This is a genomic window from Arthrobacter sp. MW3 TE3886, from assembly GCF_041262145.1.
Lineage (GTDB): Bacteria > Actinomycetota > Actinomycetes > Actinomycetales > Micrococcaceae > Arthrobacter.
In genome coordinates this window covers 3,090,184-3,147,854 of record NZ_JBGCAN010000001.1, presented here as the reverse complement: position 1 = coordinate 3,147,854, position 57,671 = coordinate 3,090,184, and the positions used below count along the sequence as shown (strand labels likewise).

The 57,671-nt window shown below is 63.2% G+C and carries 46 protein-coding genes, 2 tRNA genes and 1 riboswitch (1 of these 49 running past the window's edge); of the genes, 36 read left to right on the top strand and 12 right to left on the bottom strand.

What is annotated here, in order from left to right:
* The first annotated feature begins 303 nt into the window (after window positions 1–303).
* The 13 genes from ABH915_RS14300 (at window position 304) to ABH915_RS14240 (ending at window position 14,075) form a co-directional block, all read left to right on the top strand.
* Window positions 304–3,531, top strand: coding sequence for an Rne/Rng family ribonuclease (locus tag ABH915_RS14300; protein WP_370122451.1), 3,228 nt, complete (start codon window positions 304–306; stop codon window positions 3,529–3,531).
* 148 nt (window positions 3,532–3,679) lie between these two features.
* Window positions 3,680–3,777, top strand: a riboswitch (TPP riboswitch).
* 36 nt (window positions 3,778–3,813) lie between these two features.
* Window positions 3,814–5,406 (top strand): bifunctional hydroxymethylpyrimidine kinase/phosphomethylpyrimidine kinase, encoded by a 1,593-nt coding sequence (locus ABH915_RS14295; protein ID WP_370125006.1) that lies wholly within the window; start codon window positions 3,814–3,816, stop codon window positions 5,404–5,406.
* A 401-nt stretch (window positions 5,407–5,807) separates the two neighbouring features.
* Entirely contained in the window at window positions 5,808–6,116 is a 309-nt protein-coding gene (rplU, locus tag ABH915_RS14290; protein WP_018773353.1) for a 50S ribosomal protein L21, read from the top strand.
* A 61-nt stretch (window positions 6,117–6,177) separates the two neighbouring features.
* A complete protein-coding gene (gene rpmA / locus ABH915_RS14285; protein WP_009372867.1) occupies window positions 6,178–6,441 on the top strand; it encodes a 50S ribosomal protein L27 in 264 nt (87 codons plus the stop codon).
* A gap of 117 nt (window positions 6,442–6,558) precedes the next feature.
* Window positions 6,559–8,148 (top strand): GTPase ObgE, encoded by a 1,590-nt coding sequence (gene obgE / locus ABH915_RS14280; protein WP_018773352.1) that lies wholly within the window; start codon window positions 6,559–6,561, stop codon window positions 8,146–8,148.
* A complete protein-coding gene (gene proB / locus ABH915_RS14275) occupies window positions 8,138–9,310 on the top strand; it encodes a glutamate 5-kinase (protein WP_370122444.1) in 1,173 nt (390 codons plus the stop codon). The genes obgE and proB overlap by 11 nt, the downstream gene beginning before the upstream one ends.
* Before the next feature lie 26 nt (window positions 9,311–9,336).
* Window positions 9,337–10,722, top strand: coding sequence for a glutamate-5-semialdehyde dehydrogenase (locus tag ABH915_RS14270; protein WP_370122441.1), 1,386 nt, complete (start codon window positions 9,337–9,339; stop codon window positions 10,720–10,722).
* Between the two features lie 80 nt (window positions 10,723–10,802).
* Complete coding sequence (locus tag ABH915_RS14265; RefSeq protein ID WP_026537133.1) at window positions 10,803–11,042, top strand: hypothetical protein; 240 nt, start codon at window positions 10,803–10,805, stop codon at window positions 11,040–11,042.
* 55 nt (window positions 11,043–11,097) lie between these two features.
* Complete coding sequence (gene nadD, locus ABH915_RS14260) at window positions 11,098–11,781, top strand: nicotinate-nucleotide adenylyltransferase (protein WP_370125005.1); 684 nt, start codon at window positions 11,098–11,100, stop codon at window positions 11,779–11,781.
* Between the two features lie 7 nt (window positions 11,782–11,788).
* A complete protein-coding gene (locus ABH915_RS14255) occupies window positions 11,789–13,120 on the top strand; it encodes a hypothetical protein (RefSeq protein WP_370122438.1) in 1,332 nt (443 codons plus the stop codon).
* A gap of 64 nt (window positions 13,121–13,184) precedes the next feature.
* Window positions 13,185–13,586, top strand: coding sequence for a ribosome silencing factor (gene rsfS / locus ABH915_RS14250; protein WP_018773346.1), 402 nt, complete (start codon window positions 13,185–13,187; stop codon window positions 13,584–13,586).
* A gap of 163 nt (window positions 13,587–13,749) precedes the next feature.
* Window positions 13,750–13,822, top strand: a tRNA-Ala gene (locus ABH915_RS14245).
* 177 nt (window positions 13,823–13,999) lie between these two features.
* Window positions 14,000–14,075 (top strand) — tRNA-Ala (locus ABH915_RS14240).
* Window positions 14,076–14,706: 631 nt separating this feature from the next.
* Here ABH915_RS14240 and ABH915_RS14235 read toward each other — a convergent pair.
* Window positions 14,707–15,207, bottom strand: a complete 501-nt coding sequence (locus ABH915_RS14235) for a recombinase family protein (protein WP_370122435.1) — start codon at window positions 15,205–15,207, stop codon at window positions 14,707–14,709.
* Between ABH915_RS14235 and ABH915_RS14230 the strand changes: the two genes are divergently transcribed.
* Window positions 15,191–16,468, top strand: a complete 1,278-nt coding sequence (locus ABH915_RS14230; RefSeq protein WP_370122432.1) for a hypothetical protein — start codon at window positions 15,191–15,193, stop codon at window positions 16,466–16,468. The genes ABH915_RS14235 and ABH915_RS14230 overlap by 17 nt on opposite strands.
* A gap of 72 nt (window positions 16,469–16,540) precedes the next feature.
* Here ABH915_RS14230 and ABH915_RS14225 read toward each other — a convergent pair whose 3' ends face one another.
* Window positions 16,541–17,296 carry a hypothetical protein gene (locus ABH915_RS14225; protein WP_370122429.1) on the bottom strand — a complete coding sequence of 252 codons (756 nt, stop codon included), beginning with the start codon at window positions 17,294–17,296 and terminating at the stop codon, window positions 16,541–16,543.
* 199 nt (window positions 17,297–17,495) lie between these two features.
* On the opposite strand from ABH915_RS14225, the gene ABH915_RS14220 reads away from it, so the two are divergent.
* Window positions 17,496–19,046 (top strand): DNA cytosine methyltransferase, encoded by a 1,551-nt coding sequence (locus ABH915_RS14220; protein WP_370122426.1) that lies wholly within the window; start codon window positions 17,496–17,498, stop codon window positions 19,044–19,046.
* Here ABH915_RS14220 and ABH915_RS14215 read toward each other — a convergent pair.
* The 5 genes from ABH915_RS14215 to ABH915_RS14195 all read right to left on the bottom strand — a co-directional run bounded on the left by ABH915_RS14215 (window position 19,043) and on the right by ABH915_RS14195 (window position 27,125).
* The gene (locus ABH915_RS14215; RefSeq protein ID WP_370122423.1) at window positions 19,043–21,112 is read right to left on the bottom strand and encodes an AIPR family protein; all 2,070 of its coding nucleotides are present in this window, start codon (window positions 21,110–21,112) and stop codon (window positions 19,043–19,045) included. The genes ABH915_RS14220 and ABH915_RS14215 overlap by 4 nt on opposite strands.
* Window positions 21,102–22,076: a PD-(D/E)XK motif protein gene (locus tag ABH915_RS14210; protein ID WP_370122420.1), complete on the bottom strand. Its 975-nt coding sequence runs from the start codon at window positions 22,074–22,076 to the stop codon at window positions 21,102–21,104. Before ABH915_RS14210 ends, ABH915_RS14215 begins: the two co-directional genes overlap by 11 nt.
* 19 nt (window positions 22,077–22,095) lie before the next feature.
* Window positions 22,096–24,867: a Z1 domain-containing protein gene (locus ABH915_RS14205; protein WP_370122417.1), complete on the bottom strand. Its 2,772-nt coding sequence runs from the start codon at window positions 24,865–24,867 to the stop codon at window positions 22,096–22,098.
* Window positions 24,860–26,323 carry an ATP-binding protein gene (locus ABH915_RS14200; RefSeq protein WP_370122414.1) on the bottom strand — a complete coding sequence of 488 codons (1,464 nt, stop codon included), beginning with the start codon at window positions 26,321–26,323 and terminating at the stop codon, window positions 24,860–24,862. Before ABH915_RS14200 ends, ABH915_RS14205 begins: the two co-directional genes overlap by 8 nt.
* 109 nt (window positions 26,324–26,432) lie before the next feature.
* On the bottom strand, window positions 26,433–27,125 hold the full coding sequence (locus tag ABH915_RS14195) for a hypothetical protein (protein WP_370122412.1): 693 nt from the start codon (window positions 27,123–27,125) through the stop codon (window positions 26,433–26,435).
* A 126-nt stretch (window positions 27,126–27,251) separates the two neighbouring features.
* Between ABH915_RS14195 and ABH915_RS14190 the strand changes: the two genes are divergently transcribed.
* The 4 genes from ABH915_RS14190 (at window position 27,252) to ABH915_RS14175 (ending at window position 33,812) form a co-directional block, all read left to right on the top strand.
* Window positions 27,252–28,535 carry a hypothetical protein gene (locus ABH915_RS14190; protein WP_370122409.1) on the top strand — a complete coding sequence of 428 codons (1,284 nt, stop codon included), beginning with the start codon at window positions 27,252–27,254 and terminating at the stop codon, window positions 28,533–28,535.
* A gap of 567 nt (window positions 28,536–29,102) precedes the next feature.
* Window positions 29,103–30,968, top strand: coding sequence for an ATP-dependent endonuclease (locus tag ABH915_RS14185; protein ID WP_370122406.1), 1,866 nt, complete (start codon window positions 29,103–29,105; stop codon window positions 30,966–30,968).
* The gene (locus tag ABH915_RS14180) at window positions 30,946–32,718 is read left to right on the top strand and encodes a UvrD-helicase domain-containing protein (RefSeq protein ID WP_370122403.1); all 1,773 of its coding nucleotides are present in this window, start codon (window positions 30,946–30,948) and stop codon (window positions 32,716–32,718) included. The genes ABH915_RS14185 and ABH915_RS14180 overlap by 23 nt, the downstream gene beginning before the upstream one ends.
* A 74-nt stretch (window positions 32,719–32,792) precedes the next feature.
* Entirely contained in the window at window positions 32,793–33,812 is a 1,020-nt protein-coding gene (locus ABH915_RS14175; protein ID WP_370122400.1) for a hypothetical protein, read from the top strand.
* 84 nt (window positions 33,813–33,896) lie between these two features.
* Here ABH915_RS14175 and ABH915_RS14170 read toward each other — a convergent pair whose 3' ends face one another.
* A complete protein-coding gene (locus tag ABH915_RS14170; RefSeq protein ID WP_370122397.1) occupies window positions 33,897–35,039 on the bottom strand; it encodes a hypothetical protein in 1,143 nt (380 codons plus the stop codon).
* Window positions 35,040–35,212: 173 nt separating this feature from the next.
* Complete coding sequence (locus ABH915_RS14165) at window positions 35,213–35,725, bottom strand: hypothetical protein (protein WP_370122394.1); 513 nt, start codon at window positions 35,723–35,725, stop codon at window positions 35,213–35,215.
* A gap of 137 nt (window positions 35,726–35,862) precedes the next feature.
* Between ABH915_RS14165 and ABH915_RS14160 the strand changes: the two genes are divergently transcribed.
* The 7 genes from ABH915_RS14160 to ABH915_RS14130 all read left to right on the top strand — a co-directional run bounded on the left by ABH915_RS14160 (window position 35,863) and on the right by ABH915_RS14130 (window position 42,385).
* Complete coding sequence (locus ABH915_RS14160) at window positions 35,863–36,684, top strand: amino acid ABC transporter substrate-binding protein (protein ID WP_026537135.1); 822 nt, start codon at window positions 35,863–35,865, stop codon at window positions 36,682–36,684.
* Window positions 36,685–36,720: 36 nt separating this feature from the next.
* Window positions 36,721–37,386, top strand: a complete 666-nt coding sequence (locus ABH915_RS14155) for an amino acid ABC transporter permease (RefSeq protein ID WP_370122391.1) — start codon at window positions 36,721–36,723, stop codon at window positions 37,384–37,386.
* Window positions 37,373–38,170 carry an amino acid ABC transporter ATP-binding protein gene (locus tag ABH915_RS14150; protein ID WP_018773343.1) on the top strand — a complete coding sequence of 266 codons (798 nt, stop codon included), beginning with the start codon at window positions 37,373–37,375 and terminating at the stop codon, window positions 38,168–38,170. Before ABH915_RS14155 ends, ABH915_RS14150 begins: the two co-directional genes overlap by 14 nt.
* 69 nt (window positions 38,171–38,239) lie before the next feature.
* On the top strand, window positions 38,240–38,599 hold the full coding sequence (locus tag ABH915_RS14145; RefSeq protein ID WP_018773342.1) for a zinc ribbon domain-containing protein YjdM: 360 nt from the start codon (window positions 38,240–38,242) through the stop codon (window positions 38,597–38,599).
* 14 nt (window positions 38,600–38,613) lie between these two features.
* The gene (locus ABH915_RS14140; protein WP_370122387.1) at window positions 38,614–39,744 is read left to right on the top strand and encodes an NAD(P)-binding domain-containing protein; all 1,131 of its coding nucleotides are present in this window, start codon (window positions 38,614–38,616) and stop codon (window positions 39,742–39,744) included.
* Window positions 39,745–39,881: 137 nt separating this feature from the next.
* Complete coding sequence (locus ABH915_RS14135) at window positions 39,882–41,027, top strand: class I SAM-dependent methyltransferase (RefSeq protein ID WP_370122384.1); 1,146 nt, start codon at window positions 39,882–39,884, stop codon at window positions 41,025–41,027.
* Between the two features lie 155 nt (window positions 41,028–41,182).
* The gene (locus tag ABH915_RS14130; protein ID WP_370122381.1) at window positions 41,183–42,385 is read left to right on the top strand and encodes an ROK family transcriptional regulator; all 1,203 of its coding nucleotides are present in this window, start codon (window positions 41,183–41,185) and stop codon (window positions 42,383–42,385) included.
* An 18-nt stretch (window positions 42,386–42,403) separates the two neighbouring features.
* Here ABH915_RS14130 and ABH915_RS14125 read toward each other — a convergent pair whose 3' ends face one another.
* Window positions 42,404–42,601: a hypothetical protein gene (locus tag ABH915_RS14125; RefSeq protein ID WP_018773338.1), complete on the bottom strand. Its 198-nt coding sequence runs from the start codon at window positions 42,599–42,601 to the stop codon at window positions 42,404–42,406.
* 430 nt (window positions 42,602–43,031) lie between these two features.
* Between ABH915_RS14125 and ABH915_RS14120 the strand changes: the two genes are divergently transcribed.
* The gene (locus tag ABH915_RS14120) at window positions 43,032–44,018 is read left to right on the top strand and encodes a methylenetetrahydrofolate reductase (protein ID WP_370122378.1); all 987 of its coding nucleotides are present in this window, start codon (window positions 43,032–43,034) and stop codon (window positions 44,016–44,018) included.
* A gap of 48 nt (window positions 44,019–44,066) precedes the next feature.
* The gene (gene metE, locus ABH915_RS14115) at window positions 44,067–46,400 is read left to right on the top strand and encodes a 5-methyltetrahydropteroyltriglutamate--homocysteine S-methyltransferase (protein WP_370122375.1); all 2,334 of its coding nucleotides are present in this window, start codon (window positions 44,067–44,069) and stop codon (window positions 46,398–46,400) included.
* A 242-nt stretch (window positions 46,401–46,642) separates the two neighbouring features.
* On the opposite strand, the gene ABH915_RS14110 is transcribed toward metE, so the two are convergent.
* Complete coding sequence (locus ABH915_RS14110) at window positions 46,643–47,149, bottom strand: DUF2004 domain-containing protein (protein ID WP_370122372.1); 507 nt, start codon at window positions 47,147–47,149, stop codon at window positions 46,643–46,645.
* Window positions 47,150–47,247: 98 nt separating this feature from the next.
* Here ABH915_RS14110 and ABH915_RS14105 point away from each other — a divergent pair, with 98 nt between their 5' ends.
* The gene (locus tag ABH915_RS14105; protein WP_370122369.1) at window positions 47,248–48,645 is read left to right on the top strand and encodes an aldehyde dehydrogenase family protein; all 1,398 of its coding nucleotides are present in this window, start codon (window positions 47,248–47,250) and stop codon (window positions 48,643–48,645) included.
* Between the two features lie 123 nt (window positions 48,646–48,768).
* On the opposite strand, the gene ABH915_RS14100 is transcribed toward ABH915_RS14105, so the two are convergent.
* Complete coding sequence (locus ABH915_RS14100) at window positions 48,769–49,689, bottom strand: LysR family transcriptional regulator (protein ID WP_370122366.1); 921 nt, start codon at window positions 49,687–49,689, stop codon at window positions 48,769–48,771.
* Window positions 49,690–50,005: 316 nt separating this feature from the next.
* Here ABH915_RS14100 and ABH915_RS14095 point away from each other — a divergent pair, with 316 nt between their 5' ends.
* The 7 genes from ABH915_RS14095 to nrdF form a co-directional block, all read left to right on the top strand.
* Window positions 50,006–51,433, top strand: a complete 1,428-nt coding sequence (locus ABH915_RS14095; RefSeq protein WP_370122364.1) for an NAD(P)/FAD-dependent oxidoreductase — start codon at window positions 50,006–50,008, stop codon at window positions 51,431–51,433.
* Window positions 51,430–52,191, top strand: coding sequence for a DUF1365 domain-containing protein (locus tag ABH915_RS14090; RefSeq protein WP_370122362.1), 762 nt, complete (start codon window positions 51,430–51,432; stop codon window positions 52,189–52,191). Before ABH915_RS14095 ends, ABH915_RS14090 begins: the two co-directional genes overlap by 4 nt.
* Window positions 52,192–52,193: 2 nt before the next feature.
* Complete coding sequence (locus tag ABH915_RS14085; RefSeq protein WP_370125004.1) at window positions 52,194–53,600, top strand: class I SAM-dependent methyltransferase; 1,407 nt, start codon at window positions 52,194–52,196, stop codon at window positions 53,598–53,600.
* 395 nt (window positions 53,601–53,995) lie between these two features.
* Window positions 53,996–54,241, top strand: coding sequence for a glutaredoxin-like protein NrdH (gene nrdH, locus ABH915_RS14080; RefSeq protein WP_018773329.1), 246 nt, complete (start codon window positions 53,996–53,998; stop codon window positions 54,239–54,241).
* Between the two features lie 167 nt (window positions 54,242–54,408).
* Window positions 54,409–54,813 carry a class Ib ribonucleoside-diphosphate reductase assembly flavoprotein NrdI gene (gene nrdI, locus ABH915_RS14075; protein ID WP_223916943.1) on the top strand — a complete coding sequence of 135 codons (405 nt, stop codon included), beginning with the start codon at window positions 54,409–54,411 and terminating at the stop codon, window positions 54,811–54,813.
* A gap of 74 nt (window positions 54,814–54,887) precedes the next feature.
* Window positions 54,888–57,008, top strand: coding sequence for a class 1b ribonucleoside-diphosphate reductase subunit alpha (gene nrdE, locus ABH915_RS14070; RefSeq protein ID WP_026537148.1), 2,121 nt, complete (start codon window positions 54,888–54,890; stop codon window positions 57,006–57,008).
* Window positions 57,009–57,098: 90 nt separating this feature from the next.
* Window positions 57,099–57,671 carry the 5' portion of a class 1b ribonucleoside-diphosphate reductase subunit beta gene (nrdF, locus tag ABH915_RS14065; protein ID WP_018773326.1) on the top strand. The gene runs 402 nt beyond the window's last position, so 573 of the gene's 975 nt are visible here — the first part of the coding sequence; it begins with the start codon at window positions 57,099–57,101; its stop codon lies beyond the right edge, outside the window.

The window sequence follows — 57,671 nt, the reverse complement described above, 5'->3', positions numbered from 1 at the left end:
CCCGATCCACATCCGGATTCCGGTCCGGCGATTTTGTTTCAAGACCGCCAATGATGAGCAGGGAGCTGCGGATCCTCTGATTCCAGCTGTCCCGCAATGCCATTGGACGGCACCTGGTTGTGGCGTGTAGGTCAACGGGTTCCAAAACAATCTCGCCGGCCCTCCAGGGCTGCCGCACCCCACTGCCGGTGCGAACCTGAGGGTATCCAATTGACTTCTGTCAATGCCTGCGGGTGTTGACGCATATTTGCCCCAAGGGGCGCCGAATGTGGCGGCGCATCAGGGGCAGGAGTGTCGCCACATATGGATAATGACCAGGTTGTAGCCGGAAACGAAGAAGTAGCAGTCGCCGGGGAAGCACAGGGAACTGCGGAAGCAGAGGCTCCGGCAGCCCCGAAGAGGGCCGTCCGGACCCGCCGGAAGGCGCCCGTCGCCAAGGTCAACGCCGAGGAGGCTGCGGAGGCCGTGGCCGAAGCCGCCGCTCTGGCCGACGCGGCCGGCTCAGATGAGCCCGTCCGGGGCCGCCGCAAGGCTGCCAGCGTCGAGGCAGCCGCACCCGAAGCTGCCGTATCTGAAACTGCCGCACCTGACACTGCGGCCAAGGCGCCCGCGCGGCGCACCCGGACCCGGAAAGCTGTGGCCGCCCCGGAACCGTTGCCTGCCTTCGCAGACGACGCCGCAGCCGGCGCACCTGCCGCGGCTGAGGCCCCCGCAGCAGCTGGCACTGACACAGCTGCCGCAGAAACGGTTGCAGAGAAGCCGGTCCGGCGCCGCGCCAGCCGTGCCAAGGCCGCCCCGAAGGCCGAAGAAGCACCCGCGGCAGTACTCCCGGCCGAAGAAGCCCCCGCTACGGAAGCACCCGCTGCGGAAGCCACCGCAGCCCAGCCCGCCGCAGCCCAGCCCGAAGAGCCGGAAGCCCGTCCCGAGGAGAGCCCGGCCGCGTCGCTGTTCATGGAACCGGGTGCCCTCACTTCCGTGATCTTCCAGGCCCCGGACCTGAGCACCGTGGTGCGTCAGGCCCCCGTTGCCGCGGCAGCAGCTGAGTCCGAGGACGAAGAAGGCGACGAGGACGAGGACGCCGGCAACCGCCGACGGCGCCGCAGCCGCGGCCGGCGCGGCCGCACCCGCACCTCTGCCGAGTCCGACACCGAGACCGAAGGCACCGAAGAAGAGGGCGATGAAGGCTCCGAGGTGATCCTCGAAGACGGTGTGACCTCCCGCCGCCGCCGCCGTCGCCGTCGCGGTGACCAGGACCTGGAGCTGACCGGCGGGGAAGGCGACGATCCGCCCAACACGGTGACCCGCGTCCGTGCGCCGCGGGCGATGGCCGAGGCGCCGGTCAACAACCGCGTCACGTCCGTCAAGGGCTCCACCCGCCTGGAAGCCAAGAAGCAGCGCCGCCGCGAATCCCGCGACACCGGCCGCCGCCGCACCGTCATCACCGAGGCCGAGTTCCTGGCCCGCCGCGAATCCGTGGACCGCCAGATGATCGTCCGCCAGCGCGACGACAGAATCCAGATCGGTGTCCTCGAAGACGGCGTCCTCGCCGAGCACTTCGTGTCCAAGACCCAGCAGGATTCCCTGATCGGCAACGTGTACCTGGGCAAGGTCCAGAACGTGCTGCCCTCCATGGAAGCCGCTTTCGTGGACATCGGCCGCGGCCGCAACGCCGTGCTCTACGCCGGTGAAGTGAACTGGGAGTCCGTCAACCTCGAGGGCAAGCAGCGCCGGATCGAGAACGCGCTGAAGTCCGGCGACTCCGTGCTCGTCCAGGTCACCAAGGACCCGGTCGGCCACAAGGGCGCCCGCCTCACGAGCCAGATTTCGCTGCCCGGCCGGTACCTCGTGTACGTGCCCGGCGGTTCCATGACCGGCATCTCCCGCAAGCTGCCCGACGTCGAACGCAACCGCCTCAAGCGGATCCTCAAGGACCGCCTGCCCGAGGACGCGGGCGTCATTGTCCGCACCGCGGCCGAGGGTGCGTCCGAGGAAGAGCTGACCCACGACATCAACCGCCTCCGCGCGCAGTGGGAAGGCATCGAGAGCCAGTCGACGTCCACCAAGATCCTCGCCCCCGAGCTGCTCTACGGCGAACCTGACCTGACCATCAAGGTGGTCCGGGACGTCTTCAACGAGGACTTCTCCAAGCTGATCGTCTCCGGCGAGGAAGCCTGGGACACCATCGAGGCCTACGTCACCTACGTCGCACCGGACCTCGTGGGCCGGCTCGAGAAGTGGACCAAGGACACGGACATCTTCGCGGCCTGGCGCATCGACGAGCAGATCCACAAGGCCCTGGACCGGAAGGTCTTCCTGCCCTCTGGCGGTTCGCTCGTGATCGACCGCACCGAAGCCATGACCGTGGTGGACGTCAACACCGGCAAGTTCACCGGCTCCGGCGGCAACCTCGAGGAAACCGTCACCAAAAACAACCTGGAAGCGGCCGAAGAAGTCGTCCGGCAGCTGCGCCTGCGCGATATCGGCGGCATCATCGTGATCGACTTCATCGACATGGTGCTCGAATCCAACCGCGACCTCGTGCTGCGCCGCATGGTGGAGTGCCTGGGCCGGGACCGGACCAAGCACCAGGTGGCCGAGGTGACCTCGCTGGGCCTCGTGCAGATGACCCGCAAGCGGATGGGCACCGGGCTGCTGGAAGTCTTCGGCGAGCAGTGCGAAACGTGTGCGGGCCGCGGCATCGTCACCCACGACGAGCCGGTGGAGCACCGCCGCGCCAACACGGTCGCCGCGGAGCACTATGTGCCGCGTACCGAGGCGCAGCCTGCTGCCCGCACGGAACGCAAGAGCCGTCGCCGCGGCAGGGGAGGCCAGGGCGCTGAGACCGCGCCGGCCGCACCCGCACCCGTCCACGCCGAGCCCACCGAGGCCGAACGCCACGCCAAGGCCGAAGCCACCCGTGCCGCGCTGGCCAACATCGCTGCCGCGGCGCACGCCGCGCACCTGCACGACGGGGAGGCAGCCGCAGCCAGCGACGCCGGGGCCCGCCAGGCCGCCGTCGACGCCGTCACACAGCTCGCAGCCGCCGACGAGGCAGCGGGGCGTCCCGCAACGGTTCTGACGTTTGGCGGCGAGCAGGTGGCCCTGCCCTTTGTCGAGCACGCCGAGGACGCGCCGTCACCTGCCCTGACCCTGGACCTGCTGACCGAGGCCTTCGCCAACCTGGGCGAGGCCGAGGCCGGCAAGCAGGACCAGGCCGCCGGCCAGGCAGCGGCTGTTGCCGCCCCGGAAGCCACGGCGCCCGAGGTGCCGTCGGCCGTCCGCGCTGCGGAGGCGCCGGCGTCACGCACAGCCGACACCACGCGCGGCCGCCGCGGGCGCCGCAACCGGAGTGCAAGCCGGGCCCAGGGTGCAGCCAACGAAACCTCCGTGGAACACCGCGAGGCAACCCGGCCGGCCGCGGTCGGATCGGTTCACGAGGCCAAGGCTCCCGCTGCGGCCAGGCCTGCGTCCGTCCCGGCCGGCAACGAGCCGATCATCCTCGGCGTCGGCGTGCCGGCGTCGGAGCTGTAGTCCTCCGCGACTGACCACATCCCCGACCGGTCACCCTTTCGACTGGTCGGGCTGCGGGTCCGGGTCCAAGCGGGCGTAACATACGTCCGCCCAGGCCCGGGCCCGCCCGTGCGTTAACGGGTCCGCCGGGTGGCAGCGGCTAGGCTGGAACACTGACACGGGGTGCCGGGCATCGGGCCGGCTGAGATCCAGACCCGTTGAACCTGTCCGGTTAGCACCGGCGAAGGGATGTCTGCCTTGTCCGCGAGATCGAATCCGTCCGAGTTCCTGCCCAGCGAGTTTCTGCCGGCCAATTTTCTGCACAGCGAGTCTCTGCCGGCGCCGCCGCGCATTCCCCGCGTGCTGGCCATCGCCGGCTCCGATCCCTCCGGCGGAGCCGGAATCCAGGCCGACCTGAAGAGCATCGCGGCGAACGGCGGCTACGGCATGGCCGCCATCACCGCCCTGACAGCGCAGAACACCCAGGGCGTGCGCGCCGTCCACGTCCCCCCGGCAGCGTTCCTCACGGCGCAGCTGGACGCCATCAGCGACGACATCGGCATCGACGCGGTCAAGATCGGCATGCTCGGTGACGCCGCCGTGATCGACGCCGTCCGCGGCTGGCTGGAAAAGGTGCGCCCCGCCGTCGTCGTCCTGGACCCGGTGATGGTCGCCACCAGCGGTGACCGGCTCCTGCAGGAATCGGCCGAGGCCGCCCTGCAGGCCCTCCTGCCGCTGGCGGACCTCATCACGCCCAACCTCGCCGAACTCGCCATCCTGCTCAAGGAACCCGTCGCGGCCGACTGGGCCGAGGCCCTGGCTCAGGGCAAGCGGCTGGCCGCCCTGACCGGCACCACCGTCCTGGTTAAGGGCGGACACCTCCAGGGAAGCGAGCCCGGAGACGCCGACGCCGCCGCAGGCAACGACGCCGCCGCCGGCTGCCCGGATGCGCTGGTCAACACCGGTGGCCTGCTCGGCCAGGAAACCGTGGTCGTACCGGGGGAGCGGATCGCCACACGCAACAGCCACGGCACCGGGTGCTCGCTGTCCTCGGCCATGGCCACCGTGCAGGCCCGGGTGGGGGACTGGGAAGCGGCGCTGCGGGAAGTCAAGCCGTGGCTGCTGGGCGCGCTCCGCGAAGCCTCGGTCCTGGACGTCGGCACCGGCAACGGGCCGGTCCACCACTTCCACCACCTGCAGCAACTCACCGACGGACAATGCCGCCCGGCCGGACACGGTCCGGCAGCGGGGGAGTTCGCCGCAGCCCTGCGCGCAGGAGCCACCGGCGATCTTGAAGCCATCTACGCCCTGGACTTCGTCCGCGGACTGGCCGACGGGTCCTTGCCCGAGCACGAGTTCGCGTACTACCTCGCCCAGGACGCCATCTACCTCAACGGCTACTCCCGGGTCCTGGCCCGGGCCGCCGCGATTGCCCCCACCGAGGCCGAGCAGCTGTTCTGGGCCCGCTCGGCGCAGACCTGCCTGGAAGTCGAATCCGAGCTGCACCGTTCCTGGCTCAGCACCCGCCCCACGGACTCCACCCTGGGCCCGGTCACGAAATCGTATGTGGACCACCTGCTGGCCGCCTCGGTCTCCGGCAGCTACGGGGTCCTGGTGGCGGCGGCACTGCCGTGCTTCTGGCTCTACGCCGAGGTCGGTTCCACGCTGCACCGGGAATTCCTGGCCGGCGGCGCCCCCGGGGAGCATCCCTACGCCGACTGGCTGAAGACCTACGCCGATGAGGACTTCGCCGCCGCGACCCGGCAGGCCATCGCGTACACGGACACGGCGGCCAGGCGGGCATCGGAGAGCGAACGGGAGGCCATGGCCCTGGCGTTCCGGCAGTCATCGCGCTACGAAGTGGACTTCTTCGACGCGCCGCGGCTGTACGCCTGACACGAGCTGGCCCGGACTACCGGTACGATGGTGGGGCACGGTTCCGGAAGTCGTTGCGGCAACACAGCTCAGGATGGTCAAGATCCCGGTCAAGAACGTTGGCAGGGTCTTGCATCAGGAGGTTGTGGCGCCTATCACGGACTACCCGCCGGAACCAGCCTCATTTGCGGCCGAAGGCAAAATTAGCGTATTCTAGATCTTCGGTGCTTACGCCAACACTTGGGTTATGACCCTGAGAACAGTCCGCTTGGAATTCCAAATGGATTTGTTCCGGGGATAGCTCATGGGTTCCCCCGGGGAATCCACCGGCGTTGAGGCACAGCGTGAGCCGGTCCAAACAATTTGGCCCCTGGTTCCGCACGCAAATCTAGTAATAAACGTCGAGAGAAGTGAGTTCCCCAGTGGTGTACGCGATTGTCCGCGCAGGCGGCCGCCAAGAGAAGGTTTCCGTTGGAGACTTCGTTACCCTGAACCGCGTCCCCGGTGGAGCCGGCAGCACCTTTGAGTTGCCCGCACTGCTCCTGGTGGACGGTGACAAAGTCACGTCTGCTGCTGCGGACCTGGCCAAGGTAACGGTTACGGCTGAGATCCTCGAAGACCTCCGTGGTCCGAAGATCGTCATCCAGAAGTTCAAGAACAAGACCGGTTACAAGAAGCGTCAGGGCCACCGTCAGGAACTGACCAAGGTCAAGATCACCGGTATCAAGTAACTCTTCGTTACTGTTCAGGTTCCAGCAGATTCCCCAGAATTTTTGAAGGCAGGCATTTCAAATGGCACATAAAAAAGGCGCGAGTTCCACTCGCAACGGTCGTGACTCCAACGCCCAGTACCTCGGCGTCAAGCGCTTCGGTGGCCAGGTAGTTTCCGCAGGCGAGATCATCGTCCGCCAGCGCGGCACCCACTTCCACCCGGGCGCCGGCGTAGGCCGCGGCGGGGACGACACCCTGTTCGCCCTGACCCCCGGTGCTGTCGAGTTCGGCACCCGCCGTGGTCGCCGCGTTGTGAACATCGTGGCTGCTGCAGCTGCAGAGTAACCATAAGTTCTAAATCGGTGGGGCGGGCCATTAGGTCCGCTCCACCGGTGTTTTAACCGCATTACAATCATCTTGGGCCTCTTTGGGGGTCCGGGGAACAGCACTGAGGAGATCCACGTGGCGAGCTTTGTAGACCGGGTAGTACTGCACGTATCCGGCGGTACCGGCGGCCACGGCTGTGTCTCCGTCCACCGCGAGAAGTTCAAGCCCCTCGGCGGTCCCGACGGCGGCAACGGCGGCAACGGCGGCGACGTCATCCTGCGCGTGGACCCCCAGACCACCACCTTGCTCGACTACCACCACGCGCCCCACCGGCACGCCACCAACGGCGGCCCCGGCATGGGCGACTGGCGCGGCGGCAAGAACGGCGAAACCCTGATCCTTCCGGTCCCGGTGGGCACCGTGGTGAAGTCCAAGTCCGGCGAAGTCATCGCCGACCTCGTGGCCGAAGGCGACGAATACATCGCCGCCGCCGGCGGCATTGGCGGCCTCGGCAACGCCTCATTGTCCTCCCAGAAGCGCCGCGCGCCCGGCTTCGCGCTGCTCGGTATCGAAGGCGAATCCAGCGACGTTGTCCTGGAACTGAAGTCCATCGCCGACATCGCCCTTGTCGGCTTCCCCTCCGCTGGCAAGTCCAGCCTGATCGCCGCCATGTCCGCCGCCCGGCCCAAGATCGCGGACTATCCCTTCACCACCCTCATCCCCAACTTGGGCGTCGTCCAGGCCGGCGAGGTCCGCTTCACCATTGCCGACGTCCCCGGCCTGATCGAGGGCGCCAGCGAGGGCAAGGGCCTCGGCCACCACTTCCTGCGCCACGTCGAGCGGTGCGCCGCCCTGGTGCATGTGCTGGACTGCGGCACGCTCGAATCGGACCGCGATCCGCTCTCCGACCTCGCCATCATCGAGGCCGAGCTGGAGAAATACGCCGTGGACATGAGCTACAGCGGGTCCGACGGCGAAGTCGTTCCACTGAACCACCGCCCCCGCCTCGTGGCCCTGAACAAGGTCGACCTGCCGGACGGCAAGGACATGGCCGAGTTCGTCCGCCCTGAGCTCGAATCCCGGGGCTACAAGGTCTTCGAAATCTCGGCGACGAGCCACGAAGGCCTCCGCCAGCTCGGCTTCGCCATGGCCGAAATCGTCAAGGCCGCCCGCGACGCCGTCGCCGCGACCCCGCCGAAGGTGCACGCCCCGGTGCTGCGCCCCCGCGCCGTCAACGAGACCGGCTTCACGATCCGCCGCGAAGAAAAGAACCTCGAGCCGCTCTTCCGCGTCCTGGGCGACAAGCCCGTGCGCTGGGTCAAGCAGACCGACTTCACCAACGAGGAAGCGATCGGCTACCTCGCCGACCGCCTGGCCAAGCTCGGCGTTGAAAATGAACTGTTCAAGCAGGGCGCCAAACCGGGCGACATGGTGGTCATCGGCGAGGACGACGGCGTCGTCTTCGACTGGGAACCGACCATGATGGCCGGTGCCGAGCTGCTCGCCTCGCCGCGCGGCACCGACGTGCGCTTCGCCGACATCGGCGACCGCCCGACGCGTGGCCAGAAGCGCGACGAACAGCAGGAACGCCGCGACGCCAAGGCCGCCGCCCGCGCCGAACTCGAAGCCGAACGCAAGGCCGGCATCTGGACCGAATCCGTCAGCGGCCGCCGCGCGCGGCAGCCGCTCAAGGAGAGTGGACTGGGCGAAGCCGATGACGAGTAAGACCGTCGTCGAGCACCGGTCCCAGCCGCTCAAGGCCCAGACCATCGACGCCCCGGACCGCACTGTGCTGTCCGGAGCGCGCCGGATTGTCGTCAAGGTCGGCTCGTCCTCGCTGACCTCCATCAAGGGCGGGATCTCCGAAGAGGCCCTGACCGGGCTCGCCGACGCCCTGGCGCACAAGCGCAACGCGGGCGCGGAGATCATCCTCGTGTCCTCCGGCGCGATCGCCGCCGGCCTCGCCCCGCTCGGCCTCGAGAAGCGCCCCCGCGACCTCGCCACCCAGCAGGCCGCGGCCAGCGTAGGCCAGGGCCTGCTCATGGCCCGCTACACCCACGCCTTTGGCGCGCACGGGGTCACCGTCAGCCAGGTGCTGCTGACCGCGGACGACTTCATGCGCCGCAGCCAGCACACCAACGCGTTCCGCGCGCTGGACCGGCTGCTGAACCTCGGCGTTGTCCCGGTGGTCAACGAAAACGACACCGTAGCCACCCACGAGATCCGCTTTGGCGACAACGACCGCCTGGCGGCGCTGGTGGCACACCTGGTCCGCGCCGACGCGCTCGTGCTGCTCTCCGACGTCGACTCCCTGTACGACGGCCCGCCGTCGCACGGCGCCAAGCGGATTCCGCACGTCTCCGGCCCCCACGACCTCGAGGGCGTCTCGATCGGCAGCACCGGCAAGGCCGGCGTGGGCACGGGCGGCATGGTCACCAAGGTCGAAGCCGCGAGCATCGCCGCGGGGTCGGGCATCCACGCCCTCGTAACATCCACGGCCAATGCGGGCGCCGCGCTGGCCGGCGAGGACGTGGGCACGTGGTTCTCCGTCAACGGCGCGCGCAAGCCGATCCGGCTCCTGTGGCTGGCCCACCTGGCATCCGTGCGCGGCACCCTGGTGCTCGACGACGGCGCGGTCAAGGCCGTCCGCGACCGCCGCACCTCGCTCCTGCCGGCCGGAATCGCAGCGGTCAAGGGCGACTTCGAGGCCGGTGACGCCGTGGAGATGGTGTCAGTGGACAACATTGTGATTGCCCGCGGGCTGGTCAACTATTCGGCCGCCGAGCTGCCCCAAATGCTGGGCCGGTCCACCCATGAGCTCGGCAAGGCACTGGGCCGCGGATATGACCGCGAAGTTGTTCATGTTGACGACCTGGTGCTGGTCTAGGTTCCCCCGACGCCTAAACTGGAAGCATGACTGAGGCCCTGACTTCCGCTGCCGTGACTGATGTGCCTGCCGGCACCGTTCCCGCCGGTAACGCCGCGCCCGCCCAAGGGTTCGCCGCGGCCCCGGATCCGGCACCCGCCCCTGGCACAGCAACAGGGACCGAAGCGGCCGTCCACGCGATCGCCGACCGCTCGCGCAACGCTGCCCGCAAGATGGCGCACGCCAACCGGGCCTGGAAGGACCGGGGCCTGCGCGCCGTCGGCAAGGCGCTTGTGGAACACAAGCACCAGATCCTGGCCGCCAACGCCAAGGACGTCGCGGCCGGCCGGGCCTCCGGCACCAGCGCCGCCCTGCTGGACCGCCTGACGCTGACCGACTCACGCATCACGGCCCTCGCCGCCGCACTCGAAAACCTCGCCACCCTGCCCGATCCCGTAGGAAACGTCGTGCGGGGCCAAACCCTCCCCAACGGGCTGCGCCTGCGCCAGATCAACGTACCCATGGGCGTGGTGGCCGCGATCTATGAGGCCCGCCCGAACGTCACGGTCGACATCGCCGGGCTGGCTCTCAAGAGCGGCAACGCCGTCATCCTGCGCGGCGGATCCGCCGCCGCTGCCACCAACGCCGCCCTGATCACCATCCTCCGGGATGCGCTGGAATCGGTGGGCCTGCCCGCCGATGCCGTCCAGACCGTGGACCAGTACGGCCGCGACGGCGCCACCGCGCTCATGCGGGCGCGCGGCCGGGTGGACGTGCTCATTCCCCGCGGCGGCCGCGAGCTCATTCAGTCCGTTGTGACGAACTCCTCTGTGCCGGTCATCGAGACCGGTGAAGGCAACGTCCATATCTTCCTGGACGCTTCCGCCAGCGAGGAAATGGCCGTGGACATCCTCCTCAACGCCAAGACCCAGCGGCCCAGCGTCTGCAACACCGTCGAAACGCTCCTGGTGCACTCCAAGTCCACCGTTCTTCCCGCGGTCGCCGCCGCGTTGCGGGCTGCCGGGGTCACCCTGCACGTGGACCAGCGCATCCGCGCCGCCCTGCCGGCCTCGGTCCAGACCGTGCCGGCCACGGAGGATGACTGGGCCACCGAATACATGAACCTGGACCTGGCGGTGGCCATGGTGGACAGCCTGGACGAGGCCGTCAGGCACATCCGCAAGTGGTCTACCGGCCACACGGAAGCGATCCTGACCAACGACCTCGCCAACGCCGAGCGCTTCATCGCCGATGTCGATTCGGCCGCCGTGATCGTGAACGCCTCCACCCGCTTCACCGACGGCGGCGAGCTCGGCCTCGGCGCCGAAGTGGGGATTTCCACCCAAAAACTCCATGCCCGCGGCCCCATGGGACTGACCGAGCTGACCACGACCAAGTGGATCGTGCAGGGCGAGGGCCAGATCCGGGGCTAGCAACGCTGTAACATGGAACGGAAGACCGGAACGGCGGACACCTCCGCCGTCGTCAAATTTTGAACTCACTAGGGGAGAACATGCTGTCGCAGCAGATCGCCACTTTCGTCGCCGCCGCCGGCGAATCGGGCCACGAGGAACTCGCACCGCTCATTGCACCGCCGTTTGTCATTGGCGGCACCATGTTCGCGATCCTGGTGGTCCTGTTGCTGATCACGCTGTCCTACTCCAACCTGGGCCGGCGCCACGTGGCCGTCGAGGAGCATGCGGACCCGCACCGCCAGCACCCGAACAAGCACGATCACGGCCAAGGTCACTAATATTTCCGCCCCCACGAAGCAGCGCGGCGCCCAGCGCCGCCTGCGTCTGGGTGTGATGGGCGGCACGTTCGACCCCATCCACCACGGACACCTTGTCGCGGCCAGTGAGGTCGCGGCCAAGTTCGACCTCGACGAAGTCGTGTTCGTGCCCACCGGCCAGCCCTGGCAGAAGATGGCCAAGAAGGTCAGCGAAGCCGAGCACCGGTATCTCATGACAGTCATCGCCACGGCCTCGAACCCCCGCTTCACCGTGAGCCGGGTGGACGTGGACCGTCCGGGACCGACCTACACGATCGACACCCTGCGTGACCTGCGGACCCTGCGTCCGGACGCCGATCTGTTCTTCATCACCGGCGCGGACGCCCTGGCCCAGATTTTGTCCTGGAAAGACATCGATGAACTCTGGTCCCTCGCGCACTTCGTGGGCGTCACCCGGCCAGGCCACGTCCTGGACGGCATGGGCCGCAAGGACGTCAGCCTCCTGGAGGTCCCGGCCATGGCCATTTCCTCCACGGATTGCCGCACGAGGGTGGCCGAAGGCAACCCGGTCTGGTACCTCGTGCCGGACGGGGTGGTCCAGTACATCGCCAAGTACGGCCTGTACCACGCCAGCCCCGACGCCGACCGCCTCGAAGCCGGACACGCCGGGACCGCCAACGCCGGAAACGGCGCGGCGGAAACTGACCCCGCACAGCATGATCCAGCCTTTGAGATAACCCAACCAGCCAGCACTGAATGAGTTTGCCATGAGCCAGGAACAGCCTCCCATCCGCAGCCGCCGCGAATTGCGGCAGGCCAGAGATGAACGCCTGGACACTCCGGGCCCGGGCGAGCCGACGGAGGCCGAAATCACTGGCCGGAGCCGTCGCGTTGCCGACGCCCCGGTGGACTCTGTGCGCGCTGACTCTGTGCCTGCCGGCACGGAGCGGTCCTCACAGGTCCGGGCACGGGACCGCGCCGCACTGCGCACCATCAAGGAACTCGCAGAGAAGGAAGGCCAGCTGGCCGGCGGCGGGCCGCCCACGCGACGCCAGCTGAGGCTTTTGGAGCTGGCGACCGAAACCGCCCCGGCCACCCAGGCCAACACCATTGTTCCGGTGTCGCCGCGGACCCGGGCCAACCCGGTGGTCTCCCCAGCAGGGAAGGACGCAGCCGGGAAGGACGCCGCACCCGCTGACGCCGCTTCCAAGGGCGCTGCTCCGAAGGATGCTGCCCCGAGCGGCGCTGCTCCGAAGGATGCTGCCCCGAAGGGCACGTCCCCGGCTGTGTCAGCCGCCCCGGCGCCCAAAGCCCCCGCTGCGCCCAAGGCCCCCGCGGCCGACGGCGCCGGACCGGGCGGCACGACGCCCGACGGCATGACTGTGGAGCAGGCGCTGGCCGCCCGCGAGCTCCTCGCGGAGCAGGCCAAGAACCAAGTGGCCAAGATGGAACACATTGCGGCCACGGATCCGGATGCCGTTGATCCGGCCGTCCTGGCCGAGCAGATCGCCCTCGCCGAGCGCGCCGCTATCCTGAACCGCCGCGCCGCCGCCAAGCAGAAGCTTGCCGAACAAAACAGCCAGCCGGCGGCGGCGCCTCGCAACGATCCGACCACGGCCAACAACCTGGCCATGGTCACACCCCTGGAATTTGAGAAGATCCCCGGCGTGGAGCGGCCCGTCATGAAGCGCCCTGCCACGTCGTATGTCCCGGTTGTCACCAACCCGGGTCCGCGCGTGGACTCGCCACGGAAGCCCGGCCTGCGGCGGCCGGGCAGTTCCCGCCAGAAGGCCGCAGGTCCTGCTACGGGTTCTGCCGCTGGCAGAGCCGGCGTCCTGGCCCGGGCGGAAGCAGCCGCCAAAGCCGGAACAGCCCGGCCGGCAAGCGCGGCAAATTCCGCGGGGGAGTCCGACGAACGATTCGTGGGCGGGGAACCCGTGGCCGCGAATGCCGCCTACGGGCTGGAACCCCTGGATGCCGCCACCGCCGGGCTCGGCCGGGCGCGCCGCCTGCGCATGCTCCAGCTCGGCGTCCTGGCGGTGGGGATTGTTGCCCTCATCGCCGGCATCACGCTGATCGTCACCGGGCTGGCCCACTAGGTCTCAGGCCGCCACCGGCGTCCACATTTTCATCACCATAGTTTTCATCACTACAAGGAGTCCCGTGACTGCAACCGATTCATCCATCACTACCGCCCGCCACGCAGCCCGCGCTGCCTCGGAGAAGCTTGCCGAGGACATCGTGGCCCTGGACGTCAGCGAACGGCTGGCCCTGGCCGACGTCTTCCTGATTGCCTCGGCCCCGAGTGAACGCCAGGTCAACGCAATCGTGGACGGCATCGAGGACGAACTCTCCAAGTTCGACCAGAAGCCCGTCCGCCGCGAGGGCCGCTCCGGCGGTCGCTGGGTGCTGCTGGACTACTCCAACGTCGTTATCCACGTCCAGCACGAGGAAGACCGCGTTTTCTACGCCCTCGAGCGCCTGTGGAAGGACTGCCCCGTCGTCGATCTGCAGCTCGGCGACGACGCCTCCGCCAAGGCCACCGCCGGCACCGACACGGAGTAGCCACCCGCGCCCAGGCCAGGTCCGGACGCTAAAAAGAGCCGAATATGCCCGATTTGGAATTTTCCGAAGGGCTGGTCTAAGATATTTGAGTTGCTTCGGAGAGATCCGGACAAAAAACCGGAGCTTTGCACGTCAGCAGACATGCTCGGAGCAGCGAAAATTCGGGGCTGTGGCGCAGCTGGTAGCGCACCTGCATGGCATGCAGGGGGTCAGGGGTTCGAGTCCCCTCAGCTCCACCGGATAATCCGCCGGAATCGAAAGATTCCGGCGGATTTTTTTGTGCAAGGATCCGGGCCAGGACCTGGAAGTGACGAACCTTTCCCATGAGTCAACGAGCCGATTAGCGCGAACGCGATTTGTGGTTTAGGCTATTCAGGTTGCTTCAGGGAGGACGAAAACTTCCGGGCAAATGAGGGGCTGTGGCGCAGCTGGTAGCGCACCTGCATGGCATGCAGGGGGTCAGGGGTTCGAGTCCCCTCAGCTCCACCATAGTGGCCTTATTCGAACCATCGACATAGTTGATGCCATCGAATAAGTCTTCTACGGTCACCAAAAGGGAACCACCAGATCTGGTGGTTCCCTTTTTTGTGTCGCTGTGGGCCACGTGGTGCGCCTGTGCGCGCTCTAGAGCCTCCGTGCGGCTCGCTCCCGCTTGAAGGGCCTGGTGGCCCGTCTGGGCGGCAACCAGCGCTGCAATCGGTTCGGCCAATAGCGTCCCTGCTATTTCTTGGTCTTCTACTAAAACTTTGATGAAGACTGCTTGGTTGAGCTGGCGGCGCTCCTGATCACTGGCTCCCCGGTACAGCGCCTCCGGGTCAGCCAGCAGATCGAGGTAGCTTTCAAGGTGCCGGGCTCCCGCTTCCAAATTTGAATCGACGCTGTCGAGCTGCTGGCGCACTCTGGTTCGTTGGCGCTCGATTTCGGTCAGGCGCGTACGGATCCTGTCCTTGGCTATGGTGCCGTCGGCGGCGAGATCGAGCAGGTTCTCTTCCTTGGAGTCGCATTCCTTGAGCGTGGCCGCCAGCTGCTGTTGAAGGAGCAGATTGGCGGCCTCCTTTTCGCGGAGGGCTTCGCGGATTCGGGCTCGGGCGAGGTCGATGAAGTCTGGCGTGAATCGGAGCTAGCCGTATTCACGGATCATGGCGTCTTCGAGCCTGGCTGTACTGATGTGGCTCGTTGAGCAGTCTTTGACCGTTCGTCCGGCGCAGAAGAAGTAGAAGTATTCGTTGCCGCTTCTTCCGATGGAGCGCTGGATGACCACGCGGTGGACGATGCCTCGTTTGTGGCAGTTGTCGCAGTAGAGCGTGCCTTTGAGGTAATGGTCGTAGAGGCGGCGGCGCTCCCCTGAGACGCCGCGGCTATCAAGGAGCTGCTGGACCTTGTGGAACAGGTCGTCGGAGACGAGGGCTTCGTGGCGTCCGGGATGTTCGGCGCCGTCCAAGGTGATGATTCCGCAGTAGTAGCGGTCGCGCAGCAGCCTCGAGATTAAAGCATCTCGCCCGCTTCGTGTGGTGGGTTGCTTTCGCCATGGTCGAGATGTCGCGGAAGTAGACGGCAAAGGACCCTGGTAGCCCTCGGCACGACTTCTGACGGTCAATAGGTCGATGGCTGCAAAATACACGCCGCTGAAGCCTGCTCAAGTTGGCGTCCTTCGTTGGATCGCCGCCGGCTGTCCGGATGGCGTGATGGAAGACGTCACATACAAGACAACCGCAGCGGCCCTGCAGAATCGGAACTTGGTCAGGATTTCGAAGCCGCACGGCCGTTGGCAAGCCACGGTGCTACCTGGCGGCCAGTACTACCTGGAGCACGGAGACTACGACCCCATAGTTGTTGCGAGCTACGACGAGCTGATGAGCGTTGGCCAGCCGGGTACCCAACAGCCTCGAACAACGCAGTCAGCGAAGTCTCGCCCACTTCCCGAAGCCGTCGCCGGAGTCGAAGGCAAGCAAGTCAAGGCTGTCCGGCGGGCGGAGCCTACGGCTAACGGCGGCACAAAACCACCGGCTTCGGATTCGAGTGCCGAGAAATCGGAGCCTCTGCGACTCCACCCGGCCGTTCGTCTGCTGCGGGGCAACTCGGCCATATCCCATGTTTCCAAGGATCAGCAAGGGCGGGCATTGAGACTGCTGCAAGGGCTAGCCACGGGGCTGTCCGCCGTGGTTTCACCGTCGAAGCACGAAAACCCGAGCCCGCCAGATACCTTCCCCCCCTCTGACCGAGAGAGGGGCCTCATCTTCTTCGACGCCGGAGCGAGACGCGTCGGCGTGGACGTAAGGCAGCACCAGACTCGAAGTCTTCACCAGCCCACAAAGAAGGAACTCGATGACAGCGCACGTTTCCATTACACGGCGTACCCGAAATATGACTTCACCCCGAACGAGCGGTTGCATATCGTGCTTCACGGCGCATCTCCAGACAATTGGGAGGCGCTACAACGGGTGGCACTTGAGGACCGTCTTGAAGACATTCTCGAGGCCATAGAGCGGGCTTCTGTCACGGCAAGGGAGGCAGCCGAGCGCCGGCGTCATCAGGACGACGAACGACGACTCCAGTGGGAGAACGCCCGCAATGCCGCGGTGCTCAAGTTGATCGAATCTCACCGTGCGGAAGTGCTCTTATCGCAGCTAGCCGCCTGGAAGCAGTCCGAGGACTTGGGCAAGTACTTGGCTTCAATGGAGCGCCGCGTCAGTGATATGCCATCGGAGGCGGAGCGACTGGACGCCAATGACTGGCTGGACTGGGCGAGGTCCTACCGGTTAAGCCTCGACCCTCTTGCCGGTCCCTTACATATGCCGACGCCGCCTGAGCCAAAGCCTGATGCGCTCAAACCGCTCATGAAGGGCTGGAACCCCTATGGTCCGGAACGTGGCTATTCCTAGCAGTGCTTGATCCGCAGGTGCTGCCGACGGATCTAGGGGAGGAGCGACATGACAACCCATGGGGCGCCGACATTACCCATTAAGAGATTCCGCTTCCGCAATCCACATATCCAGGATGTTAGTTCGGAGCCGGTTCGCGCCGGTCACAATCCGCCGTCCCTGACGGATGCGCTGCACATAATCTCGAATCTGCCGGACGTCGCGCTGCCGATAACCGAGGCGGTAGGCATACAGCTCCAAGTCTTGCGGCTCGTATCGGTAACCGTTGTCGTGCAAAAGCTGTAGCGTCTGCACGATTTGGTCTTTGCCTCGCCCGTGCTTGAGCCCGCTGGCCTGATCCATAACTTCCCCTGCATGGGGCAATGCGACGCGCACGACCGCGGGCACTCGCTCGACATAACTCTGATCGGCGGGCATTCCAGATGGGAGTTGCACTGCGCCGTGCGCCTGGAGCCACATCTCGAGATCGTCGAAGCCGGGCCAGAGTGTGATGCAAAGGTCCGCGGAGGTCGGGTCGACCGCATCAACCATGGCCTCGGCCACCTTCTCCTCCGGGAAAAGAGCCAGTACAGAGGCGCCGGACGTGACGGTCAGGACGCCATTCGCCAGAGCGCCGACCGATACGTCCGGACAGCAAGCCAGGATGCCAGGCACGACTTCCTGCTCAATATCTGTGCCCTGTGAACTCACCAAGACGGACTGGACGGGACGAGGGCTGGTCTCCAGCCATTCGGCGAGGCACCCAACCGCGGACCTCTGTTGCCCCATGGCAACCCAGTCGTTCCAGGAGACGTAGGAGAGGCCAGGGGTTCGGGTGAGATCTGTCATACCGAGTAGCCTGTCACACAGGTCCGACGGCCTGAGGTGAATCGACGCATCTCCGTGGAAACTCCAACTTGCGGCAATCTCGCAGGGCTCGCAAGCAGGCGAGATTTCGCGTCTGTCTTGGTCTCTGACTGCCCTGCTTCCCAGACGGCGTCTATGCGATGCACGCTTCATGGCCGTGACCTGGTAACCTGGTCAGACTATGAGTGATGAAATTCCGGCAGTTCCGCGCACGCCCATTCCAGTGATTGACCTGTTTGCTGGCCCGGGCGGTCTCAACGAAGGATTCTCCAGCATAGGTGAGGAAGACGGCGGCCCAATCTTTCAAACCGTTGGGTCGTTCGAGATGGAACGAAACGCCGTTTCGACTCTGAAACTCCGCTCGGTCTTCAGGCACCTCAAGCGAAACGGTGGGGTGCCGGAATCGTACTATGAGTACATTTCGGGCTCGAAGACTTGGGAAGAGTTCACGGAAGAACCTAGAGTCGCCGCGGCACTTGAGCTTGCGACGGCTCATGTCCACGAGATTGAACTTGGCGACGCTACTCGCGAGGACGTCACTCAAAAGATCAAGGACGCGCTGGCTGCGGCGCCCAAGAACCCCAACGGAGACTGGGTCCTCATCGGAGGCCCTCCATGCCAGGCCTACTCACTGGCTGGACGGTCGCGTCGGACGAACGACGAGAAATTTGCATTCGATAAGAAGCACTTCCTCTATCAAGAGTATCTAGACATCATCAAACAATTCGCACCAGCCGTATTTGTGATGGAGAACGTAAAGGGTTTGCTCTCGTCGACCAATCACGGCATCGGAATGTTTGGCCAGATACTGCACGATCTGCAGCATCCGAGTCCTTCCTTGTCATACGAAGTCAGGTCTCTGGTGATCGATAAGAAGGATAAGAAGCTCTCCCCGAAGGACTTTGTTATCCCCGCGGAAGATTATGGCATTCCACAGAAGCGTCACCGCGTCATTTTGCTTGGTGTCAGATCCGACGTTGTCGAGAGAACCAATCGCGCCGTGCTTGAGCCGAGTTCTAGGGTTACGGTCAGAGATGCCATTGCGGATCTGCCGTTCCTGCGTTCAAAGATCTCACCGAAGCGCCATGACAGCCAAGAGAACTGGGACATGCTGCGGAAACGCGCCATCGGCCGTCGTGAGGCCCAGGGTGTTGACGATTCGGAGGTATCGGTCGATTCGGGCGCGGCCGAATCGGGACAACAGGTGGATACAGAGACGCGCAACGCCGCTGTCATTAGATATCGAAAGTGGGTTGAAGACGATGCTTTGCCTGAGCCACTCCAGCATCAGTCGCGGAGCCACATGGAAACGGATATTGAGCGGTACGCGCACCTATCCTGGAAGGCTGAAGAGCTGGGCAAGAGCCCCAAGTTCGCGGATCTGCCTGAAGATCTTGAGCCCAACCACAAGAACATTGGTGAAGACAACACACCATTCCTTGATCGATTCCGGGTGCAGGTATGGAATGAACCGTCGACGACGATCGTCTCGCACATCTCCAAGGACGGGCACTATTACATTCATCCGGATGAGTCCCAGATGCGAAGCTTGACGGTGCGCGAAGCTGCGAGGCTGCAGACGTTTCCCGATAACTACTTCTTCGAAGGCTCTCGAACAATGCAGTACCACCAAGTCGGAAACGCTGTCCCGCCGCTGTTGGCAAGGCTCATTGCAGAAAAGGTAGTCGAGACCCTGCGGCTCGATGTAACCAAGGATGCAAACGAAGGCTAAAAGTCGGAGAAGCCCTTCTCCCGTGCCTTGCTTAGAGTCGCCATGAGCCGGGCGCTTTGACGCTCGGAAGGGAATCCGTTCTTGCGTCCGGTGACCACATCGAGGATGCCGATATCGGTGGGGCCCGCTACGCGGTTTGCGAGAGCAAACGTGCGCAGACTCTCCCATTCCTCCTTGGATGTCGACAAGACTTGCGTCTGGATATCGATGCCGTTGTCGATCCTCTGAGCGGCCTTGGATGCGCTCTTGGCCTCGGTCCGGACCGACGAATCGATGAGCTCCCTCTTGAAACCTTCTGGCAATTCGAAGGCCGCAGTTCTCACCGTCTCCCAGCATGCAGCCGACTTGGCCCATTCGGTTACGTTCGCGACGCGGCGTGTCGGTGACGTAAGGGAGTCGGACACGAGTTTTGCGGCTGAGAGCGCGGTCGTCATCATGGCCTCGGTTAACGTTTGTTGTTGCCAAATAGCCGCGAAGTTGAGGTGGCGTCCCGGGACTTGCCTAGCAATTTCGAAGGCTAACTTAGCCATGGTATAGGTGACGATGTTGGCGAGATAGCCCTTGTCATACCAGTCTGCCTTTGCAACGGAGCGTCGAATTTCCTCGTACATGATCGCTTTGGCGACCAGGTCCCGGAAATACTGTTCGTTGATCTCTTCGTTGGATGTCTCCCAGATCTTTGCGACACCTTCGGCGAAGGCGACAAAGTTCTTTTGAGCGCCAGCACTCACGACATGCGGTTTTTGATCCCACGACACCGCATATTTCGCCGCGTCCGTTTTGGTGAAGACTTGGCCTCGCGGACACGTAACTACGAACTTGTTGGCATCGGTGGTGGAGAGCTTGTTTTTTTCGTTGAGGTACTGGCCACGGGTCCGCTCGTAGTACCACTTAGTGTGGTAGTTGACGCCAGGGCGAGCAGGGACGAGCAACCTTCGCGAGAGCTCTTCCAACCGAATATGGAACGGGCTATTTGAGAAGAAGTCTGCCTCGCTGACGCGGTTCTGGCTGTTGGCAAAGCGCGAGATCTTTGGAACGAGGTCAACGGCCTTCTCTGGGTCTACGACCACGAGTTTCATCGGCACGAACACGTCACTGAGTACCGAGTCTTTGGCGTTTTCCCTTGCCACGTAGAACAGCGAAGCAGTGGTCTGTCCACCGTTCACAATCTGGAGGTCAACGAGGGACGTTGCTCTGAGCCCATCCGAAGTCCGCGTAAGGCCCGTGGCGGTGGCGGTGATGCCGTTGTTGTACGCCATGAACATCTCAGGTTCGGACAGAATGGTCGTCTTGATACCCTTATTGACCTTGCCCCGCCCGCTTAGAAAAGATCGGACGTTCCCTTCGAGAAGTCTGCTTCCGTACTGCGCATACAGGTCGGCAACGAGGGCGCCGGGGACGGCAGCCATATACGTAGCGAAATCCGTCGAATCACCGCTAATTTCTAGTATTGGGAGCCCCTCCGGTACCCACTTCGTCAAGTTGATCTCGAGGGCTTCACGGCCTTGTTGGGACTCCTGAACTTGGTGGAGTCTTCGCAGGTCCCAGAGGTGGAAATCTACGGGGACCCCGTTAAGAGTCGACGATGGGACTTCCTTGATACGGTCGCTCAGTCGGCCATTGGTGACGAGGTAAAGACGGTAACGCGAGACCGCTCGTCCCCGGTGATGGAGGTCTGTTGCGAGCTGATATGCGGCTGAGCTTTCTTCTCTGCCAGCCGTGAAGTGTCCGGAAACTGCTTCCGATAGAAAGTTCTCGAGTGCTGACAGACGTTTTTTGGCGTCGGTAGCAGTGACCACGTCGATGGAGTCGAAGTTCGAGTGCAGAAGAACGGCGACTGAGACCGATTCGTCGGCATTGTCCAGGTCGTACGCGTTGACGGCAAGCTTTTTGTTGCGTTGACCAGACCCTTCAAACTGCATCACCGTAAAGTCTTCAACTTCACCGGCTTCGGCGAAGCGTTCCGACACCTCTGCCATGAAGGCCATAGAGGTGTACTCGTTATCGACTGCTGCGCGAGCGTTGACAGTGTTTTGCAGGTCCAAGTAGAAATCATCAAGATTCATTCGACGAAACCTTTAGTTCTGCTGTGGGTAGCCCCAGCTGTGAATAATCGCATTCAAAGGGCGCTAGGTCCGCTAGATCCAAGGAATAGGAGACGCGGCTGACGCCTGCTGGGAGCATGCTGGGCTCGATTCGTGGGAAGGACGCAGTTACCTCCAGATATCGAACGCCAGTCGGGAGGAAGTGCATGTCGGCGTAGGCGTCGTCAGATCGATCGAAACGTAGCTCAGCGAGTCGGCCTGCCAGTTCAGACTGCGCAACGCTAGCATCCTGGAGAAGTCGGTCCGTTCGGTCTAGGAGCGCAGGAATCGTCAGTGCCCCTGGTGTCTCTGCCATGGCGTCATCAGCGGCCACGACGCAGACGAAGAGTCGCTCATCCGGCAGGCGATTGAGCTGGTTCTCCGAGGAAATCTGAATGCGTCGAGCCCGACTGTGAACAGTCTTTACTTCAATCAACGGACCGCCAGGGAACTGAAAGTCTTGGTCACTTTGGAACGGCCCACGCCATGCATCCATTACGTGGCGGATAGAGCAATCCGGCACTAGGTTCGAGAAGCCGACCCAAAGTTCGCCGAAAAGGCCCCGCGCGGCGTCCAACGAGAGCCGCTGACCCGCCGGAGCCTTGAGCAGGGTCCGCCACTCCTCAACACCGGCCATGAACGCTGCAAGCCCCTGGGCTTCAGAGCTGGTCTCGGAGACACGATCCACGATATGTGCGCAGAGCTGGACAAAGACGTCCGTAAATTTGGGCGCCTTGAGCGTAAGAAGGAGTACCCAGTGGCCGTCGATGCTTCTCTGCGTGCGCGTCACATCAACGGCGTCTGACAACTCTGGAATGCCCGGTTTGAGGCCGCTGATGGAACAGAACATCGCTTGTCCAGCTTGGTCGGTGCCGCAGACGAGGCGAAGCTCGAGATCCGGATCGACTTCAAGGGTTCTGGGAAGCCGTTGCTCGATGGCGCTCAACCATGCGGCTTCGACGGGATTAGACATCATCGTCCCCGTCGTCGCCCGTGTACTCCACAAACCATTGCTCTTGGGCCACCGTGTTGATGAGGTACTTAACGTCGCCATCTCTATCATTGAAGTCAAGCCGATTGCCTTGGAACGCTAACTTGATCCCAACAACGAGCTCGCTCTCGAGGTGCGCGACCTTCTTTAGGTCCTCTTCAGGTAGTCCCTCGAATTTCGGATGCAAAACGTAGATGAGCAATGCCGGCCGGGGAAGGTGCTTATAAATCACAGACTCAGTGAGGGTCTTGCCCGGGTTCTCGTCCGCGAAGGCTTGGGTGACGGACGCATCGGTAGATGGATCGAGAATCCGCCGGAGATCGTCTCCGCCAGCCAACCGGCTGCTCCTGCCCGACACCAGCAATTCCCCTGAACCGCCGATTGTCATCGAACGCGTCGGCGGATGAATGACGATGTCTCCGAAGGTCAGAGCAGAACTGGGCGACTTGGATCCGTTGACAAAAACGACATCCCACGAAGTGAATTTGGCTTTTTTGTTGTTCTTGACGAACTTGCCTATGGCGTTGCGGTAAAAATACGGATCCATGCGATGCGCCGTGTAGCCATCCAAGAATTCGGCGATTACCGACTGCGGTACGTTAGTGAAACGCGGGTAGTCTCGCTGCGTTCTTTCAGGCTGGCCAATAGTCTTCACGAGGTTCGTGGCTAGGGCGGCCGTGGCATCCCGGTTGTCTGTGACAATGGCAGGTCGTGAGTCGAGCCGCGACGTTTCGACCCGTTGGCCGATGAGGCTGATGACTTTTTCGGCTACAGCAGCCGATTTCGATTTGTTCTTCGCAGTTATGAGCAAGGTGTCTGGGTGCATTCGGATAGCTAGCCCGAAGTCCTCCGGAGTCAATTTCTGGCGTCGCATGAATTTCAGATCGGATCGCAGCTCATCAATGGTCGCGGCGATAAATCGGTAGTCCGCGGCGACGCCAGGGTCTATCCAGATCCTGCATAGGTCCTCGAAACCGTCCCGGTAGCCGAACCATCGGGCCATTTGCAACATGGTGTCGGCCGCGCGCACGTTTCGGTAGTAGTAGCTGATTGTGAGGCCCTCTAGAGTCAGCCCGCGACTGAGGACATCGCCGCCGATGGCTATGACCCTCTTTGGCATTTCGGTACTTAGCTGCTGCTCTTTTAGAAGTCGCTCAGTGTCTGAGTTGAAGGTCCGGACCGTAATCTCGATCGACGCAGCCGGCAAGGCACTCAACACCTCTGGCCATGCAACCTCCGCGTGGGGATAAAACCTTTCAAATGTCGATCGGAGGTCATCGATGATGTGGTTCTTCACGCCTTCGGTGTAGAGAATTGCGTGAGCCTCAAGCGCATTCTTGATGCTGTCCAGCTCTTGCTTCACCAGCTCGTAGAGATGCGCCTGGACGCGCTTGAACCGAGAGATGTTGACCAGCATGGCCCGAGGCTGGTCCTCTTGCCCACGAATGTCTCGGATCGCGTTTGCTACGACATAGACGCGGATGGCTGTCTTGAGGCTCTCCGGGATATTACTAAACGAATGGTGCTGCTTATGTTTCAGTGGTAACACTGGTTCGACATCGTGAAGATCAATGACGCTCGCCCGATTGATGTTCTCTTCGGTACCGAAGGTTTTGGCCGCGCCCACGTAGTTTGTTGGTGTTTCTAAGCCGTAAATGAAGTCCTTTGGAAACAGGTCCTTATGAACTTCTCCCTCATTGACAGTCGTGGCTTTATGGTCGATGAGGATATTGGCAAATGGGGTTGCGGTTATGGCGACATAGGAGCTTCGCGCGAACTTTCCGAGAAGCTGGCGGATGAGGAGGTTCGTTCTTGTTGGGTCGTCTTCTTTTCCCGTATTTACGGAACCATAGTCTGACTCGTCATCAACGAGCAGAAGAGGCAGCGTAATCTTGCCGTGCGATTTGGCTTGGTCATCTGCCCACTCAATGAGTGCATTTAGGACATGCACGTTCTTCTTGATGACAAAGATGAAGGGATGCGGAGAGTCTGCCGAGACGCTGATGCTTGTTGCATCTTTGCTGGCCTGCAGAAAGTCTTGGACGACGGTCGTCATACCGACCGCTTGAGTTAGTTGCTTGTTAAGCCGCCCAACACCGACGATCCTGTCGGCGGCTTTGGCTGTCCCTGATCGTGTGACATTGCGGCTCGAGTCTTTGCCAAGGAAGCCCTCGTCGATACGGATCTGAGTTTGCTGCCGCAGCGACTCCGTGTTGCCGGCCAGCAAGACTACGAGCCGATATCCAGCGTCGGCGGCCTTATTAAGAAGTCCCAAATATGTCTGGGTTTTACCGGACTGGACGTCACCGATAATCAAGCCCTTGCGATCCCAATGGCCGGGGACCGCTGGATCACCGACGTAGTCCAGGATGTCGTCAGTGAACTCTTCCATCTTCTCCAGTACCTTCGGAGAACGGTTGTTATTCCTCAGCCACTGCTTATACGTCAGCCATCGAGTCCATTCGATATGGTGCTTTTTTGCCGCGAGCCAAGGCTTGAAATCCTTGTCAGTGATTCCGACACCAATCTCCACGTCGATGCTCAATTTGCTCACAAGCCGTCGGTGAACAGCTGTGATGTCGTTATCAGAGACGTCGGGAGCTACGACAGGACGGAAAGTTTCCAGCTGGTCGTGTAGGTGAGACTCGCTGTATGTGTCGTCGCTGAGCAGAGCGCTCACCACGGTCTCAAGTTTTTCCATCTGAGAACGGATGACACTGGGGTCGGTGGCGGCCTGGCTAGTCATTTACGACCTTCCAAAGTAGTTCTGTGGGGGCGGATGCAAGAGCGAAGGGTTCAATCGAAGACATAGCTAAGACAAACTGTTCCGAGTCACCTCCGCTGGCTTTGTGTGCTTTCCAAAGCGCCGAGGCCAAGCCTTCGAGCGCTGGAGCAGATGGCTGAAGTGGTGAGTGACTCTCGTCTTGACCGAGTCTGTTGTATGCGTCCTCAACCGGAAAGGTCGATTCCAGGAGCGAAAGCACCGACGAGAGCTGTGTCACATCATCGGGACTCATCTGATCGGCCAACATTTCCAAAGCTGGGTGCTGCCGATTGATCTCATATCTGAAGGTGCCCCGATCATCGACCACGTTCCACACGGGACTCGTGCGGGACTGTTCTTGGACGATGCGGCCACGGTAGAGGTGGACACGTTTGCTCGGCTCTACGATGCGCCCCGCGATCCGGCGAAGATTGTCCCGAATCTGCGGTGGTGGGGCTGCTGAAGCCTTCTTAATGTCCAAAGACCACAGGTGATCCAACGTGTTCGGGATATCGACCTTGACTCTGGCAAGTTTGCCCAGGTCGTCCTTAGGTGCAATTCGAAACCACGTACCCCAAATGACCAGCCGCTTGCCACGATAGATATAGAAGCCCTGGCTGTCGCGGACCCGGCCTGCGACTTGGGCCCGCTTCTTTTCTGCGGCCGTCATCAGGTTTAGATGCGGCAGCGTGTACGGCTGGACGTCAATTCGTTCCCCGTCGACGGAGAAGGACTCGGATGGGCCGAGTTGGGTCGCCTTGTTGGACTCCAGGAAGGGATCCGAGCCTTGTACAGGGGTGCGGTTCAGCGAGATACCGAAGCGCTGACCGTGTTCGCCGGCAAGAAATCTATGGAATACAAGCGCCAAGTGGCTTTTGACGTCCATCATGGCTGCATCGAACGACGAGCTGAGATCTCCAACGGTGGCTTCGAGCCGGTCAAGGTTCCGCCAAATGACGAGTGTCCCCGAAGTGAGCCCGGCGAGTTCGCTGAATCGGGGGAGCTCCTGCAACTCATCCTCAGCAAGGACGAGGAGGCTCCAGGATTGCTGTTCGATCATGTGATCGATGTTCCATTCGAAGCCGCACAAGACTCCGTCGCGCTTCGAAACAAGGACCAAGTCTCGGCACTGCGACAACGACGCTGTCTTCAGTCCGAGTCCAAAGCGTCCCAGGTCCTTCGGATTTCTCGACTTCAACGGGCTGGCACCTGCTAGGCGCATCGCTTTGATGGCATCATCGGCCGTCATCCCCTCGCCATCGTCGACTAAGGCGACGTATGGATCAGGCTGATCGCCGAAGAATATGTCGACGTTGGTGGCCTCGGCGGATATCGAGTTGTCTATGAGGTCGGCAACGGCTGTCTGAAGTGTGTAGCCGACGGCGCGCATGGACTCCATGAGATGCGGATCCGGCGGAAGGATTTGCTCGGTTGTCACTGACCCCCCAGTTGTAGTTCGTGCCGTCAACGTTGCACAGCTCTTTGGATACTAACTGGCAGCAACGACAAAATATGTTTTATCAGTCTCTTGGGGACCGGGCAGGTCATCAGTCGTCGAGCAGGGAAGGCTGAATATAGGGTGCTACGGGGCTTCGACTACCGTTGGTCAGGGTGGTGAGCGATCGAAATTTGGCCAAATTGTCCACTACGGATTGGGCCAGATCGAGTATCTCGACTAATGACGAGGCTGCGACCAGAAGTAGCTCGGGTCGGTTGGGGTCGGAGTCGAATCCGCATCCGTTTTGGCGGATCAGGTCTCGCAGAAGTTCGGCACGGGGCTGGTTGGAGGCGAAATAGACGACCGGATACGGCGCCCAACTCCGAGCAGCATGACTGCGACAGCTAGCAGCCGGAAATATCTTTCCGGCCGAGAGGGCGTATGCCAGGGCCCCCACGCCAAGCTCCAGACCTCCAAGGTCGCAGTCTTGGGAATCTATAAGGTCATTGATTTGGTCGGCGGCGCCTCCCGACAAGCCCGCATCCATAGCACTGCCGGCCTCGAAGGCCTGCGCATATTCATCGAAGGCGTCTGGGGCGGTCGCCAGTGCATCTATGAATTCCAACACGCGCCTGTGTGCCGCTAGGTAAGTTCGAGCGCCCTTGACCGTCGTGCCGCGGAGATCAATGACGTCTCGAAAGTTGCCGAAGCCTTCGTCATCGATCTCCGACGGCTTGGGAGTCTTGAACGTCGCTCCGGGAGGGAAATCCGATGACAACGCGGTGGAAAAAACGGGATGCATGGGTTATCTCTATCATGCGTCCGGAGCTGTGCCGGGGACGAATCAGCCTGGGGCGGCGAACCGTGAGCAGGGTGCAGCATGCGCGGGGTTTCGTCGTTGGGCATTGAGGTTATGGCAGGATGAAGCATGCCTGCCGAATTGTCCGATTCCCAGAAGTCGCTGCTCGGCTTCGTCACTGATGCCTACTTGACTTCCAACGATTTCAACGGGGTTCACTACGGCTCCCTTCCGCCCGAGCTGACGGCTGAACTTCGGCCGTTACTGGAAGCGGGTCTCATCTACGCGAATTTCGGTCAGCGTATGGTCAACCCCTACATTCTCGGCTTACCTGCTGAAGCTCCTGGAGTCCATCTTCAAGTCATCGATACTATTGGCCGGCCCATCACTGACGCCGTGCTATACCCGACCCCGGGGCACCTGCAGACGGTGGTCCCTTCGGCCCTTTATTCCGATGCGCCTTACAGCCGGGAACTGGCTTTGGGGGCTGGCCAGTTGGAGCACCGCTTCTTCGAGACGGCTGTCCTGGCTCGGTACCGGGACGATCCTCGCTACAACTACATTTTCGACATCGACGGTCAGATTTCGAGGGATGACTTACCGGATGGCATGTTCCTTAACACGATGAGCGTCGGTCATCGTGTTACTGACGGCCTAGTCGTTGTCGGGGTTTTCTTGAAATATGTCGATGACCTCGCGCCGATCGAGCAGCAGTATTGGAAGATGCACGAGGTTTCCGACCCTGAGAACTACCAGCTGCATCCAGACTTCATACGTACCCACCTTCGCGCCGAGTTCCCACAAAAGCTTAGCCCCTTTGTCGCGATGCTTGAAGAAATGGCACTCGTCAACAAGATGTGCGACGCCATCGGATATCCGCGGCTGTTTAGGAAGGTCTATGAGAGTGGCGCCAGGGCTAAGGAATCGGACTTGCGTGAGCCACGACCACGCGACTTCGGGCATCTGGTTCGCCCGACTATGAAGGAACTGCGGGACTTCACCGCCATGCTGGACAAGATGCTGTCCGACAACATGACGTACGAGTTCTTTGCCGTGGAGATACCAGAGATGTTCCACGATGTTCCGGGGCATGGTGGTGCGATGGTGCGGCAGCAGAAACGGTCGCTTACGCTTCTCAAGGAATGGCTGACGCTCTTCGTCAAAGAGGATCCGGAGGGCTTGGTAGATTTCACTTGCAAGACGATGAGGGACATTCGGAATGCAAGAAATCCTGATGCACACAGGATTCGGGATAACGATTATGACGAAGCGATTTACGGCAAGCAGCGAAAGCTGATCATGGGCGCTTACGTCGCGGCCAGAACGATTCGCCAGAGTCTTCAGGGGCATCCTCTCGCGAAAGCCGTGCACGTGCCGTCCAAGCTAGAAAACATGGACGTTTGGAACATATAGCTGGAGAATCATCTCCCCGTCAGCCTGTGTCTTCGAGTCTTGATGGCGAGACTTCGCTCTGAGGAGTCTGCCGGGCCGACCCATCCAAGCAGAAAGCCGGTGCCGCCGCAGCGAGTCCAAGCCGTTGGTGGTGGTGCCGTCAGGCACCCTATTGCCGATGTGATCAAACAGCTCACGGAACTTCAAGCTAGGTACCCAAGTAGTGAAGTCCGACGCGGCAGAGCGAACCAATGGGAACTATGGCCCGGCCAGCCAACCGAGGACTGAGGCCACTGGGCACGTCCAAGGGCGCGCCAGGGGAGCCGAAGCCAGGAAGGGGTCACACGCTATCTCGATGGGGGAGATATGGTTCAGAGATCAACTGAAGCGAAGAGGTGAAACGTGTTGACGGCGTGTCCAATCGAGCGGCCGAGTATTGACGTTGATAAGTTCGTAGACGTCGTAGTGCACTTGGCGATCGGCTGGCCTGTTTCGATGTGAAAATTTGGCATAAGTAGAAAACACGATAATAGCTGACGTCTTCAATGGCGTATGTCATAATACGTACAAATAATCAGGGGATATGAAGTGCGTCTGTCGAGTCTAAAAATGTCAAACTTTCGTTCGTGTATTGAAACCGATCTTAGTTTGACTGGTGATCTAACAGTACTCGTCGGTGAGAACGGCAGTGGAAAAAGCAATCTTATTGATGCTATTCGCCTGTCGACGGCCTCGGCACTTGAACATAAATCCTTATGGTTTGATCCAGAACGAGACAGGAGCTATAGCTCAGTTAAGTCGGCGCCTATCGAAATTCAGCAGTCTTTTACAGAACTGAGCGCGCAGCAAGAAGCTATCTATATGGCTCAACTTGTTGATGATGACGAGACGCTGACCTATACCCTAAATCTCGCCACGGGTGCTGATTTGCCGAAGCGTGCTCGAGCCTCATACAGCGTGGGAAAAGCGAAACTAGCTGATGCTGAACCCGAAAATAGGGAACGTATAGCGCATGTCTATCTGCCGCCACTCCGGGATGCCGGACGCGAATTGGGTTCTGGGGACGGGACACGATTAGCTGAAGTTCTCCGAGTTTTGTCTGGTAGCAAGACTGACGATTTCGAGTTGAACGCTAATCTGCTGATCTCGCAAGTAGCCGATCTGCAGCTTGCTAAGGACGTCAAGGCAGCACTCCAGACTGAGCTTGAGAAGGTGACACATCCCGCCAGAGGCTACAAAGTTCATATGAACGGCCGGCAGCAAGAGCTACGGCGGCTGGCCGGTCTGATGCGATTGATGATGTCCGAAGCTGGCATTAGCGCCGCCGACATTAGCTCCACAGGTCTTGGTTACGCGAACCTTCTGTACATCGCGGTCATCGTGCTCCAGCTGGAGAAGGCTCGCGAGTTCGATCTGACGCTTCTCCTCGTTGAGGAACCAGAGGCCCATCTTCACCCTCAGTTGCAGACACTTCTGCTTTCGTATCTCCGTGACCGCGCCAAGGAGAGCCGTGACAAAGAAGTTGCTGGTTCGCTGGAGCCGGCCGGTCGCATCCAAGTGATCGTGTCGACACACTCACCGAACCTCGCGAGCTCGATCTCAACTCGCGAAATTGTCGCCGTCTCGCGTCAGCCAATCAAAGAGGGTTCACCTACATGGGGAACGAAAACGAGACCCCTATCAGACGCTGGATTGGGGGACTCAGCGCAGAGGAAGATAGACAGATACCTGAATGTCACTCGTTCGTCACTGGTGTTTGCTCGGCAAGTAATCCTCGTTGAAGGTATTGCGGACGCGCTTGTTTTGCCGGCACTTGCCAAGCACGTAGTACTTGAGGGCTTGACTAGAGAGTTGAGGCAGTTTGAGACCGTCTCAATTATTGCTATTGATGGGGTTGACTTTGAGCCCTACTTGAGGCTTCTTCTTGGTGGTGCGTTCGAGCTGGTCGACAGGGTCGTGGTCGTAACCGACGGTGACATCACGGATGACACGACGCCCGGCTTGGACCGAAAGACGGCCTACTTGGCAGCCTTCCCGGAAGCGGCTGCCAAAGGAGTACTTCACGTGTGCCATGGCGAATATACGTTGGAGGCGGACCTCTTTGGGCCAGTCGAAAACGATGCGCTGTTGAAGCAGATATATCTCGAGCTCCACTCGCGGTCGGTAGCAAAGTGGGATGCAGTTGTGAGTGCGGCCGGTGATAACGCCAAAGAGCGAGCGAGGTGTTTCCGTCAGGCTATGAGAGATGGTGAGCTTGATATTGGCAAGGGTGATTTTTCTCAACTAGTAGCCGAAGCTCTTGACACCGAAGAGCGACCTGACGGTGAGCGATCCGCCTTTGTTGTCCCGGCATATCTTCGCTCGGCCATCGATGCTGTTTTGCTGTCAACTGAGTCGATCCCTTCAGTTGTCGACATACTCGCTTCGGGAAATGTTGACGAACATGGCCGATGACGATCTGTCCGATGAGCAGCTAGGGGCACTTGCGGATAGCGTAGCGCTAATTGAGGCCTGTCCGGGAGCGGGAAAGACTCGAACGGTGGTGAGTCGATACCGACAACGCATCCATGGCGCCACGAGCGGCGTGGCTCTTCTATCTTTTACCAACGCAGCTATCGATGAGGCCACAGTTCGATGCTTGGACTATCCGCAGCTACTAAGGGCTCCAAATTTTATTGGCACATTTGATACATTCGTTCATAGATACATCGTCACTCCGGAACTGACTAAAAGTCTGGGCTCAGTGCCTAATTATCTTCAATCGTGGGATGATCTTGCCTTCGAGAACACGATTCGCCACAAGTATTATCCTCGAGGCTCCGGGATCAAGTTGTCTAGCTTTGTTTATGACAAGGATGGAGAAGTTACTCTGGACCCTGAACGTCTGTCGTGGGATGAGGGGATCTATTACCATTCCACCCTGCCAAGTGCGCAAGCGAGGAACGAGCTGACAGAGAAGGGTATTGCGACGATACGGCGCAAGATAGCCCTCGGCACTCTTGACAGTGATTCAGCGCGACGTAAAACGCTGGACATACTCAGAGGACAAAGGGGCCTGAAGCGCTTGGCTAAGCTATCGATGCGATTCCACGAGGTCATCGTTGACGAGTTCCAAGATTGTGCTGAGACTGAACATGAAATACTCACACTCCTGAAGTCTGCTGGAGTCAATATTGTTGCTGTGGCCGACCCCGATCAGGCGATCTATGAGTTCCGCAACGCAAGCCCACGAGTCTATCAAGCATTCAAGGATGAACTGTCCATTGAACAGCTTGTGCGGTTTACGACTAACTATCGGTCTAGTCCGGCCATCTGCTCTTTCGTTTCAGAATTGCGACACGACAAGTCGTCCCCGGTGAATCCTCGCGATCCATTCGATGCAGTAGCTCCGGGTGCGATCTATATTCTTGGTGGAGCCACTGATAAATTGGGCGCTAGATTCTGTGAAATTGCAGAGGAGTGGAAAATTGGTCCCGAGCAACGTATCGCGCTTGCTCATAGGACGAGCCATGCGCGCAAGTTGGGCATCGGGGTCCGAGATGAGCCAAGCGGAGACGCCACTGCCAAACACCTGCTAGTCGGTATCGCCACGCTTCGCCAGAAGAAGAGCCCGGCGGTTCGCAAGAAGGCCATAGATTCTCTGGAAAGGCTCATCCTTGGACAGTTTGATTGGGGCGACGACGCAGACCGGTGGGGTCGGCAGGAAAAGTTCGAGGCACTAGGGAAGAGTCCGGTGTGGCTCAAGATTCTGATCGGCGACCTGGTTAAGAGCAGCGAAGCCTGGACTGAAGCCGGTCATGTCATGCCCTCGGTTAAGGGGATATTTGCCGCTCACTTTGAGGGAGCCGCCGTTGAATTGCGATCAGGGCTTGGCAATAGATTCAAGAAGCCTGCTGATCCTCTGTGGCGGTACTGGCTTCACGCCGTGGAGAGTTCCTCAACCGGGGGTTCGCAGCTGCAATGGTCAACAATTCATGCTTCAAAGGGCCGGGAATACGACGCAGTACTGCTGAGTGTTCCGGATGATGACGTCATCGGAGACTGGCTTCGGAGTAGGAACACCGAAGCGAGACGTGTGTTCTACGTGGGTGCTAGTCGTGCCCGCTCTGTTCTAGTGCTAGCTGTTGCGCCAAATCGTCTGGAGACGATGAAGCGGGTACTTCTTGAGCGCGGAATATCAGTTGTGGCAGAGGCTGTCCTCTAGATGAATAGCCGCAAGATGGTTATCGATAGTGCAATGAGGGCGGACGCTGTTTTGTGGGGTGCGTTATCAGTGCCTTGACACGGCCCGAGTTGGCCGAGGTGGCTCATACGGTGTCTTTTTGCCTGGGTAGCTACTTCTCGCTCTTTATGCACGAAGGTTATGCGCGTTTGCCGGAGGTCGCTCCTCACCTGAGTGCGCCTCTGTCACCACTGGCGCAGAGTGTAACTGCCCGATCGCGGCATAGCCTGAAGTTCTTCGAAGACACTCTTCGGGGGATAGAAGGGCAGATTTCCTACTTTGAAGACGAGATTTTTCCTGCACATGCACAGCGGTTCTATGGCAATACATGGTTGCCACTTGCGCGTCGCTGGGAAAAGGATCTCGGTTTCTACCGTTACGCTGGCCGGCTCGTGTCGACGACGCATGCGGCGACGTTCGGCCTGGGGCTTGACCCGAAGACGATGTTTAATAAGAACGCAGGTCCGGAGCTCGTTCGAATCATGACCGAGTACGGCCAGTACTTTGGAGCACTTGCCGCCACACTCGATGCCAAGGCCAGTTCGTTCCTGGATGTTGTTGATGTGTCACAGTTCGGCAATTTGGGTGACGATGTTCGCAGTGAACGCCATTACAAGCGAGTCTTCAACGGTGAGGCGACGCCGAGTATCAACGCTCTAATGAGGGTGTTCCAGGCCAGTATGAATTTCGTTGACGTCCTCGTGCCATCAAGTCTGGAATACAGTCTCTTCAAGATCCGCTTCCTCACGGTCTACCAAGTGCTGCGCAGCCTGGGGATGTTGCGGACGGAACGTGCCTCTGAATTGAGTGCCGAATCCCTGGCGGCTATCGCAGGAATCGTCGATGCCGCCGAAGCTCAGCTGATTGTCGATCCGTCAACTAAGCCGTTTCGCAATACGCTCATGCACTATGGTCCGGATAACCGTATCGACCTATCGCTAGTCGACAAAGACGATCTCATCGGCAGCTTGGTGCCGCTCTGCTATGGCGGTCTGACTGCGGCGGACTTCGCCGTAAAGCTGGACGCCTGTATCGCGCACACGGCTGCTGGGCTGAACACCTGGGCACAGAGCTGACTACGACAGGAGATACTCAAGACCGCGGATCGGAACTCCCTGCTGACCTTAGGTCTGCCGAACCCGTCGGGAACGAATTTTGAGCTAGTACAGCGTGATTAGTTCCAAGGTGTTTGACGAGGGAAAGTACTTGAGTGCAGCCAGAAAGCGGCGCGGGACACCGTTTTCGTCGGGGAACTCCACCTGGACGTTGAGCTTCATCGTGTCTAATTCCGGAGTGGGAACGCCCTCCCGCAGGCCTTCCTGAAACGCCAGATTGAAGACTAAATTGTTGGCTAGTTTGCTCATGATGGCTCCCTCGAGGGCAGCCTTGTCTAGGTGGGTGAGGCCAGCCATTTGGAGTGACGATCCATGGCCGCGATGCAGGTATTCGAACCTGCTGTCCGTCATCGTCAGGTTCATTCCCGACAGCGGCTGGCTACTCCCTCCAAGAACTTTAAGGGCGATCGAGCTGTCGTCGTCGGCCCATTCGGGAACTCCGTTGTCGAATCGATGGCTAAGCAACATTCCGTATAGATCTTCGTCCACTCCGAAGCTCGTGAAGCCGAACTCTCCCAGTGGATACCCGGGCAGGTTGGCGTTTCCGTCGTCATCCTGGGCGGTTATGATCACATCGCCGGCTCGAACCCCAAACTGCGGCAGTAGCAAAGCGGCCTTGAGGGGATTCCAGCAGGAGCAGTCGACGTAGCCGAGATATGCCTGACTGTCAGTCAGGAAGCTTTCATGGAGGTCCTGAAGATGCTTCTTCGACAGGTTAGTTAAATAGACGACGTAGTACTGCTCCGTTGATGTCCGGGGGAAGTCCCGCTCTCGCACGAGAAACTCTTCGAGTGTCTTCCACAGGAAGTCCGTCGGGAGGTTGAGGATATCTCCAAGCCGGATGGAGGTTTTTGCGGGCCCAACTTTTCGGAGGGCCGGAAGCCAAGCATGCGAGATGTCAAGTCCGTACCACGCGTTCGTGATAGCACTCCAGTCAAAGAGGAATGCGGCCTCACGCTTTTCTCGGTTGGTAATGAGCGCCTTCTCTAGGCTTTTATACGCTATGTCGCCAGATGCGAGATCGGTCACGAGTCGGTGGTGCATTATTCGAATTAGCTTCTGAACCTCACCTGACGACAGGTCGAGCGCCGCGGACATGGACTGCAGCCCCACGTGATCGTACGCATTTAGCGTATGGATCTTGAAAGGCTGTTCTAGAAGTTTGTCGACAGTAAGCGCGTCTGGCATGTCCTTATAATGACACAGGTCTCACTATTGAGAATCCGTTTGGTTCTGATTCATAGAGCCTTTGGCGAAACAACCCTCAACAACTTTAAGACTGTAATCGAGCGGATCAACGCTACGAAGAAGACGTAGGTCGCTCTGAAGGTCCAGGTACTCACGCCTGTTGAGTGGCGAGGTTAGAGCAGATGCTCATACGAACTCCGCATCACTACGCCCCGCTCAACCAACCGTGACCGCACCGTATGAGCAGTTACGACCATCCGCGTGCCGATCGTCGCCAGCGAATCGCCCTGCTCATAGAGCCGGACCACTTCGGTGATCTGTTGCTCGTTTAGTCCAACTGGGCGTGGTGCAATGCCATGTCGACGTAGGTGCTTACTGACACTGCCACGATGGATACCGTAGGTCTTCGCTAGCTCTGCAACTGGCACACCACCCAAATAGGCTGCTGCCATCTCCGCCGTCTGCTCAGCGCTCAGCTGGGTGAAGCGGCGGGGGATAGGCCGTTCTTTCCGCACCGTCTTGGGCCTGGCCTGGATCTTGTTTAGAAGGGAACGAATCTTGACGAACCCGCCGCTTTGTTTCGAATAGGCATGTAGGACGCCCACCAGAAAGGGAATCACCGCGAGCGGTGGTTCCCTTTTTCGTGCCCCGCACTGGCGCTTGCCTTCAGATGTTGCGTCCGTCAAGACCGTCTCATGACCCGACGTCATAAACTGTCATTTAGGCTCTCCACCCTGAGCGGGACCTTGCTATCGTCGCTAGGAGACGGCCGCCATGCGGCTTAGCTGGAAGGCCATTTCCGGCTCCACGACTAAGGAACATCATGAAGCGCACACGACTTTCCGTTATCGGCCTCATTGCTGCCGCAGGACTCGCCCTGGCAGGCTGCGGGTCGGCGTCCACCACCCCGGCCAGCTCAGCGCCGGCAGCGGGTGCGGACACCTCCCTCAGCGACGTGAAAAGCGCAGGCGTGCTCAAGGTCGGCACGGAAGGCACCTACAAGCCCTTCACGTTCCACGCCAACGGCAGCGGTGAGCTGACGGGCTACGACGTCGAGATCATCAACGCCGTTGCCGGGAAGCTGGGCGTCAAACCGGCCTTCCAGGAGACGCAGTTCGACGCCATCTTCGCCGGCCTCGACGCCAAGCGGTTCGACGTCGTCGCGAACCAGGTTTCCATCACCGATGAGCGCAAGGCGAAGTATGACTTCTCCACCCCCTATACGGTGAGCACCGGCGTCGTCGTCACCAAATCGGACAACGACAGCATCCACTCCTTTGAGGACCTCAATGGCAAGACCACGGCGCAGTCCCTGACGAGCAACTGGTACAAGCTGGCACAGCAGAGCGGCGCGAACGTCGAGGCCGTCGAGGGCTGGGCGCAGGCGATCACACTGCTCAAGCAGGGCCGCGTCGATGCCACCATCAACGACAAGCTGACGTACCTGGACTACCAGAAGACCGACCACGACACCGGCATCAAGATTGCTGCCGAGACCACTGACAAGTCGCTGAGCGCGTTCGCCCTGCGCAAGGGATCGACCAGCCTGACCGACGCCATCAACAAGGCCCTCGGCGAGCTGGCGGCCGACGGCACCCTGACGAAGATCTCCCAGAAGTACTTCGACGCCGACGTCTCGAAGTAGCCCTGTGCACGCCGCAGAGAAACGCCGCGTCCGGGCATGAGCATCAACTGGGAACTCGTGTGGTCATCGCTGGGCCCCCTCCTGACGGGTGCGATCTTCGGCACCATCCCCCTGGCGCTGGCATCCTTCAGCCTGGGCCTCCTGCTGGCGCTGGTGGTGGCCCTCATGCGGCTGAGCCGCAACCGCCTGGTTTCCGCGGTGGCGCGGACCTACATCTCCGTCATCCGCGGAACCCCGCTCCTGGTCCAGCTGTTCGTCATTTTCTACGGGCTGCCTTCCGTGGGAATCACCATCAGCCCCTGGCCCAGCGCCATCATCGCGTTCTCCCTGAACGTCGGCGGCTATGCCGCAGAGGTCATCCGGGCGGCCATCCTGTCCGTTCCGAAGGGCCAGTGGGAGGCCGGCCACACCATCGGAATGTTGCGCCGGCAGACGCTCGTGCGGATCATCCTGCCGCAGGCCGCCCGGGTCTCGGTTCCGCCACTGTCCAACACCTTCATCAGCCTGGTCAAGGACACCTCGCTGGCGTCGCTGATCCTCGTCACCGAACTGTTCCGCGTGGCGCAGCAGGTGGCAGCCTTCAGCCAGGAGTTCATGCTGCTGTATCTGGAAGCAGCCGTGATCTACTGGATCATCTGCCTCGTTCTCGCCAGCGGACAGTCCGCCCTGGAGAAGAGATTGGACCGCTATGTCGCCCACTGAACCGCAACCCTCCGATGTTCCTGTCCCGGACGAGCCGCTCCTGACCGTCACGGGCCTGCGCAAGGCGTTCGGCCAGCACGAAGTGCTCAAATCCATCGACCTTGAAGTCCGCCGCGGCGAAGTGGTCACGTTGATCGGGCCGTCCGGGTCAGGAAAGACGACAGTCCTGCGCTGCCTGAACGGCCTCGAAGTGCCCGACGCCGGCGTCGCCGAATTCGCGGGGCAACTGACCGTGGACTTTGCCACGCCGGTGGCGAAGAAGCAGGTGCTCGCCCTGCGGGACCGCAGCGCCATGGTGTTCCAGCACTACAACCTCTTCCCGCACAAGACCGTCCTGGAGAACGTGATCGAGGGCCCGGTCCAGGTGCAGAAGCGGCCCAAGGCGGAGGCGATCCAGGAGGCCAGGGACCTGTTGGCCCGGGTCGGCCTGACCGGCAAGGAAAACAGCTACCCCTTCGAGCTCTCCGGCGGCCAGCAGCAGCGCGTCGGCATTGTGCGTGCCCTCGCCCTGCGCCCGCAACTGCTGCTCTTCGACGAGCCCACCTCTGCGCTGGACCCCGAGCTCGTGGGCGAGGTCCTGGCCGTCATCAAGGAACTCGCCGACGAAGGCTGGACCATGGTTGTGGTCACCCACGAGCTCGCGTTCGCCCGTCAGGTAGCCGACGAGGTCATCTTCATGGACGGCGGCGTGGTGGTCGAACGCGGCCACCCGGACACCGTGCTGCGGGACCCGCGGGAGGAACGCACGCGGCAGTTCGTGGACCGCCTGCTGAACCCGTTCTGAGGTGACCGGCCGCGGCTAGAAATAGGCCGCCAGCACGGGCGGGCACAAGCGCCGACTAAACTTGGTCGGGTGAACGACTCCCTGCCCCCGTGCCCCGAATGCTCCAGCGAATACACCTACGAAATGGGGGCACTCCTCGTCTGCCCGGAGTGCGCGCACGAATGGTCCGCGTCCGCGGAGACTGACGCAGAAGCCGACGCCCCAGCGGCCGCCGTCATCAAGGACGCGGTAGGCAACGTCCTCGCCGACGGCGACACCGTCACCGTGGTCAAGGACCTGAAAATCAAGGGAAGCTCCACCGTCATCAAGGTCGGCACCAAGGTCCGCGGCATCCGCCTGGTCAACGGTGTCGGCGACCACGACATCGACTGCAAGGTGGACGGCGTGGGCCCCATGCAGCTCAAGTCCAGCGTCGTCAAGAAGATCTGACCGGGAACGCGACCGTGACCGCTGAGACGGTGCGGGCGGCCGACGTCGTCGTGGTCGGCGCCGGCCAGGCGGGACTTTCGGCGGCCTACCACCTTCAGCGCCGCGGCTTCGTCCCGGCCGCCGCTGACCCGGCCGACCCGGACGCGGCCGGCCCGGCACCCGCCGGGACCTACATCGTGCTCGACGCCGAGGACGGGCCCGGCGGGGCCTGGCGGCACCGGTGGAAGAGCCTGCTCATGGCCACGGTGAACGGCATCAGCGCCCTCCCGGGAATCCCGCAGCCCGACGTGGACCCCGCCGAGGCCAGCTCCAGTTTCCTCACCCGCTATTTCGGCGGGTACGAACACGACCTCGGCCTCGCGATCGAGCGGCCGGTGAAGGTGCAATCGGTGAGCCGGGAGGACGATGATCCGGCCGGGCGGCTGAGCATCACAACTTCCCGCGGACGGTTCTCGGCCCGCGCCCTCATCAACGCAACCGGCACCTGGACCCGGCCGTTCTGGCCCATCTATCCGGGCAGGGCCAGCTTCCGGGGCCGGCAGCTGCACGTCGCCGACTACGTGTCCGCCGACGAATTCCGCGGGCAGCATGTCATCGTGGTCGGCGGCGGGATCTCGGCCGTCGGGCTGCTCGATGAGATCTCCAAGGTCACCACCACCACCTGGTTCACGCGCCGGGTACCGGTCTGGCGCGAGGCCGCCTTCGACCGGCAGGCCGGCCACGACGCCGTCGCCCTGGTCGAGGAGCGGGTGCGCCAGGGCCTGCCGCCGCAGAGCGTCGTCTCCGTGACGGGCCTGATCTGGACTCCGGCCCTGCGCGCCGCCGCCGCGCGCGGCGTCCTGGACCGGCACCCCATGTTCACCGCGATCGAACCCGACGGGGTCCGGCTGGCCGACGGCAGCTTCCTCGCCGCCGGGGTCATCCTGTGGGCCACGGGATTCCGGGCCGAACTCGAACACCTCGCCCCGCTGCACTTGCGCGGACCCGGCGGCGGCATCGCGATGGACGGCACCCAGGTCGCCGCCGAGCCCCGGGTCCACCTCGTCGGCTACGGGCCCTCTTCGTCCACAATCGGCGCCAACCGGGCCGGCCGGGCCGCCGTCGCCGGAATCGTCACCCTGCTGGCCCGGTCCGGTATAACTTAAAGCAACGCGGGGTCACTTACGGCCCATCCCGGAGTGCAGGACGGACCGTAAGTGACCCCGCGTTGAAGTGCAGTGCCGAAGTTCCAAAAACACCCGGCTAAATTCCCACCCTGAGAAGAAACGGCGGCACAACGCGCGTGGCGGACAACAGCTTCGAATCCCTCTTTGCCCGGCTGCGTAGATTCCCGGATGTGGAGGCCGACAACCTGCAGGCCTGGGACGCCACGGACAGGCTCCTGCTGGACTCTGTACTTGAGATGCGCGCGGCCGGCCTGCTGCCGCTCGGCGGCCGGCTCGCGGTGGTGGGGGACCGGTACGGTGCCCTGACCCTCGGCGCCCTGACACTCGGGGTGGAGGCCGTGCGGGTCCAGCAGGACCTCATCACCGGTGAACGGGCGCTGCGGGCGAACGCCGAGGCCCTAGGCATCGACGGCGGCTTCGAGCACCTCCCGTTGGGCGCCGAACTGCTGGAGGGAGCCTCCCTGGTCTTGCTGCAGTTGCCGCGGTCCCTGGCGGAACTTGAGGAGATCGCCGACGCCGTGGCCCGCTACGCGGCGCCCGAGGTGGTACTGGTCGCGGGCGGACGCGTCAAACACATGAGCCTGGGCATGAACGCCGTTCTGGGCCGCTACTTCGGCGACGTCCAGCCCCAGCTGGCGCGGCAGAAATCACGGCTCCTGCTGGCCCGGAGCCCCAAGCCGGTCCCGGCAGCGCTGCCCTTCCCGGTCACTGAGGTCAACGACGGACTGGGGCTCACGGTCTGCGCCCGGGGCGCCGTCTTCGCCGGAACCGGGCTGGATATCGGGACCAGGTTCCTGCTGGACTTCCTGCCCCGGATGCCGCACGCCACCCATGCCGTTGACCTTGGCTGCGGCACCGGAATCCTCGCCGCGATGTACGCCCGCGCCAACCCCGGTGCCCGCGTCACCGCCACCGACCGGTCCGCCGCCGCCGTCGACTCAGCATTGGCCACCTCCCGGGCGAACGGCCTGGACGGACGGATCGACGTGCTCCGGGACGACGCCATGAGCTCCCTCCCGGACGCCAGCGCTGACCTGGTCCTGCTCAACCCGCCCTTCCACCTGGAAGCGGCGGTCCACTCCGGCGCGGGGATCAAGCTGATCGAAGCGGCCGGCAGGGTGCTCGCCCCGGGCGGGGAGCTCTGGACCGTGTTCAACAGCCACCTGCACTACCGGCCGGCCCTGGAACGGCTGATCGGGCCCACACGCGAGGCCGGCAGGAATCCAAAATTCACCGTCACGGCCAGCACCCGGCGGCCTTGACGAAAGAAACTTTGTGTCGGTAAAGCGCAAGTGTGGGCGCACGCCTGCCCGTAACGTACGATTCTGACAACTGCTGTGCGTGGCCAAAACGTTTAGAGGTATCAGTGACCGAGTTCCGGCAACCCTCGCCGAGGCGAGGGACCAACCTACCGAAGATGGGCGACTTCAACCTCACGGTCATCTTGGACGCCATCCGCCGCACGCCGGGCGGGCTGAGCCGGGTGGAACTCGCCCAGATTGTCGGACTCTCGCCGCAGACCATCTCCAACATTTCCCGCCGCCTGCTGGACCAGCACCTGATCGTCGAGGCAGGCAAGGAAGGCACAGGGCCGGGCAAGCCCAGGACCATGCTCCGGCTGAATCCGTCAGGGATGTATGCCGTGGGCGTCCACCTGGACCCGGCTGTCCTCACGTTCGTCGTGCTGGACCTGCTCGGCGCCGTCGTCCGGCACTCACGGATCACCACCCCGCCCGGCACCGACCCCAGGGCTGTCATCGAAACCATTGCGGGCGAAATCAAGAGGCTCATCCTGGACTCCGGGGTGGACCCGGACCGGATCGCCGGGCTCGGGGTTGCGTCGCCGGGCCCCATCGACCTCAACGAGGGCGCCGTCGTGGACCCGCCGCTGCTGCCGGGCTGGGACCACGTGGGGCTGCGGGATGCCCTCGCGGAAGCCACGGGCCTGTCCACGCTCATGGACAAGGACGTCACCAGCGCAGCCGTGGCAGAAACCTGGGCCGGCGGCCCCAGCGGCGAGGGCAGCTTTGTCTTCATGTATATGGGGACCGGGATCGGATGCGGGATCGTCCTCAATGACGAAGTCGTCCGCGGGACCTCGGGCAACGCCGGGGAAATCGGACACATCGTCGTCGACCCGGGCGGCGCCCTCTGCGACTGCGGGCAGCACGGTTGCGTGAAGTCCTCCGCCATCCCGCAGGTCCTCGTGGCGCAGGCCGAGGCGGCCGGGATATTGGATGGTTCACTCCAGGACAGGAGCGCACCGGCAGTTCAGGAACGGTTCGCCGAGTTGTGCGCGATCGCCGACGCCGGCAACGAGGAAGCCAAGGAGATCATTCGAGGGTCCGCAGTGCTCGTGGCCCGTGCGGTGTCGGTCGTCACCAACGCCCTGGACGTGGACCGGGTAGTGTTCGGCGGCCCGTTCTGGACATGCCTCTCAGCGGCCTACCTCGAGCTGGTCCCCGGACTCGTCGAGGCGAACAGTGCCACCCGGAGGATCCATGGGATCGAAGTCGTGGGCACAGGGGTAGGCGAGGACGTCGGCGCCGTCGGAGCGGCCTGCCTGGTGCTCGAACACACACTGGCCCCGCGCTCCCAGCGGCTGCTCCTGGGGGACTAGGCAGGGGCTGACCGGACGTCAGTCGATGTCTTCAACCACCGTCCCATACGGGATGGTGTCATCCAGATGCGCCTGGTGCCCATGCGGAAGCACGAGAATCCGGACCCCGTGCAACCTCTCTGCGGCCGACTGCATGAGGACTGGCCGGACGGTGTTGATGAAGCTCTCGCTCTTGCCGGCGAGGTACTGCTGGTAGCTGGCTGGAAGCTGAATCATGGCAACAGGATAGTCCTGCCCGGGTGCGTTGGGGAGAGCGGGCCGCGCGGGGCGAAAACGGCGCCTTCGGCGAACATTATTCTGCCCGGCACCGCAAACGGCCGTAAAGGTGCGTCTTAATTCGGGCGCCGACTTGAAGGGCCCCCCGGCCGGGTCTTAGAGTTCTATACAAGTTACCTCAGTAACGTGTCAGCGATCCTCCGCTGAAAGCTGCCCCCGGGCGGCCCAGGAGGGTGTGGGTGCCCCCATGTGGGCCTGACATTTGCTCACGGACAACTTCGTATCAGGCGTAACAGTCGCGGCTGCGCCCTGCTGAAGTTCCCTCCGTGTTCCCCAAACTCAATTCACTGACGACGGAGTTTCCGTTTCTGGTTCCGGTCCTCCGGGATTCCGGATCTCCCGGCGGCAGTGTTCAAAGCCAAGGACGCAAATGTCACCTCCAAGCCTTATCGATACCCATCCCAATCTTGCCGGCGCGGCCCCTGTTGCGCTGTCCTACGAGCTGTTCCCGCCGCGGTCGCCCGCAGCCGCCGAATCCCTTTGGACCACCATCGGCGAACTGGAAGCCACGGACCCGGACTACGTGTCCGTGACGTACGGGTCCAACGGCTCCAACCGCAGCACCGCCGTCGATCTCGTCAACCGGCTCGTGCAGGAAACGACGTTGCGGCCCCTGGCCCACCTGACCTGCGTGGGGAATTCCCCGCAGGAGCTGGCGGAGATCATCGGCGAACTGCTCGACGTCGGCGTCCGCGGCATCCTCGCCCTCCGCGGCGACCGGCCCAAAGACGGAGAAACCCCGCCGCCGGGATCGCTCCGGTACGCCCAGGACCTGATCGAGCTCATCCGCCGCGTGGAGCAGCGCCGCTCGGCACTGCTGTGCGCCGGCAGGGTCGCGGTCGGCGTCGCCGCCTACCCGACCCGGCACCCGGAATCCCCGAGTGAGGCGCACGACGTCGAGGTCCTGCTGGCCAAGCAGCGCTCCGGCGCCGACTTCGCCATCACCCAGGTCTTCTTCCACACCGAACAGTACGCCGACCTCCTGGCGCGGGCCCGCCGGGCCGGGGTGACCATCCCGATCATTCCCGGGGTCATGCCGCTGACCAGCCTCCGGCGGCTCGCCCGGCTCGGCGAACTGACCGGCGTGGAACCGGCCCCGGAACTCATCGAACGCCTCGCGGCTGCCGATACCGACGCCGAGCGGACCCGGATCGGGGTCAGCGCCACCGTTGATCTCGCCAACGCAGCCCTGGACGCCGGAGCCCCCGGCATCCACCTCTACACGTTCAATGAGCACGCCGCGGCCCTGGACGTGCTGGACAAGCTCGCCCTGCCCCGCCCGCACCGCGGCAACCGGCACGGCGCCGGCCGCATCAGCGCATCCCGGGGCGCCGCCAGCGGCCAGCTCGCCAGCTAGGCACAACAACTTCCCTCCGTACAGAACCACCAACACCAAGGACTTCCCATGACTGAACTTCCCATCACCCCCTTCCCGTCCGCCTCGATCCTCGGCTACCCCCGCATCGGCCGCCGCCGCGAACTCAAGAAGGCCGTCGAGGCCTACTGGGCCGGCAAGATCGACGCCGCAGCCCTGGACGCTGCCGCCAAGGAAATCCAGCTCGGCACCGCCAAGCGCCTCCAAGGCCTGGGCCTGACCGAAGCCGCAGCCGTCCCCGGCACCTTCTCCTACTACGACCAGGTGCTCGACGCCGCCGCCCACCTCGGCGCCGTGCCGGCCCGCTTCGGGAACCTCCTCAACGCGCAGGGCCAGCTCGACATCGACGGCTACTTCACCCTGGCCCGCGGCAACAAGGACCAGCAGCCGCTGGAAATGACCAAGTGGTTCGACACCAACTACCACTACCTCGTGCCGGAAATCGGTCCGGAGACCAACTTTGCGCTGACCTCGAACCGGATCGTCGAGGAATTCGAGTACGCCCTCGCCAACGGCGTCGAGACCCGCCCGTACATCGTCGGCCCGGTCACGTTCCTGCTGCTGAGCAAGGCCTCCGACGACGCCCCGGCCGGCTTCAGCCCGTTGTCCCGCCTGGAGGACGTCCTCCCGGTCTACACGGCGCTGCTTCAGAAGCTCGCCGCCGCCGGCGCCAGCTGGGTCCAGCTCGACGAGCCCGCCCTCGTGGTGGACCAGGACACCCCGGCCGTGGAAATCCAGGCCGCCGTCGCCCGCTCCTACGAGGCCCTGGCCGCCGCGGCCCAGCGCCCGCAGCTCTTCGTCTCCACCCCGTACGGCGCACTTAACGGCCAGCTCGGCACCCTTGCAGCCACCGGCATCGACGCCCTGCACCTGGACGTCTTCAAGGGCGAGGTCCCGTCCGCCGCGGCCCTGGCCGCGCTGGGCAACAAGACCCTCGTCGCCGGCGTCGTGGACGGCCACAACATCTGGCGCAACGATCTCGCCGCCTCCGCGAAGAAGATCGCCGAGCTGAAGACGTCGGTGGCCAAGCTGGCCATCAGCACCTCCACCTCCACCCAGCACGTCCCGCACGACGTCGACGAGGAAGTCCAGCTCTCCGAGCAGCTGCGCAGCTGGCTGGCCTTCGCCGACCAGAAGGCCGTTGAAGTCGTCACCCTCGCCGGCCTGCTGACCGACGAAGCAGCCGTCCAGCCCGCCATCGACGAGGCCACCCGCGTCATCGCCTCCCGCGCCGAGGCCGAAGGCGTCCGCCGCGGCGACGTCCGGGCCCGCACCGCCGCCCTGACCGGCGCCGACTTCAACCGCTCCGCCTACGCCGTCCGCGAGGCAGCCCAGGAGAAGGCGCTGCACCTGCCGCCGCTGCCCACCACCACCATCGGCTCCTTCCCGCAGACCGCGGAAATCCGCACCGCCCGGGCCCGCGCCAACCGCGGCGACCTCACCACGGAGCAGTATGAGCAGCTCATGAAGGACGAGATCAAGCGCGTCGTTCAGCTGCAGGAAGAGCTCGGCTTCGACGTCCTGGTCCACGGCGAGCCCGAGCGCAACGACATGGTCCAGTACTTCGCCGAGAACCTCGAAGGCTTCGACGTCACCGTCCACGGCTGGGTCCAGTCCTACGGCTCGCGCTGCACCCGCCCGTCCATCCTGTGGGGCGATGTCACTCGCAGCGCCCCGATCACGGTGAAGTGGGCCGAGTACGCGCAGTCCCTGACCAGCAAGCCGATGAAGGGCATGCTCACCGGCCCGGTCACCATCCTCGCCTGGTCCTTCGTCCGCGATGACCAGCCGCTCGGCGAGACCGCCAACCAGGTGGCACTGGCCCTCCGCGACGAGATCGCCGACCTCGAGGCGGCCGGCATCAAGGTCATCCAGGTGGACGAGCCGGCGCTCCGCGAGCTCCTGCCGCTGCGCAAGTCCGACCAGGCCGCGTACCTGGACTGGTCCGTGAAGTCCTTCCGGCTCGCCACCGCCGGCGCCGCGGACGCAACCCAGGTCCACACGCACCTGTGCTACTCCGAGTTCGGCGCCATCATCGACGCGATCGACGGGCTCGACGCCGACGTCACCTCGATCGAGGCCGCCCGCTCCCGCATGGAGGTCGTCCACGACCTCGAGTCCCACGGCTTCGGCCGCGGCGTGGGCCCGGGCGTCTACGACATCCACTCGCCCCGCGTCCCGGGCGAGCAGGAAGTCACCGAACTGCTCAGCACCGCCGTCAAGCATGTCCCGTCCCGCCAGCTCTGGGTCAACCCGGACTGCGGCCTGAAGACGCGCGGCTACGCCGAGACTGAAGAGTCCCTGCGCAACCTGGTCACCGCCACCAGGACGGTCCGCGCCGAGTTGCTCTCAGCCGCCAAGTAACACAGGCCACCCAGTAGGCAGCGGCCAAATAGTGGAACCCCTTTAGTGGGGGCCGCTAAATAGGCAGCCGCCAAGGAGTCCGCTCCACGCACAAACGACGCCGGCCGGTCACCTTCCCAAGGTGGCCGGCCGGCGTCGTACGTTCTTAATCATCGATTGCTGAGCAGCCGCCGTTTTGAGCGCCCAGAAGGGAATCTACGGAGCAACCGACGCAGGATTAGCAGCGACTCAGGATTCCCGAGTCAGGACTCCCAGAGGATTTCGTCGTCGACGACGCCGTCCTCATCCGCGGAAGCGACGAGGACCTCGTCGGTGAAGTGCTGGCCCAGCGTGAAATCGAGGACGAAGTAGCGTTCCGGCTGGCCGGGGTAGATGCCCACGTGGCCGAGCTTGAGCGCCTTGAGGAAGACCTCGTCGGTCAGCTGGCTCTTGTCCTCGACGCCGAAGACCTTTTTGAGGTGTTCGTCCTTGATCGCGTTGCAATGGAAGTGGCGGTACTCCTGCGGGCTGGTGCCTTCCTGGTCCAGTTCCTCGGCGATCATTTCGCGGACCTGGTCCACGAGTTCGGGCAGGAAGCGCAGGCGGTAGTCAACTTTATGCATGGCAGCTTCATCAAAATGGTCATGCGCGTTGACATTCAGGTCAAGCTCCACGGTCTGGCCCCCCAGCTCATGCGTGGCGGTGAGATTATGCTCCCGTCCGTGGTTGAGCTCGACCTCGCCGAAGTGCTTGCTCGCTACCTTGTTCATATCTTCAACATAGTCCTGAAAACCGGACCATTCCAGCGTTGGGAGGGTTTTATCGGGTACCTGACCGGCCTACGGCCGCATGACTGTACATTGATCGGATGCAGCATGTAATCTCACCCGTCGGCCGTGCCCGGGCCGCGTTCGACGCCGGAACCACCCGCCCGCTCAACTGGCGGCTGGATCAGCTGCGCCGGCTGCGGCGCATGCTCGCGGAGCGGCACGCGGACTTCACCGAAGCCCTCGCCCGCGATCTGGGCAAACACCACACCGAGGCGCAGCTGGCGGAGATCGGGTTCGTAGACGCCGAGACGGCGCACCTGGAGCGGCACCTCGAAGACTGGCTCCGGCCCCGCCGCGTGCCGGTGCCTTTGGCAGTGCGGCCGGCCCGCGCCTGGACCGAACTCACCCCGCTGGGCGTGGTGCTGGTGATCGGGCCGTGGAACTACCCGCTGCAACTGCTGCTCGCCCCGCTCGCCGGCGCCCTGGCCGCGGGCAACACCGTGGTGCTCAAGCCGAGCGAACACGCCCCGGCCACCTCGGCGGCGCTGGCCCGCTGGATTCCCGAATACCTGGCCGGCGCCGCCGAGGTGGTTGAGGGCGGCATCCCGGAGACCACGGCGCTCCTGGCCGAACGCTTCGACCACATCTTCTTCACCGGGGGAGAAGCCGCGGCCAAGGTGGTCATGCGCGCGGCGGCCGAGCACCTGACCCCGGTGACCCTGGAACTCGGCGGCAAGTCCCCGGCGTACGTCGACGCGTCCACGGACCTGGCCACGGCGGCCAAACGCATCGCCTGGGGCCGGTTCATGAACGCCGGGCAGACGTGCGTCGCACCCGACTACGTCCTGGCCCGGGAGGAGGTCCTGGAGCCGCTGCAGGCCGAGCTGATCAAGGCCGTCGCGGCGCTCTTCGGAACGGACCCGGCGGCGAGCCCGTCGTACGGCCGGATTGTTGATGACCGCCACTTCGCACGGCTCGCTGCCCTGGCGGACGCCAGCACGGTGGTGCACGGCGGACAGCGCGACGCCGCCAGCCGCTACTTTGCGCCGACCCTGCTGCGGCCGGCGCCCGGCGACGCCGTCATGGCGGAAGAAATCTTCGGACCGCTGCTGCCACTGGTGCCCGTGGACGGGCTCGACGCGGCCATCGAGGAGGTCAACGGGCGCGCCAAGCCGCTGGCACTCTACGTCTTCAGCAAGGATCCACTGACGCGCCGCGCCTTCGCCGGGCGGACCTCGTCCGGGGCGCTGTGCTTCGACGTTCCGGCGGCCCACCTGTCCGTCCCCGGGCTTCCCTTCGGCGGCGTCGGCGGCAGCGGCATGGGTGCCTACCACGGGGAACATTCGCTGCGGACGTTCTCGCATGAGCGCCCCACCCTGGACAAGCCGCTGTGGCCGGACACGCTGGAAGCGATCTACCCGCCCTACACCCGGACCAAGCACCGGATCATCGACGCGCTGGTGGCGCCGGTCGGGAAGCGGGCCAGGAAGCGCTGAACGCCCGCCGGGCTGACCGGCCTCCACGCCGTCCCCTTCGTCCTCCCGGCCGACGTCGGCCCGCCGCTGCCGGCCATTCAGCCCGGTCGTTCAGCCCAGGCCTTTCGGTTCAGGCCCTTGAGCTCAGTCCTTTCGCGCGGTCCCGAGCCGGTGCATCGTCTCGGCCAGCAGCTCCACGAACAGCTGGACCTGGGCCGTCCGCTTCTCGTTGATCAGCAGGGCGAAAACATTCCGTGCCAGCCGGATCTCCGGCACATCGAGGACCACCACGCCGGCCGGCCGGTGCCGCAAGGCGAGCTCGGGGACGAGGGCGGCGCCGAGCCCGGCGGCGGACATCTCCAGGCTGGCGTGGAAGTCATCGCTGTAGGCCACCACGCGGGGGTGCAGGTTGCAGCTCGCGAAGAGCCGTTCGATCACCGTGGCATCGGACGTGCCCGGGTGGTGCATGATCCAGGGCATGTCCGAGAGGTGCGGTGCGGCCACCTTGGAATCCGTGCCGATGCCCCAGGCCGCCGGCAGGACCACGCGGAAGTCGTCGTCGCCGATCCACTGCCGGTCCACGGTGTGCGGCCAGGCGAGGCCGGACTGTCCCACCTGGTACACCAGGGCGACGTCGAGTTCGCCGCCGGTCCGCAGCCCCTGGATGGTCTGGGCCGGTTCCGCGACCGAGACCCGCAGGTCGATGCCGAGTTTCTTCCAGGCCGGGTTCTGCAGGATCGGCGGCAGCACATAGGTGGCGAGGCTCGGGAAGATGCCCAGCCGCAGCTCCTGGCTGGGGCTTTCCTGCGCCCGGGAGGCGGCGGCCATCAGCGTCTCGATGTCCGTCAACACCTTGGCGGCGTGCCGGGTCATCACGACGGCGGCTTCGGTCGGCTGGATGCTGCGGGCCGCCCGCTGGAACAAGGTGACGCCGGTGTCGCGTTCCAGGGCCGACATTTGCTGGGAGACGGCCGAGGCCGTGTAGCCGAGCCGGGTGGCGGCGGCCGCAAAAGATCCAAGCCGGATCACTTCCACAAGGGTCCGGAGATGGACGGGGTTGATCAAGGGCTGCCCTTCGCCTGGTTGCGGGTCCACGGAGACGGGACCGGAATTCCCGCTTCATTGTGGCATATCCCGCCCTCCGGCGGCCGTGCCGGTAAATCTGCCGGATGTCTGCCGGAGGGACTGCACGGAATGTCTGCGCTGCGCGGCCGGGCCGATGCAGGAGAATCCGAGGAACCCAACCCAAGGGACGGATGATGGCGTCACTGGCGACGGTCTGACAGCAGAACTAAAAAATCCCAGTTTCATACTCATCCGGCCGCCCGACGGCCACGAATTGCCCATAAGAGACTTCGGGCCAGACAACAGGAGCAGATCAGTGTCGCAAGCAGCAGGGATTCCGGCAGGCCGGCGGGTAGCCGTCATCGGCAGCGGAGTGGCGGGGCTGACCGCCGCGTACGTGCTGAACGGGCAGGACCGGGTAACGCTCTTCGAGGCCGACTCCCGGCTCGGCGGCCACGCCCACACCCACGATGTGCCGCAGCAGAACGGGCCCACCCTGGGCGTGGACACCGGCTTCATCGTCCACAACGAGCGGACGTATCCCACCCTCCTGCGCCTGTTCGCCGAGCTCGGCGTCGAAACCCAGGACTCCGAAATGAGCATGTCCGTCCGCTGCGACGGCTGCGGCCTGGAATACGCGGGCGCACGGGCCAAGGGGAGCGGCATCATTCCCGGGCCGTCCACCCTGCTGCGCGGCCGCTACCTGAGGATGCTGCTGGAAGTCACCCGGTTCCACCGCCGTGCCCGTGCCCTGCTGGCCGAACCCGCCGCCGCCACAGGCACGGCAGCCGACGGACACGAGCTCACCCTGGGAGACTTCCTGGCGCGGGAGAAGTTCAGCAGCTACTTCATCTCGCACTTCATGACCCCGGTGGTCAGCGCCGTTTGGTCTTGCGACCCCACCACCGCCCTTGCCTACCCGGCCCGCTACCTGTTCACCTTCCTGGGCCACCACGGCCTGCTCGGCGTCAAGGGCTCGCCGCAATGGCGGACCGTCACCGGCGGCTCGCGCAGCTACGTCGACAAGGTCGCCGCGACCCTGCCGGACATCCGGCTCGCCAGCCCGGTCACCGCGGTGCAGCGGCACGCCGACGGCGTCGACGTCACGTCCGCTCTCGGCGCCGGGACCGTGCGCGAGACCTTTGACGCCGTCGTCATCGCCACCCACCCGGCGCAGGCCCTGCGCATGCTCACCGACGCCTCGGCCGCCGAGCGGGCCGCCCTTGGCGGCATGCCGTACTCGGTGAACCAGACGCTCTTCCACCGTGACGAGGCCGTGCTGCCGGCCAGCCCCAACGCCCAGGCGTCCTGGAACTACCGGCTGCCGTCCTGCGACGCCCGGCCGGACAAGGTCCTGGTCAGCTACGACATGACCCGGCTGCAGCGGCTGGATCCCGTGGACGGCGGCCGGTACATCGTCAGCCTCGGCGAATCCGAGCTGATCGACGACGCCACGGTCCTGGACCGGATGGTCTACGAGCACCCGCAGTACACTCCGGAGTCGCTGGCGGCACAGCAGCGGATCCTCGGACTCGGCGACGGGCGTCTGGCCTTCGCCGGCGCGTACCACGGCTGGGGATTCCACGAGGACGGCGCCCTGTCCGGCCTCAAGGCCGCCGCCCGGCTCGGCCGCGACTGGGACCAGCTCCCCGTTAATATCGGCACGGTGGCCGTGGACCCGGACCTAGCCCCGGCGACAGAGGAGCCGGCCACAGTTCAACCGGCCACGGTGGACGTGCCATGAGCGCGCCGGCCACCATCCACCCGGCCGCACTCCACGGCGCAGCCATCTACCGCACCGCCATCGCCCATGTGCGGCGCACCCCGCTGCGCAACGCGTTCACCTACCGCAGCTACAGCTGGTACGTCGACGTCGACCACCTCCCGCGGCTGCCGCGCCTGCTCTGGCCGCTGGCCGGCTTCCGGGTGGAGGACCACCTCGGCGATCCGTCCGGCACCCTGCGCGGCAACGTGGAAAGCTACCTTGCCACCCAGGGGATAAAGCTCGACGGCGGACGCATCACCATGCTTGCCAGCGCCCGGGTGTTCGGGCACGTGTTCAACCCGCTGAGCGTGTTCTGGTGCCACAGCGCCTCCGGCGAGCTGCGCTGCGTCGTCGCCGAGGTCCACAACACGTACGGGGAGCGGCACTGCTACCTCCTCGAAACCGACGCCACGGGCAGGGCGAGCGTGCCGAAGGCGTTCTACGTCTCGCCGTTCAACGACGTTGACGGCGAATACCGCATGAAGCTCCCCGAACCCGGCGAACGGCTCGCCGTATCGATCGTCCTGGAACGGGAGGGCCAGCAGCCCTTCATCGCCACCATGGACGGCGTCCGGCACGAAGCGAGCTTGCGGAACATCGTGTCCGCGGCGCTCGCAGTACCCGCGGCCCCGCTGCGTGTCGCGGCACAGATCCGCTGGCAGGGCATCAAGCTGTGGGCGCGCCGCCTGCCCATCATCAAGAAACCACACCACCCTTCACAGGAGGCAGTTCAGTGACAATGACCGAAGCGACCGGATCCGGTACGGGACGGGCACAGGGCACCACGCGCAGCAGCGCCATAGACGGCAGCGCAGTTACCGGCAGCGCCGTCACCAGCGGGCTCGTCACCGGCAGGGTGCCGTACACCGTTCCCCAGCCTCCCGCCACCATCGATGCCGCCATCTGGCCCAGCATCGCCACGGTGCCCGCGAGCCTCAAGGCCCGTGTGGCCGGACGCGCCGCGGACGCCATCTTCAAGGCGGCCGTGCGCAGGCTGCCCCTGGAAGTCCGGTACCCGGACGGCACAGTATTGGGCAAGGCTCCTTCTGACGAGGCGCCCGCCACCTACCCCGTCATGACCATCAACCGGCCCGACGCCTTCGCCACCCGCCTCGGCGACGGCGGCCTGATCGGCCTGGGCGAGTCCTTCATGGCCGGCGACTGGGACGCCGATGACCTCACCGCCGTCATGGAGGTCTTTGCCTCCCGCGTCGGCACGCTCGTGCCCGAGCCGCTGCAGAAGCTGCGCGGCCTGTACCTGCCGCGCCAGCCGCGCAGGGAACGGAACACGGAGAAGAACACCCGCTCGAACATCTCGCGGCACTACGACCTCTCCAACGAGCTGTTCGCCTCCTTCCTGGACAGCACCATGACGTACTCCAGCGCCCTCTTCCCGGAAAGCGGCGACGCCCTGCGGAACGTGGCCTGGGACGGGCTGGCCGCCGCGCAGCAGGCCAAGATTGACCGGCTGCTGGACAAGGCCGGCGTGAAGGAAGGCACCCGGGTGCTGGAAATCGGCACCGGCTGGGGAGAGCTCGCCCTGCGCGCGGCCGCCCGCGGCGCCACCGTCTACTCCGTCACGCTCTCCAGCGAGCAGCAGGAACTGGCCCGCCAGCGCGTGGCCGAGGCCGGCTACGCCGACGCCGTCACGATCGAGCTCAAGGACTACCGCGCCGTCGAGGGCGAGTACGACGCCGTCGTCTCGGTCGAAATGATCGAGGCCGTCGGCTTCGAATACTGGGCCACGTACTTCCAGACCATCGAGCGGGTCCTGGCCCCGGGCGGCAAGGTGGCCATCCAGGCCATCACGATCGCCCACGACCGGCTCATGGCCACCCGCACCAGCTACACCTGGGTGCACAAGTACATCTTCCCGGGCGGGGTCATTCCGTCCGTCCGCGCCATTGAAGACATCACGGCGAAGCAGACCGGACTGCGCGTCCGCGAACGCCTCGCCATGGGCGAGCACTACGCCCAGACGCTGCGGCTCTGGGAGGAGCGGTTCATGGCCCGCGAAGACGAGGTGGGGGCCATGGGCTTCGACGCGGTCTTCCAGCGGATGTGGCTGTTCTACCTCTGCTACTCCCGGGCCGGGTTTGAAACGGGCTACCTCGACGTGCAGCAGATCGTGCTCGACGGCTGTTAGAACAATCACGAACCAAAGAGGCGGGCACCACGGTGCCCGCCTCTTTCGTGTGCCCGGACACCAGATGTAGTGGCCGGCGCCACCGATCCGGGTCCCCGCGGCGGCGCGCGACACGCCGTCTGCGGTGCGACACGCGGGGGTGATTAATGTGGCTAACTACTCCACAGGGTGTGGATTTCGTCCGCGAAAATGGCGGAAATCCGGACATTTGGAGGGCACCCTCCTGTGGATTAAAGGTGGGTTAAATGACATACTTGTAATACATCATCTTGGGGTCCACATGAGGCTCTTGCACTACATGTAGTATCGACATACAGTTCCAGCAGAGCATCAGCGCGGGACATCCGGAGCCGGGATTGCGCTCCACAGAAGACTTCAACAAAGGGGACAGGACCATGACCGTTACGGTTTACACAAAGCCGGCCTGCGTTCAGTGCAACGCGACCTACCGCGCGCTGGACAAGAAGGGCATCGCCTACCAGAGCGTCGACATTTCCCAGGACGCGGAAGCCCTTGAGCGCCTGAAGTCCCTGGGCTACATGCAGGCCCCCGTTGTCGTCACCGACCAGGACCACTGGTCAGGTTTCCGCCCGGACAAGATCGAAGAACTGGCACAGGCTGCCGCCGTCGCAGTAGCCTGAAACGCCCTGTCGCCTGAAAAGCCCAGGACGCCGCTACCAGGCAAAAATTCACGGTAGATGAGGTGACCACCGTGGCTGTAAAAACTGAAGATCGGGTGGCTGCCACGGCTGACAGCGGGGAAGCGGTCAGCACGGCAGCACCGGCCACCACAACGCACTGCCGGCTCATCTACTTTTCCTCCACCTCCGAAAACACCGCACGCTTCGTAGCGAAGCTGGGCGTCGACGCCGCCAGGATCCCCCTCTACCCGAGGGACGCTCCGCTGGTGGCCCGGGAGCCCTACGTTTTGTTGCTCCCGACCTACGGCGGCACCGGGGGAGAGGGATCTGTTCCAAAGCAGGTCATCAGGTTTTTGAACGATCCGGGCAACCGGAAGCTGATCCGCGGAGTGATCGGCGCAGGAAACACCAATTTCGGGGACAACTACTGCATGGCAGGCGACATCATCGCCGCCAAGTGCAAGGTCCCGCACCTATATCGCTTCGAACTCATGGGGACGCCGGAAGACGTCAACCGCGTACAACAAGGATTGGAAGAGTTTTGGACACGACTGTCGCAGACAAAGCAGTAACTGAGGGCGCAGGCCTGCACACCGGCACCGGCGCCGCCGCTGTTGAGAAGCAGGAACAGCAGAAGAAGCACGAAATGCCGGCCGCCTACAAGGGCCTGGGCTACCACGAGCTGAACGCCATGCTGAACCTCTACGGCCCCAACGGGGAAATCCAGTTCGAGGCCGACCGCGAGGCCGCGCACCAGTACTTCCTGCAGCACGTGAACAACAACACCGTGTTCTTCCATGACCTCGAGGAAAAGCTCGACTACCTCGTCAAGAACGAGTACTACGAGCGCGAAACCCTCGACCAGTACACGATGAACTTCATCCGCGAGCTCTACAACCGCGCGTACAAGAAGAAGTTCCGCTTCGAGACCTTCCTCGGCGCGTTCAAGTTCTACACCTCCTACACGCTGAAGACGTTCGACGGAAAGCGCTTCCTGGAGCGCTACGAGGACCGCGTCTGCATGGTGGCCCTGCACCTGGCCCGCGGCGACGAGAAGCTCGCCACCCAGATGGTGGACGAGATCATCGAAGGCCGCTTCCAGCCGGCCACCCCGACGTTCCTGAACGCCGGCAAGCGCCAGCGCGGCGAGCTGGTCTCCTGCTTCCTGCTCCGCATCGAAGACAACATGGAGTCGATCGGCCGGTCCATCAACTCCGCGCTGCAGCTCTCCAAGCGCGGCGGCGGCGTCGCCTTCGCGCTGACCAACATCCGCGAGGTCGGCGCGCCGATCAAGCAGATCGAGAACCAGTCCTCCGGCGTCATCCCCGTGATGAAGCTCCTCGAGGACAGCTTCTCCTACGCCAACCAGCTCGGTGCCCGCCAGGGTGCCGGCGCGGTGTACCTGCACGCGCACCACCCGGACATCTACCGCTTCCTGGACACCAAGCGCGAGAACGCGGACGAGAAGATCCGCATCAAGACCCTCTCGCTCGGCGTCGTCATCCCGGACATCACCTTCGAGCTCGCCAAGCGGGACGAGGACATGTACCTGTTCTCCCCGTACGACGTCGAAAAGGTCTACGGCATGCCGTTCTCCGACGTCTCGGTCACCGAGAAGTACTACGAGATGGTGGACGATTCCCGGATCAAGAAGACCAAGATCAAGGCGCGCGAGTTCTTCCAGACCCTCGCCGAGATCCAGTTCGAGTCCGGCTACCCTTACATCATGTTCGAGGACACCGTGAACCGGGAAAACCCGATCGACGGCAAGATCATCATGTCCAACCTGTGCTCCGAGATCCTCCAGGTCTCCCAGCCCACGACGTACCACGATGACCTGTCCTACGACCAGACCGGCAAGGACATCTCCTGCAACCTGGGTTCGCTGAACATCGCCAAGACCATGGACTCGCCGGACTTCGGCCTGACCATCGAGACGGCCATCCGGTCGCTCTCTGCCGTCTCGGACATGTCCAACATCACCTCGGTGCCCTCGATTGCCCGCGGTAACGACCAGAGCCACGCGATCGGCCTCGGCCAGATGAACCTGCACGGCTACCTGGCCCGCGAGCGGGTCCACTACGGTTCCGAAGAGGGCCTGGACTTCACCAACATCTACTTCTACTCGGTGGTGTTCCACGCGGTCCGCGCCTCCAACCTGCTGGCCATCCAGACCGGCCAGACCTTCGGCGGCTTCGAGAAGTCCAAGTACGCCTCGGGCGAGTTCTTCGACAAGTACACCGAGCAGGAATGGGTCCCGCAGACCGAGAAGGTCGCCGAGCTGTTCAAGAACATCCACATCCCCACGCAGGATGACTGGCGCGAGCTGAAGGCCTCCGTCATGGAGCACGGCATCTACAACCAGAACCTGCAGGCTGTCCCGCCGACCGGCTCGATCTCCTACATCAACAACTCCACCTCCTCGATCCACCCGGTGGCGTCCAAGATTGAGATCCGCAAGGAAGGCAAGCTGGGCCGCGTGTACTACCCGGCGCCGTACCTGACGAACGACAACCTGGAGTACTACCAGGACGCGTACGAGATCGGCTACGAGAAGGTCATCGACACGTACGCCGCCGCCACGCAGCACGTGGACCAGGGCCTGTCCCTGACGCTGTTCTTCAAGGACACCGCCACCACGCGCGACATCAACAAGGCCCAGATCTATGCCTGGAAGAAGGGCATCAAGACCATCTACTACATCCGTCTCCGCCAGCTCGCGCTGGAAGGGACCGAGGTGGAGGGCTGCGTCAGCTGCATGCTGTAGCTTCAACTAAATCGTGACAGTACGACGGCGGGCGCCCGCCCGCCGTCGTACGCTTTAACTAAGAACTAAACCCAACATTTAGGGGATGACATGACCGAAAAGGTCAAGCTGCTTAGCCACGTCGAGGCGATCAACTGGAACCGCATCCAGGACGACAAGGACGTGGACGTCTGGAACCGCCTGGTCAACAACTTCTGGCTGCCGGAGAAGGTGCCGCTGTCCAACGACGTGCAGTCGTGGGCGACGCTGACCCCGGACGAGCAGCAGCTCACCATGCGCGTGTTCACGGGCCTGACCCTACTGGACACCATCCAGGGCACCGTCGGCGCCGTCTCGCTGATTCCGGACGCCCTCACCCCGCACGAAGAGGCCGTCTACACGAACATCGCGTTCATGGAGTCCGTGCACGCCAAGAGCTACTCCTCCATCTTCTCCACGCTGGCCTCCACCAAGGAGATCGACGAGGCGTTCCGCTGGTCCACCGAGAACGAGAACCTTCAGAAGAAGGCCCAGATCGTCATGGACTACTACCAGGGCGACGACCCCCTCAAGCGCAAGGTGGCCTCCACGCTGCTGGAGAGCTTCCTGTTCTACTCCGGCTTCTACCTGCCGATGTACTGGTCCTCACGGGCCAAGCTGACGAACACGGCCGACCTGATCCGC

Bases quoted from the DNA above. Each gene is read 5' to 3' on its own strand.
- ABH915_RS14300 (WP_370122451.1), top strand. From the start codon at position 304: ATGGATAATGACCAGGTTGTAGCCGGAAACGAAGAAGTAGCAGTCGCC.
- rpmA (WP_009372867.1), top strand. From the start codon at position 6,178: ATGGCACATAAAAAAGGCGCGAGTTCCACTCGCAACGGTCGTGACTCC.
- proB (WP_370122444.1), top strand. From the start codon at position 8,138: ATGACGAGTAAGACCGTCGTCGAGCACCGGTCCCAGCCGCTCAAGGCC.
- ABH915_RS14270 (WP_370122441.1), top strand. From the start codon at position 9,337: ATGACTGAGGCCCTGACTTCCGCTGCCGTGACTGATGTGCCTGCCGGC.
- ABH915_RS14265 (WP_026537133.1), top strand. From the start codon at position 10,803: ATGCTGTCGCAGCAGATCGCCACTTTCGTCGCCGCCGCCGGCGAATCG.
- nadD (WP_370125005.1), top strand. From the start codon at position 11,098: ATGGGCGGCACGTTCGACCCCATCCACCACGGACACCTTGTCGCGGCC.
- ABH915_RS14255 (WP_370122438.1), top strand. From the start codon at position 11,789: ATGAGCCAGGAACAGCCTCCCATCCGCAGCCGCCGCGAATTGCGGCAG.
- ABH915_RS14230 (WP_370122432.1), top strand. From the start codon at position 15,191: ATGGCTGCAAAATACACGCCGCTGAAGCCTGCTCAAGTTGGCGTCCTT.
- ABH915_RS14225 (WP_370122429.1), bottom strand. From the start codon at position 17,296: ATGACAGATCTCACCCGAACCCCTGGCCTCTCCTACGTCTCCTGGAAC.
- ABH915_RS14220 (WP_370122426.1), top strand. From the start codon at position 17,496: ATGAGTGATGAAATTCCGGCAGTTCCGCGCACGCCCATTCCAGTGATT.
- ABH915_RS14215 (WP_370122423.1), bottom strand. From the start codon at position 21,112: ATGAATCTTGATGATTTCTACTTGGACCTGCAAAACACTGTCAACGCT.
- ABH915_RS14205 (WP_370122417.1), bottom strand. From the start codon at position 24,867: ATGACTAGCCAGGCCGCCACCGACCCCAGTGTCATCCGTTCTCAGATG.
- ABH915_RS14195 (WP_370122412.1), bottom strand. From the start codon at position 27,125: ATGCATCCCGTTTTTTCCACCGCGTTGTCATCGGATTTCCCTCCCGGA.
- ABH915_RS14190 (WP_370122409.1), top strand. From the start codon at position 27,252: ATGCCTGCCGAATTGTCCGATTCCCAGAAGTCGCTGCTCGGCTTCGTC.
- ABH915_RS14180 (WP_370122403.1), top strand. From the start codon at position 30,946: ATGTTGACGAACATGGCCGATGACGATCTGTCCGATGAGCAGCTAGGG.
- ABH915_RS14170 (WP_370122397.1), bottom strand. From the start codon at position 35,039: ATGCCAGACGCGCTTACTGTCGACAAACTTCTAGAACAGCCTTTCAAG.
- ABH915_RS14160 (WP_026537135.1), top strand. From the start codon at position 35,863: ATGAAGCGCACACGACTTTCCGTTATCGGCCTCATTGCTGCCGCAGGA.
- ABH915_RS14155 (WP_370122391.1), top strand. From the start codon at position 36,721: ATGAGCATCAACTGGGAACTCGTGTGGTCATCGCTGGGCCCCCTCCTG.
- ABH915_RS14150 (WP_018773343.1), top strand. From the start codon at position 37,373: ATGTCGCCCACTGAACCGCAACCCTCCGATGTTCCTGTCCCGGACGAG.
- ABH915_RS14130 (WP_370122381.1), top strand. From the start codon at position 41,183: ATGGGCGACTTCAACCTCACGGTCATCTTGGACGCCATCCGCCGCACG.
- ABH915_RS14125 (WP_018773338.1), bottom strand. From the start codon at position 42,601: ATGATTCAGCTTCCAGCCAGCTACCAGCAGTACCTCGCCGGCAAGAGC.
- ABH915_RS14120 (WP_370122378.1), top strand. From the start codon at position 43,032: ATGTCACCTCCAAGCCTTATCGATACCCATCCCAATCTTGCCGGCGCG.
- metE (WP_370122375.1), top strand. From the start codon at position 44,067: ATGACTGAACTTCCCATCACCCCCTTCCCGTCCGCCTCGATCCTCGGC.
- ABH915_RS14110 (WP_370122372.1), bottom strand. From the start codon at position 47,149: ATGAACAAGGTAGCGAGCAAGCACTTCGGCGAGGTCGAGCTCAACCAC.
- ABH915_RS14105 (WP_370122369.1), top strand. From the start codon at position 47,248: ATGCAGCATGTAATCTCACCCGTCGGCCGTGCCCGGGCCGCGTTCGAC.
- ABH915_RS14090 (WP_370122362.1), top strand. From the start codon at position 51,430: ATGAGCGCGCCGGCCACCATCCACCCGGCCGCACTCCACGGCGCAGCC.
- ABH915_RS14085 (WP_370125004.1), top strand. From the start codon at position 52,194: ATGACCGAAGCGACCGGATCCGGTACGGGACGGGCACAGGGCACCACG.
- nrdH (WP_018773329.1), top strand. From the start codon at position 53,996: ATGACCGTTACGGTTTACACAAAGCCGGCCTGCGTTCAGTGCAACGCG.
- nrdE (WP_026537148.1), top strand. From the start codon at position 54,888: ATGCCGGCCGCCTACAAGGGCCTGGGCTACCACGAGCTGAACGCCATG.